A 47,469-nucleotide genomic window follows, 5' to 3' on the forward strand; every position below is an offset into this window, starting at 1 on the left:
CAACGAACGTGATCGGCTGTTCTTTGCTACGCTCTGTCATTGGTCTGCTCCGCTACCTCGGTTGACGATGCTTCAAGTCCATCGCTCATTGTGCCCGCTCTGGGCGCGTTGGAGGAGCGGGGCGGACCATTCCATTACCCTACCGGCCTGTCCACCCTCCCGGCTACCGGCCGGCGCGATGATCAAGGCCCCTCTTGCCAACTGGAGTATCCTCATGAGGCGTGATTCTCAAATTCCCCCGATATTAGCAATCCGTGATGCGATTGCACTGCATTGCAAATGGGTACAAGAGGACTGAATCATGACAACACTGCTGCAGATCGATTTTCCCTTTCAGGGGCCCTTTGGCGATGCCATGACGGCGCAACTGGCAGAACTGGCGGCCTCCATCGCCGAAGAGCCCGGACTGATCTGGAAGATCTGGACCGAGAATGCGCAAGAACAGCAGGCCGGGGGTATCTATCTGTTCCAGGACCCAGCAAGCGCTCAGGCCTACCTTGAAAAACATACCGCACGACTGAACGGGCTAGGGGTCACACAGATCCGCGCGCGGCTGTTCGATGTCAACCTGCCGCTATCGAAGGACACAAATGCCCCCCTGTGAAGCGGCATATGGCCGGGCGTTGCGCCCGGCAAGCGTCTCCCTTGGCATACAGTATCTGCCTCATAGACACAAGAAAGGTCATTCACCATGTCCCACACACCAGCATCAGACCCCATGTTTTCACCCCTCCAGGTGGGCGAGCTGAGCCTGCCGAACCGTATCGTGCTGGCGCCGCTGACCCGTTCCCGCGCCGCCCAGCCCGGCGACGTGCCGACGCCGATGATGGCTGAATACTATGCCCAGCGCGCCAGCGCCGGGCTGATCATCTCCGAGGCCACCAACATCTCCCCCATCGCCAAGGGCTATGCCCTGACGCCCGGCATATTCACCGATGCGCAGATCGCCGGCTGGCGTCTGGTCACAGATGCCGTGCACGCCGCTGGTGGCCGTATCCTGCTGCAGCTCTGGCACTGCGGGCGCATGTCGCATGAATCGCTGCATCCGGGGCAGCCGCCCGCGGCGCCATCGGCCGTGGAGTGCGACGACTGCGCGGTCTTTCTGGTCGACGCCGAGGGTCGGGGCGACAAGGCGCCGGTCTCGCCGCCGCGCGCCATGACCCTCGACGAGATCCGCGCCACCGTCGCCGATTATGCGACCGCCGCCCGCAATGCCATGGCGGCCGGCTTCGACGGTGTCGAGGTGCATGGCGCCAACGGCTACTTGCTGCATCAGTTCCTGGCCAGCAACACCAACTGTCGTGATGACGCCTATGGTGGTGACTTGGCCGGCCGCTGTCGTCTGCTGTTCGAGGTCATGGACGCCGTGCTCGGCGAGGTGCCCGCCGGCCGCGTCGGCGTGAGGCTGTCACCGCTGTTCAGCCTCAACGGCATGGCCGATGCGGATCCGGCCGAGACCCACGGCCATGTGGCGGCTCATCTGAACAGCCTCGGTATCGCCTATCTGCATGTGGCCGACACCGACGTGATGGCAGGCGCCGCGCCCCAGATGGACCGTATGCTGCCCTTCATTCGCCCCAATTTCACCGGCGTGCGCATGCTGAACGGCGCCTACGACCCCGAGCGCGCCCGCGCGGCCATCGCCGCCGGCGACGCCGACCTCATCGCCTTTGGCCGACTCTATCTCGCCAACCCGGACCTGCCCGAGCGCATCGCCGCCGGCGGACCCTACAACACCCCGGATCCCGCCACCTTCTATGGCGGCGGCGCCGAAGGCTACACCAACTATCCGACCCTGGCCGAGGCATAAAATCCCGTTCATTACGCCGGAGAAGCACACCGAACGACCTCAAAGGGTAATGCCGACGCCCTGTACCAGGGCCAGGACCATGGCGTAGCGGATGCCCTTGCCGGCGGCGGTCAGGATGAGGAAGACAGCGAAGCGCACGCGCATGAAGCCGGCGATGAAGGTCAGCGCGTCGCCGACCACCGGTGCCCAGGCCAGCAGGAGGGACCAGACCCCGTAGCGCTGGAACCAGCGCTGGGCCGGACCCAGGGTGCCGGGCTTGAAGGGGAACCAGCGCCGGTGCTGGAAGTGCAGCAGGTAGCGGCCCAGCATCCAGTTCACCGCCGCTCCCAGGGTGTTGCCCGCCGTGGCCCAGGCCCAGAGCCACAGGGGGTCGTGACCGGCGGCGAGGAGGCCGGCGAACAGGACCTCGGAGTAGGCAGGCAGGAGGGTGGCCGCGAGGAAGGCCACCGCGAACAGGCCAAGATAGCTTTCTACCACGGTGCCCTCAGGTCCGCGGCCCGGCGGCCGTCGCGAGGGTGTGGAACAGGCGGCGCTGCATCGCGCCTTCCAGATACGCAGTGACGCTGTCCGCCAGTGTCTCCAGCTTGAGGGCGCCGAGCTCCAGTTCCACGCCGCCGGCGCAGTCGCCGGTTGTTGGTGCGCCTGGCGGGGGCAAGGGTAGCCTGTGCTCTGTTGCGATCATGGGCCAATGGTGTCGCGGAGGTGGCCTGCGTCCGGTGGGGTAGTGTCAAAGACATCACGGTCACGACGCAAGGGGGTGGTGCCGGCTGCAGGGTGGCGATTCATGCCCTGACGCAGGCCCTGACGCAGGCCCTGAAGCGCGTCCATGCCTGTATGATGGTGCCTTGACGCCAGCAGGTGCATGCAACAGGACTCTCCCGCGATGTCGGACCAGGTTTCAGATCAGCTGTCGGGCCAGAGGTCGGGCCAGAGGTCGGGCCAGAGGTCGGGCCAGAGGTCGGGCCAGAGGTCGGGCCATCAGGCCAGATGGCGGCTGTTCGGCTACGGCGCCACCGTCTTTCTCAGCTCGGCATTGTTGCTGGTGCTCGAGATCGTCGCCGGACGACTCGCCGCGCCCTATGTGGGCGTCTCCTTGTACACCTGGACCTCGATCATCGGCGTGATCCTTGCCGGCCTGTCCCTGGGCAACTGGCTCGGCGGCCACTGGGCGGATCGCGGTGGCAACGGGCGCAGCGTCGGGCTGGTGTTGCTGCTCGCCGGGGTCTATGGCCTGTTGAGCCTGCTGCTGCTCGATCCCCTCGGGGCGGCGTTGCAGCAAGGCGGCATCAGCCTGCTGAGCGCGAGCTTCGGCTTCGCGGCCGCGCTGTTCTTCATCCCGGCGGCGCTGATCGGTGTCGTGACCCCGCTGTTGACCACCCTGGCGCTGCGCCTGGACAGCCGCGCCGGGCATGTGGTCGGGCGCATGCATGCGCTGGCCGCGGTTGGCAGCATCCTCGGCACCTTCGCGGCCGGCTGGGTGCTGGTGCAGTGGCTTGGCTCGCGCACCGTGGTGCTGGTCTGCGCCCTGTTGCTGATCGCGCTGGCGCTGCCCTTCCTGCGCGGGCTGCGGCGGGCGTTCTGGTTGCCGATCGGCCTGCTGGTGCTGCTGAGCGGCGGGCTGGGGCTGCGCGCCGCGCTGGCCGGCAGCTGCGACCGCGAGAGCAGCTACTTCTGCCTGCGGGTCGTGGATCAGAGCACCCTGGCGCCCTTCGGCGAGGCGCGCGGCCTGGTGCTGGATCATCTGCTGCACGGGATCAATCATCGCCAGGACCCGGCGCTGCTGATTGCCCCCTATGTGCACGCGATCGACGAGCTGGCCTACGCCCATTTCGGCCCGGACTACGACGATGGCTTGCGCTGGTTCTTCGCCGGCGGCGGTGCCTACAGTCAACCGCGGGCGCTCACCGCCCTGAGTCCGCGCGCCGAGATCGTCGTCGCCGAGCTCGACCCCCAGGTGACCCTGCTGGCGACGGAATCGCTGTTCCTGCGGCCGGAGTCCATGGAGATCATCCACCGCGATGCGCGCCTCGCCCTGCACGCGCAGCCGGCGGGGCGCTTCGATGTGATCGTGGGCGATGTCTTCCACGATGTCGCCATCCCGCCGCACCTGGTGACCCGTGAGTTCGCGGCCCTGGTGCGCGAGCGACTGACTCCCGACGGCCTCTACCTGATGAACGTGGTCGACAGCTTTCCGGACCCGCGCCTGATCAAGGCCATCACCCGGACACTGCAGACCGCGTTCGCCCAGGTGGACCTGTGGATGCAGGGGGTGCCGGAGCATCCGCGGGTGACCTTCGTGATCAGCGCCACCAACGGCGAGCAATTGCCGAAGACCGTGCAGTCTCGCACGGGTCCGGCCCGGCGCTGGACCCGCATGACCGAGGACATCCTTGCCTTCGGCACCCCGCCCGCGGCTTTGCCGGTGCTGACCGATGACTACGCACCGGTTGAGCGCCTGATTGCCGACCTGCTGATCGGCAACAGCCACTGACCCGGCGACGGCCACAGCCCGCGCCGCAGCGCCCTGAACGCGGGCGCCTTGCGCTGGTTGGGGGTCTGGTCTGGGTTACTGGGCGGAGCTTCAATCATCCCGTCGGCGATGGCCGGCGGCTGGTAGGCGTGCATCTTCGGCGCGTTGCTGCATCCATGCGAACAGCGCCTGCGCCGGCAGCGGTCTGGCGTAGAGGAACCCCTGGGCCTCGTCGCAGCCCATGATGCGGAGCTGTTCCGCCAGGGAGACGGCTTCCACCCCCTCGGCGATGGTTCGCAGGTCGAGGCTGCGGGCCATCTGGATCATGGCCTGGACGATGGCGCGGGCCTGTTCGTCCTGGAGGATGTCGATGATGAACGAACGGTCGATCTTGAGCTTGTCGACCTTGAAATGCTTCAGATACGCCAGGCTGGAGTAGCCGGTGCCGAAGTCGTCGATGGCCAGGCGGATGCCCCTGGCCTTCCAGCTCCTGACCGTTTGCTGCACCAGCGCTGCGTTCTGTAGCAGCAGGGACTCGGTCAGTTCCAGTTCCAGGCAGCCGGGGTCGAGGCCGTTGCCGGCAAGGGCATCGAAGACGTCCGTCATCAGCTCCGGATGGCGGAACTGCACCGCAGACAGATTCACCGCCATTGTCAGGTCCTTGAGTCCGGCGGCTTGCCAGGCTGCGGTCTGGCGGCAGGCCTCCCGCAGCACCCAGCGCCCCATGGGCACGATCAGCCCGCTCTCTTCCGCGGCGCCGATGAAGGCCCCGGGTACCATCAGTTCATCGCCCTGTTGCCGGCAGCGCAGCAGGGCCTCCACACCCAGGACCTGTCCGCTGCGCAGGTCGACCTGGGGTTGGTAGTGCAGCTCCAGCCCGTCCTGTTCCAGCGCGGTCTGCAGGGCCTCGCGGGTGGCCACGTACTGGTTCAGCGCCGCCCCCAGGCTGGGCTCGAACAGGCAGTAGCCATGCTGTCCGGACTCCTTGGCGGCACGCAGCGCCGTGTTGGCATTGCGCATCAGGGTCTCGGCCTCGCGGCCGTCCCGGGGATAGACCGCTACGCCGACGGCGAAGTGGGGGGCGAGTTGTACGCTGCCCAGATCATAGGGCGCGACCAGATGCGCCAGCAGCCGGTGGCAGACGGCGCTGGCCTGTGATGCTGCATTGGTGGCCGGCAAGTTGGCTACGATGACCATGAATTCGTCGCCGGACAGACGCCACACATGATCCTCGCTCCGTAGCGTCTGCGTCAGACGCCGGGCCACGGCCTGCAGCAGGCGGTCGCCCACGGCATGGCCGTGGCTGTCGTTGACGTCCTTGAACTTCTCCAGGTCGAGTGACAGCACGGCGAGACCGGCACACTGACGACTGGCGGCGGCCAGCGCGTGCGCAAGCTGTTGCTGCCCCAGTACCCGGTTGGGCAGGGCGGTGAGGGTGTCGTGGTAGGCAAGGTAGTCGATGCGTTCGCGTGCGCGCTTTTGCTCGGTGAGGTCTTGCCAGACGTTGTGCAGCAGCTCCTTACCCTGGTGACGGATGCGCGTGACCAGCACCTGGGCGGGAAAGGACTGGCCATCGGCGCGCAGATGCTGCCACTCGAAGGTGCAGCTGCCCTGCGCCAGGGCGAGACGGGTCAACTCCGCTGCCTTCTCGGCAGAGGGGCGGCCGTCCGGCTGCACGGCCGGCGAGAGCTCGACGACTGAGCGGCCGAGCAGCTGCGCGGGGCTGTCCAGGCGCAGCATCCGCAGTGCGGCGCGGTTGGCGGCGCTGATGTGGCCGTCTTCGATCAGCAGCGTGGCCTGCTGGCTCTGCTCGAACAGGGTGCGAAAGCGGCTCTCGCTCTCCTGCAGTTGCCGTTCGATTTGCCGGCGCTCGGTGTTGTCGGCGCCGAAGACGGCGATCTGGATGACCCGACCCTGGTCATCAAGGACCGGCTTGAGCGAGTGGACTAAGGTGCGGCCTTGTGACTCATCCTCGAACTGCAGCGATTGGCCCGTCTCCAGCACCTGTTCCACGGCCTTGCGACAGGGGCTGAGGGTTGACGCATCGAGCAGGTCGAACACATTGGTACCCAGCATCTCCGCGCGGGGCCGGCCCTTGCGCTCCGCCAAGGACTGGTTGAGGGCGAGAAGGGTACCGTCCGGGGCCATCAGGAAGGCCGCTTCCGGCAGGGCGTCGAGCAGCGCCTGCAGGGCCGGCTCGGGGCCGGTGCCGCCTGCCGAGGCCGAGGGCAGCGCAGGGGCTACCGAAGGCGGATCGGCGCCGGGCTTCGGCGTCGGCGCATTGGTCATGCACGGCTCACAGCGGCTTGCGCGCCACGAGGTCGATCAGCGCCGCCGGCCCTGCATGGCCGACGCCCTCCTGCAGGGTCTGCTCATAGGACTCCAGCCGCAGGATCTCCAGGTCGGCGAAGGCCTCCTGCAACAGCTCCGGCGTGTAGAGCAGTTCGGCGCAGGGCGGACCGCCGGTACCGTAGGCCAGCTGGGCCGGCGTGAAACCGTGCAACAGCAGCAGGCCGCCCGGCGCCAGTGTCTGCTGCATGCCGGCGAAAATGGCGCTGCGCAGGGCCGGCTCGGCGAACTGGATGAAGATGGCCGTCACCAGGTCATAGGCCGCGGGCGCCCAGTGCCAGTGCTGCAGGTCGGAATGCCGGAAGTCGACCTGTACCGCGCGGTTCTCGGCCAGGGTGCGTGCCTTGGCCAAGGCGATCCGGGAACTGTCCACGGCCGTGACCTGCAGCCCGCGCTCGGCCAGATAGACCGCATTGCGCCCCTCGCCCTCGGCAATGGCCAGCGCCCGCTGTCCTGGGTGCAGCCACTCGGACTGCGCCACCAGGAACTGACTCGGCTCGGTGCCGTACAGATAGTCTTCGCGGTCGAAACGTTGGTCCCACATCGGCGGTCGTGCTCGCTGTTGAATTTTGCCATCCTGTTGAAAGCATACCGCCGATCGGCCATCGGCTGCATCCTTCGGCGCGCTTGACCCAGGTCAGCGAGATGCGGGGCAGTGTTGCGCAAGTTCAATTCGCAGCGGCTTGCACAAGCACACACTGGGGGCTCGGGACAGCGCGCCGCCTGATCGCCGACTGTATCGCCGGCGGCCCGGTCCCCCGACCTTCAACCCGCAAGCAGGAGACTGTCATGTCATCACAGCCGCTACGCATCCTGGTTATCGGTGGTTCGGCCGCCGGACCCAAGGCCGCCGCCAAGGCCCGTCGCATGGACGAGCACGCCGAGATCATGCTGGTGCAGCGCGAGAAGGAGCTCTCCATGGCCTCCTGTGGCTTCCCCTACTATGTCGGCGGCACCTTCGACGACCGCAACCTGCTGATCTGCACACCGGCAGGTGTGGTGCGTGACTCGGCCTTCTATGGCAAGGCCAAGGCCATCGAGGCGCGGGTGGAGACCGAGGCCCTGGCCATCGATCGCGAGGCCAAGACCGTCACCATCAAGCATCTGCCGAGCGATGAGCGGCAGACGCTGCACTACGACCGGCTGGTGATCGCCACCGGCGCCACGCCGATGTGCCCGAACGCCCCCGGCAGCGAGCTCGACGGTGTGCAGACGCTGCACTCCATGGCCGACGCCGATGCCTTGCGTGCCATGCGTGATGCCAGGCAGGTGCGAAAGGCGGTGGTGGTCGGCGGCGGTCTGATCGGCTTCGAGGTCTGCGAGGCCCTGCGGCTGGCGGGCATCGATACCACCGTGATCGAGAAGACCGGCCAGATCCTGCCGTTTCTGGACCCGGACCTGGCCAAGCTGGTAGAGAACCACGTGCGCGCCAACGGCCCGGACATCATCGTCGGCAACGGCGTGGCCGAGTTCCTGGGCGAAGAGGGTCGGCTGGTCGGCGTGAAGCTCGAGAACGGCACCGAGCTGCCGTGTCAGTCTGCCGTGATCGCCGTGGGCGTGCGACCCAACATCGGGCTGGCCCGGCGGGCGGGCCTCGAGATCGGCAGCGAGGGTGGTATCCGGGTCAACGAATACATGCAGACCTCGGACCCGGACATCTACGCCGTCGGCGATTGCGTCGAATGCACCTCGCTGATCACTGGCAAGTCGCTGCGCGCCCCATACGGCGACATCGCCAACCTGCAGGGCCGGGTGGCCGGCCAGAACCTGATCGATCCCGGAAGTGCACGCTTTCCGGGCATCACCCAGACCGGCATCTGCAAGATCTTCGACTACAGCGTCGGCTTCACCGGCCTCTCCGTGCACAAGGCCCGCGAGCAGGGGCTGGACGACATCGAGAGTGCCACCATCTCCGGGCTGGACATCCCGGTCTTCATGCAGGGCAAGCTGCTGATCAGCAAGCTGGTTGCCGAGCGCGCCACCGGCCGCATCATTGGCTATCATTGCATCGGCCCGGGCGACGTGAGCAAGCGCGTGGCCACGGTGGCCATGGCCATCCGCGGCGGCCTGACGGTGGAAGACATGACCAACGCCGATCTGCCCTACGCGCCGCCGTATTCCCTTGCGCTGGACCACACCATCGTTGCCGCCCATGTGCTGGACAACAAGCTCAAGGGTCGCATGTGCGGTCTGTCGGCCAGCGAGGTCAAGCAGCGGGCGGACACCGGCGCGGACTGCTTCGTGCTGGACACGCGCAGCCCGCAGGAGTTCGAGGACATGCGCCTGGGGATCGGCGAGCGACTCATCCCGCTGGGCACCCTGCGCGCCCGGCTTGACGAACTGCCGGAAGACAAGGACACGGAGATCATCCTGTACTGCAAGATCTCGCTGCGCGGATACGAGGCCGCCGCCATCCTGCAGGCCAACGGCTGGCGCAACGTCAGGGTGATGGAGGGCGGCATCATGGCCTGGCCCTACGCGCGGGAGAAGTGACGGCCGCCCCGATCCGCCGGGGCTTCCTGCCCCGCACGGGAAGCGCCGAATCAATCAGCGCTTCCCTCAGTCCGGCCAGACCCGCCCGCCGCGACTGAAGGGGTCGGCGTCGGCATGAGACGGGGGTGGAGCGATGACGGGCGCGAGCCGATGGCGACTGGCCGCAACGCCCGCGGCCGGTTTCGGTGTTGCTCGCGGGCTGCGCCTTGGGGCGGCCTTGTCGGTTGCGGGCTTGCGCGCGGCTGTGCCCTGTGCTGCGGGGTCTGCGGGCGCGGCGTCGGTCTCCTTGGCCTGGCGAATGGACTGCAGCAGGCGGGTACTGGTGCGCTTAGGGTCGGTCATGGGGGATGATCTCCGCAATCAGATCGTCGATCTCGGCGGCGGCCTCCGCGCCGCGTTTGCCGGCCTGGTAGACGCTGCGACCGTCCAGGGCGCAGTGGCGGTGGATGGAGCGGCGGCGGATGCCGGTGCGGGCCACGGGCAGGTCCAGCTCGGCGGCGGCCTCGGGCATCAGCCGCGACAAGGTCGTGCGGGGCTCCAGCTGGCTCATGACGATGTGGGCTGCAAGCCGTGGATTGTCCGGGCGCAGTTGCTCGATGACCCGGGCGATATGGGTGGTGGCCCAGAGGTCCATGGGCGAGGGCTGGACCGGCACCAGGGCGATCTGTGCCAGGCGCAGGGCCTGCTCCGCCTGGGGCGCCTTGATCGACGGCGGGCAGTCGATGACCACATGGGCATGGGCGGCCACCAGCGCCCGCACGGTCTTGTCCAGGCCGATGGCGGCGGCGACCACGGCCGGCACGCCGTTGTCGTCGGCGCCAGTCAGTCGCCACTGGTAGGCCGACTGCTGCGGGTCGGCATCGATGATGATCACGGCATCGCCGCTGCGACCCAGCCCGGTGGCCAGGTTCAGCGCCAGCGTGGTCTTGCCGGTCCCGCCCTTGTTGCCGACGACGGCGATGATGCTCATGGATTCACCCGGTATTGCTCTTTGCGCCCAGCCAATTCCTTGGGCATAGCATATCGTTGTGCCGCGCAATCTTCATCTAGCCCCAAGCCCGCGGGTCAGGCTGGCACGCCTGCCGGGTTCCAGCCGGTTCGTCGCTTCCGGCTCCCCCTGAGGAAAATGCTGATTTTGGCCTGGATCGGATCAGGGCGGCCAGTCGATCAGCGTGTCCACAGAGGGCGACTCAATAGCCGTCCTCGCGGTAATTGCAGTTTCCGTACTCATCGCAAGGGCAATATTGTGTCGTGGTGTCGATCTGGGCGTAAGGATCGCCGACTGGGAAACCATTGTCATCCAGACTGCCGTATTTGGGCGCATTGAAGCCATAGGGTATCGGGCTCCCGTCGGGATAGACGGTTCCCGGAGGCGGCTGATAGGTTGCAACATTGCCGATTTCAGGGACCACGCCTTTTTTCTCGACGATCTGGTTCGGCGTGACTGAAATGACCATGAGATCGAAAGACCAGGTGATCCGGGGGAGGTTCCAGCATCGTCTGTGTTTGGTGCGAATGCGTGGTTTTTCCCGCAACCACGGATGCTCATTGCCCTGCACAACATCCACATGCTGCCGAACGCTCTTCAGCGCGCAGGCCACCGTGTCGTCGGAGGTCGGGAAGTGCGTCGCGACGGTCAGGCGCGGCAGGGGGGTGATTTGACTGAGAACATAGCCGAACGCGCCCTGGGGACTATGGGAGCTGTTCTGCACCATGAGCATTTGCTGCACACTTGCGCTGTGCTCATCCGGCGGCGTCGTGGCGTTCGTGTTCTTCATGGCCCAGATCTGCGCCGGCACGCCCATCTCGTGGATAAAGACGTCGACGCCATCGCCGTTGTTGCATGCTGCATCCACACTGAGTTGCTCAGGCTTGGTGTCGCCCGTGTAGATCATGCTCAGGGTCTCGCCACTCGGCGTGCGCCATTCCAGTTTGTAGCCGATGGAGCCCTTGCGGGCGTGAATCACCGGAAAGTAGGTGATCTTCACCCCGGTCTCGGCGTTGTCATAGGCCACATTGTCATCCGGGTCATAGTCCACCACCTTCAGTTCGATGGGGATCATGGCATAGGCATCGTCAATGGGGTCATCGTGTGCGGGATCGCCGTCGCCGACAGGGACTGGCTCACAAGGTAGTCCCCAGGTGTATGGGGTCGCAGGATCATAGGCGCTGTAACTGGTGGTCTGAAAGCCAAAGCTTTCTGTGTGCCAGCGGCAGGCCGCTCGCAGGTGCCGGCAAAATGCGTTCGTGCCATCGTCGTAGTAAATACCGGAATTAGTTGGACTTTCAACGTCAGAAGGTCCGGGGCCCCAGACGAACAACGGCGACTTGCGATCGGACGATGGACCGAAGCAATAGATATGGGTCAAGTCACTCATGTGGTCGCCATGCAGATGGGTCAGGAACACCTTGTTCATGCGCCCGAAGCCCACGTTCATGTTGTTGTAGTTGGTGCAGACGCCAGAGCCGCAGTCAAAGACGAACTGGTCTTTCGGTTGTTGCGTGCCGGGATCCCAACCAACCTCGACGAAGATGCTCATCATCTGCTGTGCCTGGCGCAGATTCGGCGGGATCGATGACCCCATGAAGGTGATCCGCAGCTCGTTCTCATGCAGGGGCTGGATCGTCGTTGCGGTCGTGCGACTGAACGGAAAAAACGGCGGTAAATGATCGAAGTACCGGTAGCGACGTGCCTTGAGAAGGCTTCCCCAGTCGCAGGGCGGCTTGTCCTCGCAATCCAATGGATCGCATACCGGGCAGGTGTTGCCTTGCTGCATGTCGTCGGCGAACAACTTGAGTGCCGTCCCTCCGAACACCAGACTGCCCAAGGCCAGCCCTGAGCGCTTCAATGCCTCGCGTCTCGTCAATCCGGTCTGCGTGCATTCGAGATTCTCGCTGTAGGCGTCGCTCCGCTCGGCGGAGTGGCTTGAGGAATCGGTCATGGTCATGCGTTGCTCCACCAGCTACAGTGAATCGAGATCGTGCGCGGTGCCTTCGCCGTGCGGTATCCGTGTCGCCGAGCCCGTCCGTTGGCGTGATCCCGCCCGGACGATCGCTATTCGGAGCTTAGAACGACAGTGAATCCGTGGCCATGCCACCAAAGGGCCAACCGGGCACGAAGTTGATGCAGGACAAGTGCCTGATATCGGGGTATGTTGGAGGGCGGGTCGTGGCGGGGCGATGATCTTCGATGCCGGCACGGCTTCCTGTTCGTCGGTGCTCTCAACTTCTTTATTTCCGTCGCGCTTTGGGCGGTGCTGTTTCGTCAGCGCACGCTCGCGCTCGATCTCTGGTGCGGGGCTGGCCCGGTCCTGACGCTCGCCTTCCTGTTGCTGGCGCTGCGCCCCGTGCTGCCCACCCTGCTTGGCTACACCCTTGCCAGTCTGCTCGCAATCACGGCGGCGATGCTGCGGCTGCATGCAATCCGTCTGGAGCTTGGCGAGTCTCACCCGGCGGGAGCGCGAGGTTGCACGCCGCGTGGCCCAAGGCGAGCGCAATCTTCGTGCGGAATGCCCGCATCAGTCGTTCGGACGTGGGCCGGCCCCTTGTCTTGCCCGGGCCTCATGCCCGTGACCACGACGGCGTCTGCTCATCGCCGCCAGCAGGTAGGCGCTGACGGCGATCAGCCCGCTTACGCCGATGCCCAGCAGCAAGGGTGTGGCGGTGCCGTCGTGCAGCAGGCTGATGAGCGAGCCGCTGAGGGCGCCGGCGCCGAAGCGCGCCGCACCGCCAAAGGCCGAGGCGGTGCCCGCCAGCCCCGGAAAGTCCGCCATGAATCCGGCCATGGCGTTGCCCATCACCAGTCCGGACATGGCCAGATAGAGCCCGGCGGCGGGCGCGAGCAGCCACAGGCTTGGCTCGTGGAGCAGCGTCAGTGCGAGCAGCAGCAGCGCGGCGACCCCCTGCACGCCGATCCCGACCCGCAGCAGCGCCTCGGCGCCGACCCGCGGGATCAGCCGTGCGTTCATGAACGACACCAGCAGCGCCGCGGCGATATTGGCGCCGAACAGTGGGCCGAAGACCGCCGCCGGTATCGCATGCAGTTCGATGTAGACGAAGGGCGAGGCGACGATGAAACTCATCATGCCGGCAAAGCTCGCCGAGGCGGTCGCCAGAGAGGCCAATGCCTGGCGATGCCGCAGGATGCGCCCGTACTGGCGCAGTTGCCCGGCGAGGTGCGGCGAGCGCTGCGCCGGGGGCAGGGTCTCCGGGACGACGCGCAGGAAGAGCACGGCCGTGGCCAGCGTGATCAGGAGCAACAGGGCAAACACCCAGCGCCAGGACGCCACCAGCAGCACCAGCGCGCCCAGGCTGGGCGCGATCAAGGGCGCCAGGCCCATCACCAGCATCACCAGCGTCATCACCCGCGCATATTCGTCGCGTTCGAAGCAATCGCGCACCAACGCCGGGACAGTGACGGCGATGGCCGCGCCGCCGATCGCCTGCAGGCCGCGGCCGAGCAACAACAGCGGCATCGAGGGTGCCAGCGCGCAGCCGAGCCCGCCGAGGGCAAACAGCGCCAGTCCGCCGATGATCAGCCGTCGGCGGCCATGCACATCGGACAATGGCCCCAGGATCAATTGCGCCGTCGCAAACAGCCCCAGGTACAGCGTCACGCTGAGCTGTGCAAGGCGAATGTCGCTGTCGAGGTCGCGGGCGAGGGTCGGCAGGCTCGGCAGATACAGGTCGATGGCAAAGGGCGTCAGGGCCGCCAGCGCGCCGAGCGCGAGCAGCCGTGCAGGGTGGATGGCGGTCTGTCTGGTCAGGGGAGGGATGGCGCTGATGTTCAAGACGATTGCGTGCAGTCCGGGTTACTGGCCCGGCACGTGTAGTGTGGCGGCCGCCGCCCGTCCGAGGCCGCTGATTTGTCACGGTCCTGTTCCTCTCCGTCGATGATCTCCATGAGAAACTCGCCTACTTCATCGAGTTCTTCAACGACCAGCTGGCCAGGCCGTTTCGCTGGGCCTATACCGGCAAGCCGCTCGTGGACGGATAGGACATTCAACCGCTTCTGCGAGCCCCAGGCGACGTCAGGACGAGAGGCTAGCGAGCGCCAAAGGGCTGGTCAAGGCGCAACCGAGAGCGCTGCGGTGACGCCTGGGCGCTGACCGATTCAGGCCATCATCGCCAGGGTCTTGCGGAAGCGCGCCAGAGAGAGCACGAACAGGATGGCCCCGATGCCTGCCAGGCTCAGGAATTGTGGCCAGACCACATCGAGTCCGGCCCCGCGAAACAGGATCGCCTGGGAGATCTCGACAAAGTGCGTGGTCGGCGCCGCCTGCATGATGACATCGATGATACCGGCCATGCCTTCATGCTGTTTCAGCCCGCCGGAGGAGAATGCCTGAGCGCGGAGGATTCCCCCCGCCCCCGAGAGGATCTGCATGGGCAGCAGTGTCATGAACAGCAAGAGCGCGAATTGCGGCATGGAGCGGGCGATGGTGGCCAGGAAGATGCCGAGGGCCGTGGTGGCGAACAGATGCAGGGCCGTGCCGGCGAAGAACAGCGCCAGCGAGCCCTGGATCGGGACCGCAAGCACACCGCGCACGAGGAGGCTCAGCGACAAGGCCGAGACGACCAGCACAACCAGCGCCATGGCCCAGACCTTGCTGGCCATGATCTCGAAGGGTGTCACAGGCATCGCCAGCAGGTGCTCCACCGTCCCGTGCTCGCGCTCGCGGATCAAGGCCGCACCGGTGAGCACGACGGCCAGCATGGTAATGGCGCTGACGATCTCCATGACGGCGCCGTACCAGATCCTGTTCAGTTCCGGGTTGAATGCCGTCCTCACCGCCAGCCCTATCTTCGGCCCTGCTTTGGCGCTGTGGCGCTGTACGAAGCCATTCACCTCCGCCGACACGATCGCCTGCACATAATTGGCACCCGTGAAGGCCTGGCTCATGCGTGTCGCATCGATGTTGAGCTGCACCTCGGGACGGCGACCGGCGAGCACGTCGCGCTCGAAGTCCGGGGGGATCATCAGCGCGAAGGTGTCGAGCCCGGCGTCCATCCGTGCATCCATTTCGGCTGGGCTGATCAAGACCGGGGGCAAGAAAGAGGGCGGGTAGAAGGCATCCCTGATGCGCGCGGAGAGCGCAGACTGATCCTCGTCGACGATGGCGATCGGCGCCTTGTTCAGGGTTTCCGGCATCGCCTTTGCCGCAGAATAGATATTGAGCGTCAGGGCGAATGCGATCAGCAGCAACAGGATGGGGTCGCGCATCAGGCTGCGCAGCTCCTTGATGCCCAGATAGAGGATGTTTCGGGCCACCCGCATGCCTAACGCGCCTGCTTTCTGAGCAGCAGGGTGCCGAGGCCGATGAGAATGGGGACGGACAGTGCCAGCGGTACGAAGGCCGCCTGAAGGTCCGCGAAGGCCAGCCCTTTGGAGAAGGTACCGCGGGCAATGGTCAGGAAATGGCTGGTGGGGAAGAGGCCACCAATGAACCGAGCCGGACCCGCCAGAGAGCCGACCGGTTCCAGCAGCCCCGAGAACTGAACGACCGGCGGCATGCTCAGCACGAGGGTCCCGAACAGGGCGGCGATTTGGCTACGGACCAGGGCAGACACCAAGAGCCCGAAGGCGGTGGTGGCCATGACATAGAGCAAGGCTGCAAGCGCCAGTGCGGGAAAACTGCCCTTGAGCGGCACGCCGAACAGGGCGACTGCCAGTCCCGTCAACAGCAGGAAGTTGAACATCCCGAGTCCGATGTAGGGAATCTGCTTGCCGAGCAGGAACTCGAGGCGGCTGACGGGTGTGACGTAGAGATTGACGATGGAGCCGAGCTCCTTCTCCCGCACCACCGACAGGGCGCTCATGGCTGCCGGGATCATGAACAGCAGCACGGGGATCACCGCCGGGACCATGGCCGGCAAGCTCGCCACGTCCGGGTTATACCGAAAGCGCGCTTGCATGGCGGCCGGTCCCGCAGTCGTCGTATGGTCGGTTTCGCGCGCCCGAACCGCGAGCCAGTGGTCATGGATGCCCTGCATGTAGGTCCCTATGGTCTCGGCGCGCGCCGGCATGGTGCCATCGATCCAGACGCCGATCTGTACCTGGCTGCCGCGCGCGATATCCCTGGCAAAGCCGTGCGGGATCTCGAGCGCCACGTTGATCTCGCCGGCCCGCATGCGCCGGTCCATCTCCGCGTCGTCTTGCAGCGGCGGCTGCTCGACCAGGTACCGGGAATTGGCCAGGTTGAGTACATAGTCCCGGCTGGCGGTTGTCTGATCGCGGTCGAGTACCGCAAAGCGCACGTCTTCAACGTCCATGTTGATGCCATAGCCCAATACCAGCATCAGCAGGACGCTGCCCAGCACGGCCAGGGACAGACGGATGGGATCGCGGCTCAGTTCGAGCAGCTCGCGTCGGGTATAGCTGAACAGTCGGCGCAGGCTGAGCGGACCCTTTGAGATGTTGGCCCCGGTGGCCCGGGCTGCTGGCGCCCGAGCAAGGGGCGGCGCCATCTCGGGTGCTTTAGCGTCCTCGGGACCATCGTCAGGCATGGCGTCCTCGAGGTGGCTGATGAACGCCTGCTCGAGGGTCATGACGCCGCGGTTGGCCACGATGGCGGTCGGCGCATCGCTGACCAGCACCCGCCCCGCATGCATCAGGGAAATCCGGTCACAACGCTCGGCCTCGTGCATGAAGTGGGTGGAGATGAAGATGGTGACCTTATCCTGGCGGGCCAGCTCGATGAGGATGCGCCAGAAGCCGTCGCGCGCGATCGGATCAACCCCAGAGGTGGGCTCGTCGAGGATCAGCACCTCCGGGTGATGGATCATGGCGACCGCAAGCGAGAGGCGCTGACGTCCGCCAAGCGGCAGCGCATGCGGCAAGGTGTCGATGACCTCGGACAGCTCGAAGCGTGCTGCGAGCGTCTTGACCCGTTGCTCGATGGTCTCCTCCGCGATGCCGAAGAGCCGCGCATGGATGACCAGGTTCTGCCGCACCGTCAGCTCGCTGTAAAGCGAGAAGGATTGGGTCATGTAGCCGATGCGTCGGCGCCTGTCGATGTCCTTTGGGTCCACCGGCTGGCCAAAGAGCCACGCCTCCCCCTCGCTGGCGGGCAACAGGCCCGTGAGCATCTTCATGGTGGTGGTCTTGCCGCAGCCATTGGAGCCGAGGAAACCGAAGATCTCACCGCGCCGGATATGAAAGCTGACCCGGTCCACCGCCGTGAAGCCGCCAAAGCGCATGCTGAGGCCGCGGGCCTCGATGGCTGTGTCCGCATCCTCTGCTGCTGCGCCCGGCCGAGACTGCATCGGCCGATGGCCTGCCAATTGCTCCCTCGGCAACAGCCTGATAAAGGCCTCCTCCAATGTGCGGCCGCCACTCTGCGCCAGCAGCGCCTGGGGTGTGCCGGTGGCGAGGACCTTGCCCCGGTTCATCGCGACCAGCCAGTCGAAGCGGGCGGCCTCCTCCATGTAGGCGGTGGCGATCAGGATGCTCATCCCGGGGCGATGGGCACGCATACGGTCGATCAACTGCCAGAACTGGCGCCGCGAGAGCGGGTCGACGCCCGTGGTGGGCTCATCGAGGATGAGCAGACCCGGATCGTGGATCAGCGCGCAGCACAGGCCCAGCTTCTGCTTCATGCCCCCGGATAAGTGACCGGCCGGTCGATCGGCGAACGGCGCAAGGCCGGTGGCCCTGAGCAGGCTGGCGATGCGTCGCCGGCGCTCACCACGGGCATGGCCGAAGAGGCCCCCGAAAAAGTCGACGTTCTCGAAGACGGACAGGGTCTCGTACAGGTTCTTGCCCAGGCCCTGGGGCATGTAGGCGATGCGCGGCTGGATGGCCTGGCGATGCGCCCTTGTGCCGATATCGCCACCCAGCACTTCAACCGTGCCCGACTGCAGTCGACGGGCACCGGCGATGAGCGAGAACAGGCTCGACTTGCCCACTCCGTCTGGCCCGATCACGCCCACCATACAGCCGGACGGCAAGTCCAAACTCAGCTCGTCCAGCGCCAAAGCGCCCCCGTAGCGCAGGCTGACATGACGCAGCCGCGCGAAGGCCGGCGCAGTGGCGGGGTCGGGCGCGCTCATTCGGGCAACTTCACCTCCAGCTCCGGCGGCCAGGGCCTTGCAGCATCGAGGCGCACGTATGCCATGCCGGGCAGCCCGGTCTTGACCTGTTGGCTATATTTCCGCAAAAGCTCGGGCGGAATCTGTGCACGCACGCGAAACATCAGCTTCTCCCGCTCTGCAGCCGTTTCCACCGCCTTGGGCGTGAACTGTGCCACATCGGCGATAAAGGAGAGCCGTGCCGGGATCACGTACTCGGGGGCAGCATCCAGCACCAGGCGCACCTCGCTGCCCAAGGCCAGCTTGCCCACCTGTGCCGTCGGCAGGAAGAAGGTCATGTACACGTCGGATAGGTCCACGAGATTGAGCACGCGCCCGCCCGCAGCGATCACTTCACCGGGCCGAGCCACGATGAACTGCACCCGTCCGTCCCTGGGGGAGCTCAGCGTCGCGTCGGCGATGTCGGCCTGGATGCGCTCGATGTTGGCCTCTGCCGCCGCAGCGGAGGATTGTGCACCGGCCACCTGTGCCCGTGCGCTGGCGATCGCGGACTCCGCAGCGACCACTTGCGCGAGCGCGGCACGCACCGCGGCCTCTGCGCTATCCACCTGCGCCCGCTCATCGTCTACCACCTGAGGAGAGATGAAGCCCTTGTCGGCAATGGCCATCGAGCGAGCCAGATGCGATCGGGCGACCTTGAGCTCCACTTGGCGCTGTGCCAGCAATGCCTCTGCGGCAGCCTTGTCGCTTTCGCGCTGTGCCGTCTGGCTGTGGGCCGTAACGACTGCGCTGATCGCCTGCTGGAGTTGCGCCTCGGCCTGGTGGAGCTGGGCGTCGAGCAATCGCGTATCCATCACCGCCAGGACCTGTCCTGCAGAGACGCGCTCGCCCTCTTGGACGAAGACCGCTTGCACCCGCCCGGCGTTCTTGGCGGCGATGTCGATTTCGACGGCCTCGATGCGGCCATTACCGCTCGCCAATCCAGTCTCTATCTCCTTGGGGACCAGTCGCTGCAAGATCAGAAAGGCACCGACAAGCAGGATCAAGAGACTCGCCGAGCGGCGTGCCCAGGTTCTTTGTCTAGGGGTCATCATTGCGCGCCCTCTGTCTTGCTCGCAGTCACCTTCCCCGGGCCGGACCGAGGATGTCGACTTCAAGCCTAGCGCAGGTCGCCGGACATCACCGCGCCCCGTCTCAGTGCTTCCCTATATCGTGTGAATTTAAGGTGCGATAAGAGTATCCCCGATGGACTCCTGGAAGAGTCAAACGCTGAATCGCTTCATTTTCAGTGGCTTCCGCCACTGAATATGGCGGGGCTTCCTGCCCCGCACGGGAAATGCTGAATAAATCAGCGCTTCCCTAATGCGTCGGTGACCGCCACCACTGACGGCAACGATCACTCCGCGCCACTGGCCGCGACGGTTGCCTCGATCTGCTGGGCCAATGCCGGATCCAGCCCGAGGGCGCGGCCCAGGGTGTCGAGATAGAACCGCTCGGGCGGAGAGGGCGGGTCGAGCATCCAGGCAGAGGCGGTGTAGACCTCTGCGGCGTGCTCGGGCGTGCGCACCTCCGCGGCCAAGGCGGCGATGTCGAGGGGCCGACCGTATTCCTCGAACAGGAAGGCCTTGTCCTCGGCGGGCAGGTCAAGGCCGTTGATCTGCTCCAGGATGGCCTGGCTTTCTGCGGTGTCGATCTGACCGTCGGCCTTGGCGGCGGCAATCATGGCCTTGGCCAGCAGCAGGCTCAGTACGGCGCCGGCCTGCGCATCTGCGGCCGCCGGTAGAAAGCCGCTGTCGCTGGGGGGTGGTTGCAAGGCTTCCTCGGGCGTCGCTTTGGCCCCTTTCTGGTAGTTCTGCCACGCCTTGTAGGCAAGACCGCCGACCAGCGCCAGACCGCCGACCTTGATGGCGGAGCCGGCCAGCTTCTTGGCTTGTTTGCCTGGTTTCTTGCTGGTCAGCAGGCTGGCCAGCGCGCCCCCGGCGAGCCCACCGGCAAAGCCCCCGGCGGCCCCACTGCCGACCAATTCATCGAGCAGTCGCTTACTATCGAACACGTGTGCATCCCCCTTGCGCTTCTGTGGCGCGGGCAACAGGCACGACAGCAAAGGCTGCCTGCCTGTGCCTGATCGCGTTCTCCTGGTTCAGTTTACCGAAACCGGCGCGCACTCTGACGCGTCTTCGCTTTCGATCTCTTCCACCATGCCGCCCTCCCAGTCCACCGAGGCGCAGGTGCCGACCAGCAGCGGGCCGTCGTCCTCGTCGATCTGGGTTCTGGCGGTGGCGCTGAAGGTGCGCCCGCCGATGACCCATTCACCGATGTGGCCGTTGGTTGGCTGGCTTTCGATGACACCGTAGAAGTCGTCATCGGCCTGGGCGCCAACGGGGAGGGTGAGTGCAGCGGCGGTGAGTAAGAGCGAGACTGGCTTGATCATCTGGAAACCTCGTATTGGATGAAACCCTGCGTGGTCCGCTTGTGCGGTTGTTATGAACAACCCGGCTGACATGCGAACACCCGCAGCTTAAGGGAATGGCGCTGACGAACGGCTGTAGAGGGCTGTCAGCAGATGGTCAGGTTAGCCCCGGGCAATCGCCTTGGGAGACGCTGATTTATTGGCCTCCTGGCCAAAAATCAGCACGCGATTCGAAAACGCGGTTTCCGAATCGCTTCATTTTCAGCGGCTTGCGCCGCTAAAAATGGCGGGGCCTCCTGCCCCGCACGGGAAATGCCGAATAAATCAGCATTTCCCTTGTGCCTCTTGGCGCTAATGACAGCCTTCGGTGCTGTATCGATCTTGCTGGACGATTCCCAACGAATGCGCCCAACCCGCCCCAACGCCTTACCATCCGCTGGCAGGAGGTTGTTGGTTTGCAGGGCATCCTGACGTTGTCTGCCGCCGCAGGGGCAGGTCGTTGGTATCGTGCCGGTCTGCCGAAGCATCTCCGGAAACGACCAGCGATACAGCCACTGCTGCGAGCAGTTCGCTTCCAAGCGGTCTCGAAATGCCCTGCCTCAGCGGTGATACTCCCCGGCGCGCTCCGGCTGATATATCACTTCCTCAACGCGCACACGCAGCATGCGACCAGCGGGCATGGGCCATTCGATTTCATCGCCCTGAGACAGCCCGAGCAGGGCGCTTCCCACCGGGGCCAGGATAGAGATCTTGCCGGGACTCCCGTCGCTGTCCTGTGGATAGACCAGGGTGAGGGTGAACTCCTCCCCGGAGGAGAGGACCTGGAAGCGGACCCGAGAGTTCATGCTGACCACGTTCGGCGGCATCTGCTCTGAGGCGACGATGTCCGCTCGGGTCAGTTCTTCCTCCAGCGCGGCCTTACCCGGAAAGGTGGCGTCGGGCAGGTCGGCGATCAGCCGCTCCAGTCGTTCGGCATCCAGGGAGGAGACAATGAGTTCTGGACGGGTTGGTTTCATCATGACGGTCGCCTGCTCCGAGTGGACGGGTTTTGCGCTCCGGATAGCTGGTCTTCGCAAAGCGCCGAACGCGTGCAGGAAAGGCGCCGCCGGCGTCGACAGATGTACCATTGACGGGTCGTCGGCGCCCATGTTCGCGCCATGCCCCCTGGGCCACTGTCAGGAAGACCACCATGATCGGATCATCAACGTCAGGGTAACCCAACCATGACAAACGTGCGCGGTCATCGACGTCGTTGCCTGGCGCGGTTCATGGGGGGTGTTCTTGCTGGCGCTGGTGCGGTTCAGCTTCACCTCGGGGCAGCATCCTCTTGCTGCCTCTTCAGCCCTTGATACAGAGCAGGGGCTCGAGCCGCGCGACCCGGCGCGCGAGCCCGGCGCGCTCGGCCACCAGCACCACCTCGCTCACGTCCTTGTAGGCGCCCGGGGCCTCCTCGGCCAGTCCGCGTGCGGACGGACTGCGCACGACGATGCCGCGGCTGGCCAGCTCGTCCTGCACGGCGCGTCCATGCCAGCGGCGCGTCGCCGCATGTCGGCTCAGGGCGCGTCCGGCCCCATGGCAGGCGGAGCCGAAGGCCAGTTGCATGCCCTGCTCGGTGCCCACCAGGATGTAGGAGGCGGTGCCCATGGTGCCGCCGATGAGCACGGGCTGCCCGACCCTGCGCAGGTCCGGCGGCAGGTCCGGATGGCCCGGCCCGAAGGCGCGCGTGGCCCCCTTGCGGTGCACATAGAGCTGGCGTCTGCGCCCGTCGACGACATGCTCCTCGAGCTTGCAGGTGTTGTGCGAGACGTCGTAGAGCAGCTCGAGGTCGGTGCCAAAGAATTCATCGAAGACCCGGCGTGCCAGGTGCGTGATGATCTGGCGGTTGGCCAGGGCGCAGTTGATCCCCGCGCGCATGGCGCCGAGATAGGCCTGGCCGAGCTGCGACTTGATCGGCGCACAGGCCAGCTCGCGGTCGGGCAGATTGATACCATGCTTGGGCGCCGCCACGGCCATGCGCTTCAGATACTCGGTGCCGATCTGATGGCCCAGGCCGCGCGAGCCGCAGTGGATGCTGACCATGGCGTCGTCGATGCGCAGGCCGAAGGCGGCCGCGATCTGCGCATCGTAGATCTCGGTGACGGCCTGCACCTCCAGATAATGGTTGCCCGAGCCGAGGGTGCCCATCTCCTGCTGCTGGCGCTGCTTGGCCTGGTCCGAGACCTGGCTTGGATCGGCCCCGGCCATGCGCCCCTGCTCTTCGATACGGGCCAGGTCCTCTGGGCGGCCATACCCCTCGCCGACGGCCCAGGCGGCGCCGCCCTCGAGCATGGCATCCATACCCTTGTGGTCAAGGCGGATGGCGCCTGTGCTGCCGACGCCGACCGGGACCGAATAGTAGAGCGCATCGGCCAGCTCCTTCTGCACCGCAAGCACGGCGGCCCGGTCCAGGCCCGTATGCAGCGTGCGCACGCCGCAGCAGATGTCGAAGCCGACGCCGCCGCCGGAGACGATGCCGCCCGCATCCGCATCGAAGGCACCGACACCGCCGATGGGAAAGCCGTAGCCCCAATGGGCGTCGGGCATCGCATAGGCCGCGCCGACGATGCCCGGCAGGCCGGCCACATTGATGGCCTGCTCGATCACCTTGTCGTCGATGTCGCGGATCAGCGCCTCGCTGGCAAAGATCACCACGGGGACGCGCATCGCGCCGGTGGGCTCGATACGCCATTCGGTGTCGCTATGCTTGGTCAGGCCTTTCATCACAGACGGCTCCTAAACATCAACAACGCAGCGTGCACGCCAGCGGCCATTTCTGTGTTGTTGTACCGAGAGGGCGGTGTAGGTGGCGCCTTTGACCTCGACGGCGGGATGGTGGCGCTCTGGCTCGACGGGCTCGCCCCAGAGGTTCGCCTGCAGCCTGGCGCCATCGATCCGCAGATCAAAGCGTGAGAACAGCATGCGCTCCGTGGCCATCCGATAGATCAGCGCATTGAGCCAGTCCACGAACAGCAGCTCCAGGTCCGGCTCGTCGCAGCTGATATGGATAGCTTGTTTCGGCGCGACCTCGGTCGGATCGCAAATGATCGCCGTCAGCGCCAGTGCCGCCTGGGCGAAGGCCTCCGCTGGGCTGTCGCCGACGCCTTCCACACCGATGTCGGCGCGGTGCTCGAAATGCCGCCAAGAGGGCGTGGCCCTTCGCGGGCTCGGCGCTGATTTCATGGCTTGTCGCGTCGATGAAGATCCCAAGCAGGAGAGCGGCAGACAGGATGTCCATGCCCTGAGCTTAGTCGGCGATGCGGGGAGTCGCCAGCCGCCACTCACCACTCGTCACTGCCTGATCCGCTTGCGCACTGATGCGCATCGCTCGCAGAATCCCTTCAAGTTCGGCTTCGGCGGTACAGCAGATACCCATGAGCTTTCAATCCGCGGTCAAGCCGCTGCTGCAGCCGGTACATGTGACTGTGGTGCTGCGTCACCTGGGCCAGCTGTCGCTGATCCTGACCGGCCTGCTCCTGGTTCCAACCCTGGTGGCCTGGCTGGACGGTGACCGCGTGCTGGCGCAGCGGCTGCTGCTGGGTGCGCTGCTGCCGGCGGTCGGTCTCGCCGCCTGCGCGCTCCTGCCCCGCGCGGGGCGGCAGTTGCGGCTCAACGAGGCCCTGGTGATCACGGTGCTGAGCTTCATCGTTGTCGCGGCGCTGTCGACCTGGCCACTGGCCAGCGGTGGGTTGTCGATGCTCGATGCCTGGTTCGAGGCGGCGTCGGGGGTGACGACGACCGGACTGAGCATGCTGTCTGATCCGGCGCAGTGTTCCAATGCCTATCTGTTCACGCGCGCCTGGCTGCAGTGGGTCGGCGGGCTCGGCATCGTCGTCTTGTCCATGGCGCTGGTCTTGGGGCAGGCAGCAGATCAGCGCCGGTTTGCCGATGCCCTTGGCGATGACGACCTGGAGGTCGGGGCTCGGCAGCATGCCCGGCGCGTGGTCAGTGTCTATGTGCTGTTGACGGCGATCGGACTTGCATGGGTCTCCGCCGCCGGCCTGGCCTGGCCGGCGGCAGTCATCCATACCCTGGCGGCCGTCTCCACCGGGGGCTTTTCCGTGGCTGCCGACAGCCTGGCGGCCCTGACACCCCGGATACAGCTGGCGTTGCTCGTGGTCGCCTTTGCCGGGGCCCTGCCGTTGCCGTTGTATTATCGAGCCTGGCTGCGAGGACCACTGGAGCTGCTGCGCGACCCTGAGCTCAGGGCGCTGGTTGCGGCCATCGGCATCACCATGGCCCTGTTGTGGCTCCTGGGCGGCCTGGTGCCTGGCGAGGCCTTGATGCAGGCCGCGATGGCGCAGACCACGACTGGCTTCTCGACCGTGGATATCGCCGGGCTGCCGGCTCAGGCGAAGCTGGTGCTGATCCTGTCCATGCTCGGTGGCGCCGGCGTGGGCTCAACTGCTGGCGGCATCAAGCTCTTGCGGCTGCTGATCCTGATCCGGCTCATCCAGCTGATGATCCTGCGCGTGCAGCTGCCTCCTCATGCCGTGGTCTCGGCGCGACTGGGCGGACATGAGCTGGATGCGCGTCAGATCGAGCACGCGCTGATCGTGATCCTGTTGTTTGTGCTTTTGGTCGTTGGGGCCTGGCTCGCCTTTGTCGCCGCGGGCTATGTGCCGCTCGATGCGCTGTTCGAGGTCGTCTCCGCGGCGGCCACGGTGGGGCTTTCCACGGGCATCACGGGCATTGAGCTGGAACCAGGCCTGAAGGCACTGCTGACCTTGGTGATGCTGGCTGGCCGCGTGGAGGTACTGGCCTTGCTGGTGCTGCTGTATCCGCGGACCTGGCTCAGGCCCTGATCCGTGTTACCCAAGCCATGCGCTCAACGCCTACGCGGCCAGGAAGCGTCAAATCCCCTATTCAAGGCCAGCAATTTCATATGCAAACCGCAGAGGCGCAGAGAACGCAGAGACCAGCAAGAGCCTTCGTAGGCAGCTGTGCGTGCGCTTTGCGTTCTCTGTGTCTGCGGTTAAGCGAGCCTCCGAAAGAGCGCCAATTGAGCATCGCTCATTCAAGGCGATGGATTTGACAGCGGCCGGTTCGGATCTATGCTTACGGTCAATCAACCGAAGATGGAGCGAGCGGCCTGCCCGGGCCCTGTTCATCCCTCTTTTGTGGCTATTCCATGCGCTGCCGGCGACGATCAGCAAGCGGCTGTTGCAGTCATCGCAGGCGCACGATGACTGATCACTGCAAGGCAACGGGGCCGAGGCCATGCGTTTCGTGTTCATTGGTAGTGGCACCCTGGCGGTACTGACCAGCCGCATGCTTGTGGAGCGGCAGCATGAGGTCGTCATCATCGAGCGTAGTGAGACGCTGATCGAACAGCTGCGCGAGGAGGTGGACGCCGGCTTCATCCATGGAGACGGCACCCGTCCGGCGATCCTGCGCGAGGCCGATCCGGAGGCGACGGACCTGCTGTTCTGCCTGACCCGCGATGATCAGTCCAACATCATCGCCAGCCTGGTGGCTCGCTCTCTTGGCTACCGGCGCGTGGTCACCAAGATCGAGGACCCAGAACTGGAGCACATCTGCGCCGAACTCGGCCTGGCCGGGTCCCTGATCCCGATGCATACAGTCGGCCGTTATCTGGCCGATATGGCAGAGGGGCAGGACATCATCGAACTGTCCGATATCCTGCGCGGGGACACCCGCATCTTCTCGTTTCGGGCCAACGCCGCCGAGGCGCTACGGATCGACGCCTTGAGCCTACCCGAGTCGGCCCGCGTCATCTGTGTCTACGGCAAGGACGACGAACTGCGTTTCGCTGATCCGGACTTGCGCATCCAGGAGGGGGATGTGGTGGTCGTGCTGACCCGCACGCGTTCACTCAAGGTGCTGCGTGAGCGCTTTGGGCCGCAGGCCAGTGACTCTCAACATGGCGGCGGCGTGTAACACAGAGACGCGGCGCGTGAGGCGATGCGTGTGTCCCGGCTCTGGTGCGGGACACCTTTTGTGTGGAATGTGCCGGGTGCCTGTCAGGCTGCCGGGGTGGCCTTGACCGCCTCGATGGTGGCCGATACGACATAGTCCTCCACGCCCCGGCCCGGGGCCCAGTCGCGGATGAATTCCCGGGACTCATCCTTGGGTGCAATGCGTACCTGGGAGAAGCCGGCTGCGGTGATCATCTGCTCGAGTTCCTCGATCAGCGAGGCATTCCCCATGCAACCGGCGATGAGTTGCTCGTCCTGACGCATCGCCTCGGGTAACTCCACCGTGGCGACCACATCCGAGATGGCCAGGCGTCCTCCGGGTTTCAGCACCCGAAAGGCCTCGCGGAAGACCTGTGACTTGTCCGGCGAGAGGTTGATGACGCAGTTGGAGATGATGACGTCGGCACTGGCATCGGCCAGCGGCAGGTATTCGATTTCACCGAGACGGAACTCGACATTGGTGTACCGGCCGCGGGCGGCGTTGTGGCGCGCCTTGCTCAGCATGTCGGGGGTCATGTCGATGCCGATGACCCGCCCCTGATCGCCGACCTCCTGGGCCGCCAGGAAGCAGTCGAAGCCGCCGCCGGCGCCCAGATCGACCACCACCTCCCCGGGCTTGAGTGAGGCGATGGCGCCGGGATTGCCGCAGCCCAATCCCATGTCGGCGCCATCGGGGACGCTGGCCAGTTGCTCTGTGCTGTAGCCCAGCCGGGTCGAGATCAGGGTGTTGATGGCCTGATCATCGGAGACGCCGCAGCAGCTCGACGCGACACCGCAGCAGCCGCCGGCACTCTCGACCTGCGCCACTTTGGCGTAGGCGCTACGGATAGTTTGGCGATGCTCGTCGTGCTCGTGATGCTTGCTCATGGTGGATTCCTGTTGTGGTGTGGGGACGATGGAAATAGTTGCAGGATAAGTGCTTACTCGGACGCAAAGAGCGAAGCCAGGCGCTTGAGCGTTGCCGGTGCCACCCAGCATTCGATCTGGCGGCCGTTTCGCTGCATCTGTACCAGCCCTGCCCGATGCAGTTCCTTGAGATGGTGCGACAGGGTCGATGGGGCGATATCCAGCCCCTTGCCCAGCTCGCCGACGGTGTGTCGCAGTGCCACCTCGGTGCTGCAAACGGTGCCCGGGGTACAGCAGCGCACCAGGCGCTCGAACAGGGCCAGCCGATGGGGATTCGACAGGGCCTTGAACATCTGCGCCCGTTCTTCCAGGTCAATTCGATAATTCGGCATAATTCGAAATATAGTGGCAAACGCCTGCCGATGGAAGCATCGGTGCGGGAGTCGTGGCCGGTTCGCTGGCACAGGGCTTCGAGCAGTGCGGCGCTTGCACCCGCAAGCGACCTGGCACCTCAAGTTTCGCTACACAAGGCAAGGGCTTTTCGCTACTGGGCCAGCCTCAGAGCTGGACCCATGCGGTTCCTGCTCGCTGTCTTGAGCCTTGGGCAATCCAGCCCTGCTCGCTGGCCAGCGGCTACGGCAGGGCGCAATGGAATCGACTACCTTTAAGGAGAGCATCTGGCCGCGATCCGATCCTGTGGGCAAATAGGGGTCGTCGGGTCGCCCATCCCGGATCTCGATCCCGGATTCAACCCGGCCCAGGCAATGCCAACAGCAGAGACATCCTTCCACGGCGAGTCGTCGCCGGCGATGGCGGCGGGACACATCGGCCACATCGATGAGGTGCACGGACCTGTGGTGGTGGTCGCCTGTCATCGGCTGCCGCCCTTGCGCCAGGCCCTGATCGCGCGCATGGATGGGGAGACCTACAGCTTCGAGGTGCATCAGCACCTCGGCCGTGATCGGGTACGGGCCATCACGCTGCATCGCACCGCCGGACTCACCCGCGGCATGCCCGTCTACGACACCGGCGCGCCCGTGCATGTACCGGTCAGCCTGGACAGCCTCGGCCGGGCGCTGAACATGTTCGGCGAGCCGCTGGACGGCGGTCCGCCCTTGTCGACGAGTGAGTTCCGCAACATCCGCGGCGCGCCGCCGCGACTGTCCGAAACCGTGGCAACCGGCGAGGTGCTGCATACGGGCATCAAGGTCGTGGATTTGCTGTGCCCCTTTGTCCGTGGCGGCAGCACCGGGCTGTTCGGCGGCGCCGGGGTCGGCAAGACGGTGCTGGTGATGGAACTCATGCACGCCGTGGTGGCGCTGCACAGGGGGGTGTCGATCTTTGCCGGCGTCGGCGAGCGCATCCGCGAGGGCCACGAGCTCTGGCATGCCCTGGACGACGCCGGCGTGTTGCCGAAGACGCTGTTGGTGTTCGGCGAGATGGACGAGTCGCCGGGCGTGCGCTTCCGTGTCGGCCACACCGCCCTGACCTATGCCGAGTACCTGCGCGATGAGCTTGGCAAGGAAGTGCTGTTCCTGATGGACAACGTCTTCCGCTTCGTCCAGGCCGGCAGCGAGATCTCCAGCCTGCTCGGACGCATGCCGGCGACGGTGGGTTATCAGCCGACGCTCGACACCGAGGTGGCCGAGGTGGAGGACCGCATCAACTCCACCGAGCGTGGCGCCATCACCTCGGTGCAGGCGGTCTATGTGCCGGCGGACGACATGACCGACCCGGCCGTGACCACCATCCTCGGTCATCTCGACACCACGGTGGTGCTTTCGCGCGCCCAGGCCGGCGCCGGCATCTACCCGGCGGTGGATCCGCTCGCCTCGGGCAGCCGGCTCATGGACTGGCACCTCATCGGCAAGCGCCACTATGCCATCGCCGAGGGCGTGCGCGAGCATCTGGCGCGCTATCACGAGCTGGAAGACGTCATCGCCATGCTTGGCCTGGCCGAGCTCTCGCCCCGTGACCGCAAGATCGTTCTGCGCGCGCGCAAGCTGCAGCGCTATCTCACGCAGCCCTTCCATGTCACGGCCGCGCAGACCGGCATGGACGGCGTCTCCGTGGCTCTCGACGCCATGCTGAACGACTGCGAGGCCTTCCTGCGCGGCGACCACGACGAACTGCCTGAGGAGCGCTGCTACATGCGCGGCGCGCTGTCGCCGTCATGAGCACCTTTGCCGTGAATCTGCAGGACGCCCATGGTCAGGAACGGTTCGATGCGGTGCGGTCCTTTGTCGGCACCGATGCGACCGGGTCCTTTGGTCTGCTGGCCGGGCATGCGTGCTTCATGACCATCCTGGAGCTGGGTCTCGCGCGGCTGCGCCATGCCGACGGTCGACTGGAGTATCTGGCCCTGCCCGGCGCGCTGGTGGATTTCAGGGACAATCAGCTGGTGCTGAGCACGCGACGCTATTACCGCGACCCGGACTACGCGCGCATCAGCGCACTGTTGCGCGAGCGGCTGGCGGCGGAGGAGCAGGACCTGGCCGCCCTGCGCGACAGCTTGCAGCGCCTGGAGCGCGAGATGCTGAGGCGGCTCTGGGAGCTGGGGCGCGGCGGGGAGCAGGGCCGGTGACGCCGATCCCGAACGATCACGAGCTGCACCGGCGTGTCGAGCGCGATGCCGCCCGCCTGGCCAAGGCCGAAGCCGAGCGCGAGGGCCTGATCGTGCAGACCGTCTACCTGGGCACCCTGGGGCTGGTCTTCGTCCTGCCGGTGGTGGCCGGGGCCTATCTGGGGCATTGGCTGGATACCCTCAGCGCCGGGTATTCCATGCGCTGGACCCTGAGCCTGCTGTTCCTCGGCCTGGTGATCGGCGCCTTCAACGTCTATTTCCTGATTCGCAGCCGGGACTGACCGATGGACCAGGAACCGCTCTTTGCCCATACCCTGTTCCAGCTTGGTCCAGTGGTCGTGCGCGACACGACCCTGACCACCTGGCTCTTGATGTTGGCGCTCTGGCTGTTCGCCTGGGCGGCGATGCGTCGGCTACGGGGTCCAGCCGAGGGCTCACCCGGACTGTTTCAGACCGCCGTCGAGGGCATGATCCTGGCCATGGATGACGCGGTGCGGGAGGTGCTGCCGCGGCACGCGGATCAGGTGCGGCCGTTCATCCTGACGCTCTGGATCTTTCTGGTTACGGCCAATCTGATCGGGCTGATCCCGGGGCTGCACTCGCCGACCCGCGACCCCTCCGCCACCGCCGCGCTGGCGGTGCTGGTGTTCCTCTCGGTGCATTGGTTCGGCATCCGCAGCCAGGGGCTGCGCAGCTATCTGCGCCATTACCTATCGCCGTCGCCGATCCTGCTGCCCTTCCACCTGATCAGCGAGATCACCCGCACGCTGGCGCTGGCGGTGCGTCTGTTTGGCAACATCATGAGCCTGGAACTGGTGGCCTTGCTACTGGTCTGGGTCGGCGGGCTGCTGGTGCCGATCCCGATCCTGATGCTGCACATCATCGAGGCCCTGGTGCAGGCCTACATCTTCGGCATGCTGGCGCTGGTCTACATTGCCAGCGCCATCCAGACCGGCGCCCTGGCCAGTGACTCATCCTCGTCTGCTACGGAGGCAGAGCAATGACCGACATGAGCTGGATCGTCTTGACCTCCACCGTCGCCGCCGCCCTTGCCATTGCGCTCGGCGTCATGCTGCCGGCGCTCGCCATGGGACGCGCCATCAGTCAGGCGCTGGAGTCCCTGGCCCGGCAGCCCGAGAGTGAGCGCTCCATCATGCGCACGCTGTTCATCGGTCTGGCGATGATCGAGTCGCTGGCGATCTACTGCCTGGTGATCGTGCTGATCATCCTGTTCCGCAACCCCCTGCTGGAGTACCTGCTCAAGTAGTCCGAACCCTGACCCCTGAACCCTGGACCCCCGAACCAACGCCATGGGACTCGACTGGTCGACCTTTCTGCTCGAGATCGCCAACTTCCTGATCCTGGTCTGGATCCTGAAGCACTTCCTGTATGCGCCGGTGAAGGCGGCCATCGAGCAACGGCACAAGCGGGTGGCAGCCATCCAGGCGCAGGCCGAGGCCACGCGCAGCGAGGCCGAGCAGATGCGTGCCGACTACGCGTCGCGCCTCGGCGACTGGGAGCGCGAGCGGGCCGAGGCGCGGGCCGAGCTCGATCGGGAGCTGGCCGCGGAGCGCAGCCGACGGCTGGAAGAGCAGCAGGCCGAGCGGGCGCGGGCGCGCGACAAGGCCGCCGTGCTCGACGACCGCGAGCGTCGCCAGCGCCAGCGCCAGGATCAGCAGCGGGCCCTTGCCCTGGCCGCCGGCTTTGCCGGCCGGCTGCTGACACGGCTGGCCGACGCGACGCTGGAGGCGCGTCTGTGCGATGTGCTGCTGGAAGACCTGAATCAACTCCCCGAGGCGGAGCGCGCTGCGCTGGCCTCGGCGGCCGACGCGGGGACCGCCTCGGTGCGGATACAGAGCGCCTTTGACCTGCCGCCGGAGCGCCGTGAGGCCATTGGCTCGGCCCTGAGCGAGATCGCCGGGCGACCGCTGGAGCCAACATTCGCCCAAGAACCCGCCTTGATCGCCGGCCTGCTCATCGAGGCGGGCCCGCTGATCCTGCGGGCGAACCTGCGCGACGAGCTGCGCGTCTTCAGCGAGATCGGGCAGTGAGCGCCGGGCTGCCGCTGGATCAGGCAGCGACCTGGCTGCAGGACTACGCCTTCGGGCTCAGCGTCCACGAGCAGGGCGTGGTGGTCTCGGTGGGCGACGGCATCGCCTGGATCAGCGGTCTGCCCTCGGCCGCCGTGGACGAGATCCTGAGCTTCGCCGACGGCAGCCGCGGCATCGTCTTCGGGCTGGAGCGCCAGCTGGTGGGCGCCGTGCTGCTGCACCAGACCCAGCGCCTCACGGCCGGCACCCAGGTCTACCTCACCGGGCGTGGGGTCGGCATTCCCGCCGGCGATGCGCTGCTCGGCCGCATCGTCGACCCCCTCGGCGCGCCGCTGGACGATCGCCCGCCGCCGGACTGTACCGATCGGCGCACCCTGGATGCGGCCTCGCCGCCGATGATCCAGCGCGACTTCGTCAGCGAGCCCTTGTTCACGGGCAGCAAGATCATCGATGCCCTGATCCCCATCGGACGCGGCCAGCGCCAGTTGATCATTGGCGACATGGGGCTCGGACGCAGTGCCTTGGCCATCGACACCGTCATCAACCAGGCCGGCAGCGACCTGCGCTGCGTCTATGTGCTGATCGGACAGAAGCGCTCGGCGGTGGTCGACACGGTGCGCCTGCTCGGCGAGCATGGGGCGCTGGAGAACACGACGGTCGTGGTTGGCGAGGCCAGCGCGCTGCCTGGGCTGAAATACCTGGCGCCCTTCGCCGGCTGCGCCATCGCCGAGCACTGGATGGCCCGCGGCCTGGATACCCTGGTCGTTTACGACGATCTCAGCGCCCACGCCCGCGCCTACCGCGAGCTGTCGCTGCTGCTGCGTCGCCCGCCGGGGCGCGAGGCCTATCCGGGCGACATCTTCTTCCTGCACGCGAAGCTCTTGGAGCGCGCCACGGCGCTGGCGGCGGGGGAGGGCGGCGGCAGCATGACGGCCCTGGCCATCGTCGAGACACGTCTGGGCGAGATCGCGTCCTATATCCCGACCAACCTCATCTCCATCTCAGACGGCCAGATCTACCTGACCCAGGAGCTGTTCGCCGCGGGCTTTCTGCCCGCCATCGACATCCCGCGCTCGGTCTCGCGGGTCGGCGGCAAGGCGCAGCCGCAGGCCATCAAGCGCGAGGCGGGGCGCATGAAGCTGGATTATCTGCAGTTCCTCGACCTGGAGATCTTTACCCGCTTTGGCGCGCGTCTCGAGGCCGGCGTCGAGAGCCAGCTCAAGCGCGGGGCCATCCTGCGCGAGCTGCTGCGTCAGGACCGCTTCTCCCCCTTGCCGATCCGGGCCCAGCTTGCCTGGCTCATCGCCTTCAATGCCGGGCTCTTCGACCGGGTGGAGCTGGATCAGGTGGCCGGGCTGGCCGAGCGCCTGCGCCACGGTGTCGAGTCGAGCCCGCTGGACCTGGATGATCCGCGCGAGCGCTGGCTCGGCGCCATCCGCGGCTGGCTCGGGCTGCCAGAGCCGGATGGCTCGGGTGAAGCCGATGATCAGGGGCCGGCCGCATGAGCCGGCTGCATGAGCTGGAGGACCGTCTGGCCGGCCTGGACGACATTGGCAAGATCATGCGCTCGATGAAGAACCTGGCCTACATGGAGTCGCGCAAGCTGGGCCGTTTCCTGTCGGCCCAGCAACGGGTGGTGGCCAGCATCGACAGTGCCGCGCGCGACTTCCTGGCGCATCATCGGAGGCTCTTGAGCGACGCGTCGGAGATGGCGGAGGTGGCCATCCTGATCGGTGCGGAGCGCGGCTTCTGTGGCGATTTCAACGAGGCCGTCCTGCAGGCTGTGGGTGGTGCGACGTCCGAGGCGGAGCGGATGCGGCTGATCGCCGTTGGCGGCCGGCTGGGTCAGGCCCTCGACGGCGACCCCCGCCTATTGGCCGTGCTGCCCGGGGCCAGTGCCACGGAAGAGGTCCCGGCCGTGCTGCGGGGGCTGCTGGATGCACTGCAGGAACAGCTCCGGCCGCCGGCCTCGGCACGGCTGTCGGTGGTGCACTGGAGCAGCGACCCCGAGCAGGTGCAGCACGTGTCTGTGCTGCCGCCGTTTCGCCACTACCTGGCCGGACCGGAGCCGTCGCAGGGCTTTCCGCCGCTGCTGAATCTGTCTCCGGAGGCCTTCCTGGCGGGGCTGATCGAGCACTTCCTCTTCGCCGCCCTGCACGAGAGCCTCTACAGCTCCCTCATGGCCGAGCAGCAGCAGCGCCTGCGCCATCTCGATGCGGCCCTGCGGCGCGTCGACGAGCGCATGGGCAGCCTCAGACTGCGTCGCAACATGCAGCGTCAGGAAGAGATCACCGAGGAGATCGAGCTGATTCTGCTCAACCTCGGACTCGATCGCGTCGGCCTTGAGCATTAGAGCGATCCGCCTTCCCGGCCGGTACGATGATCAAGGCCGTCGGGCTTGTGCGCTGGTTAGGCGACTTCTTGAAGCCGATTCGCCAAATCCTGTCCGGCCGTCGGTTTGGGAAGCGCCTTGCCGTCTCGGCGATAGAGTTCGATAGTTTCATCAACGATTTCGCAAAGTTCACGAAAAACCGAAACTTCCTCTTCGCCGTGACATCCGCCGAGCATCAGCCCTGGACAACTTCCTACGTAGCATTGGTCTTCTTCAGACCACTCGACAAGTTTTGCGTATCTGTCGCTATCTTTCATTTTCAGACTCCGCGATGGCTCGCTGCACAGCACGTACGAGGTACTGTTTCGCGTCGTCTCCGGGTTTGCCGGCGACGGTTATGGGCTTGACGACATTCGGATGCACGAAATTCCGGTAGCAACCCTTGCCGCCTCGATCAACAAACCCTGCCTTTTGCAACTGAGCGATAAGCTCTCTTACTTTAGGGGGCAAAGTTGCAGCTCCATGTGGGACATCCTATTACACTGCGGCACAGAAGGATATCATAAGGGCGGACTACTGCTATTCCAGTCACGCGATCAGCGCAATCTAATCCTTCTGATTGCCATTTACTTTTCTGGTGCGGCCTTTGAGCCACTCAATCGTAGCTTTTCCGATACGCAGTTCTCCGAGGCGGATCCCCTGATTATCGTACACATCTAATTCGACACCGTTGTTGCGGAGATCCATGGATACTGCGAGATCTTTAACGCTGACGTTCATTGTTGCCCCAAGATTATGTTTCCGCGCCCGTGTCTTGCGTTGGTGATGTAGGAGCCTGCGCAGTTGTGTAGGCGCCTAACGACCAAGCTCACCGGCGGCAATGGAGCGCAGCGGAATTGCCGTCCGAGTGCAGCGCCTTGTTGGGCATTTTCTGCCATTCATGCCATAACATACTGTTTTTACGCATTTATTTGCGCAGCCATGCGACTTGACGACGGCTGTCATAATTTGTATGATGGCTGTCATGACTACGACGACCAAGAATCCAGCTCTTCGACGAATGCGGGAAATTCTCGACGAAAAGTACTTCTATAAGGTGGAGTACTTTGAAGGCCGCACGCAATTTATCCTTATTGGAGATGACCCTTCTTTTGGCGAAAACGCACTTTGCTTTGAGGTTTACCCAGGAGCACCTTTTTGTCTTTTTGTCGCAACCGCATCGAACCCTCCCAAGAAGATTAAAGATAAAGCATTAAGTCATGCCCTAGCAACCGAGACAATAGGCACTGTCGCGTTTTTTTCTCACGACAATGAAGATTTTGAAGTTCTAAGGAGACGTTATCGAGACGACAAATTCGAAACAGTACATGGCATCGAATATTACTATAAGGGTTCGGCTGGCGGCGCATTACGTTTATTCGAGGAAGGCGCTGAATATCAAGCCTCCAGTACCTCACAAACGGCTAACTTAATTCCCATAACCAATAAGCTAGAGAACATTTTTTTCGAGATTCATTCGGCAATGCGCGACATTGATGGACTCCATGCAGATGCCGCCCTCGAAGAACTTTGCAAACTCCTATATCTAAAGGCATATTTAGAAGAACAAGAGTCGATACTTCCTATTTCACGTGTTACTTCAACATCTTTTGGCACTATTGAGGAGTATGCATCGTGTTTACGCGCACTCTATCGCGAAGCGATTAATTATGATTTGCGTGTCTTTCGGTTAAAGATCCCTGAATATGAACGCTCTAGAGGAGTCTTTGACCTGCCCATCTTTCTTTCGAGTTCTGCATTAGTAAAGTCATTCCAGCTCATCGAAGAGTTTTCTTTGACCCGATCCGACACGGACCTGAAAGGTCGCGCGTTCCAAAAAGTATTGAGCAAGTCAGTGCGGTCTGGCATGGGACAATACTTTACGCCAGCGCAAGTGTGTCAACTAATGGTAGAAATAGCGGCACCCACAAGTTCCGAACTAATCTTAGATCCATTTTGCGGTTCTGGTCATTTTCTTACAGAGTCTCTTTCATATGTTCGTCATTCAGCCCCGGACCACACTAAGGAATACCATGAGTTTGCGTTCGGAAAACTTCATGGAATTGAGAAAAGCGACAGGATGACTCGTATAGCGATGACCGATATGCGCCTCAATGGGGATGGGCACTCAAATATCCGTTGCACAGATGCTTTATTGGATTTCAGAAACTATCCGGATTTGAAACCAGAAAGTTTTGACTTGGTTTTGACTAATCCGCCATTTGGTTCAATTCTAGGCGTCGAAGCATTCTCAGGTTTAGCCAAATTTTCATTGGCACAAGGGCGCAAAAAGGTACCTCTCGAAATTGTAGGTCTGGAAAGATCAATTCAGTTTCTGCGGCCAGGAGGTCGCATTGGAATTGTATTGCCAGAAAGTATTTTTAATGCGGAATCTCTTAAGTACGTAAGAGAGTGGCTGTTAAGCAAGTTAGCTATACGGATAGTTATTGATCTTCCTAATGAGACCTTTGCGCCATTTGGAGCAAATGTGCGCAGCGGAATACTTCTTGGAAGAAAATTGCGGCCTGGCGAAGGTGCTACGAAGAACCATAAAGTGTGCATGATCCGAATTGACAATCTTGGTTATGATGCGGCTGGGCGTGAAACAAGCAATTCAGAGATAGCGGAAGCCATTAAAACAGCTAAACGATTCTTGCAAAAGGAAGGCTGGTAAATGAAAGCTAAAGCAGTTTCTATCTCTGAATTAATTGAACTCGGCAAATGGCGAGCCGACCTTCATGTGCACGAAGACGCGGAAATAAAATCTGAGAATTTCGAGCTCGTTCGACTCAGTGAAATCGTGATTGAATCTAAAACCGCGAGGAACCCCTCCGAGTCCGGCCAAGATGGGTTTTACTATATAGGTCTTGAGCATGTTGAATCCATAACAGGCGACTCGCAAGGTATTTCGATTGTAACTAGTGAACACATTCGATCCCGATCAAAAGTGTTTACCCAAGGAGATATTCTTTACGGTCGCCTTCGCCCTTACTTGAGAAAAGCTCTCTACGTTGAGCCGCCTTATACAAATGGACTTTGTTCGACAGAGTTTATTGTGCTCAAGGCAAAAACCCAATTCATATTGCCATTGTTTCTTCGCGAAATTCTTGTTTCTGACGCTGTAACGGAACTTGTTTCAAGATTGCAAGCTGGCGCTGCTTTGCCACGGGTTTCTTCGAAAGATTTACTAAATATATGTATTCCGGTTCCTCCTTTGAAGTATCAAGAAGAGTGTGTTGCAAAAATTGAACGTTTCAGAAAACAAAGGCGAGAACTGCTCTTAAAGGCTAATGCGCTTACCGAAGAAGGACAAAAGCTCGTATCCGAGGTATTCGACTAACATACTAATAATCCATTCATTTTATTGCGCGGGCTACCCTTGGAAAATTCCGCGCCATAAAATCAAGGAACCTTGCCTTGGTAGGATCGGAAGCATATTCCTTTTTCAGAATATCCTTTCCGGTTTTTCCTCGCGAACCAAGCATTCGCAGCATGCCGCCGAAATTCGCGGCATATGACACGCCCGCTCCTTTAGCTGATTCAGGACCAGAACGACGTTCACGAACACCTGACGCATTCAATGGCTCACCAACATGGGCACAACTATGTATAGCGCAGCCATCTGGACAATTGCCTTTCTGAATGAAACTACCGCCTCTCTCTAAGTGTAGCGCATCCCTCAATTGTGCAATGGGCAAAGCGTAGCCAACGAAATAGTCGAGAATAGCTGGATATACATTTCTTGGTTGGTCATTTATTGATTTCCAATCCCAAAGAAACACTGCAAGTAATTCGTTCTCCGCAAATTCATGCTGGAGCCTATCAAAGTGCGCCTTTGATTCATCAGCCGAGGCAACCATGGATTTCACTTCAACACGAAATAACTCACCTTTTTTTGTTTCTGGATTCCACTCCTCCCCCCTAAGTATGCACGCGAAATCGTTATACTCATGACCATATATCCACCCAAGTTCAAATGATACATCCTGATCTTTCTTGAGAATGCCGTTTAGGTGAAACCCCCATAGCGCCTCAATAACACTGCCCATGCCGCTTCCAATGCGCCCCCCGCGGGTATGGAAGACTTGCTCCGTAAATACATTTACAGCATCGACTGTAACATGGGTGCTCGTTATGATTCTGTCAGCAGCAGAATGCGCTAGTGATCGTCTGTTATTTTGCTTTGCCATTGGTACCCGTTTTTTATGCCCAACGTCAGCCTCAGCCGCTGCCTAAAGCGCTGCAAGCGAAGCGAGCGGCGCTTTAGGCAGTCGGCTGGAGGCTTTTGTTGGGCCATAACACTTGCTACATACAGCTCGTAAGACCCGTATTTACTGGCGGCAGCTAGTTCCGGGCGTCTCGACCCGGCAGTTCGCAAGCCAGACAGGAATCCTCTCCCAAGGTGCCAATGCCAGTTCACTATTCTCAGACAAAAGTTTGCAGTCTTCTGTGGTTTTCAGCAAATAGCGGGGTGGGGATGAATCCTGCAAGGCTATTGCTAGGCTAGGCAGTGACCAATTGTTGATAGCCGCGCCGGGATATTCAGACAGCCACTGCGGACGTGTCGTTTCCAGGTCGATACAGGTATCGTTTTGCGAAGGAAGGCTGGCAATTAGATTTGCGCCTACAATATTCCACACCACTGCCTTAACGAAAATCACAACGAGGTAGAGGGCTGCCAACCAAGCAGCAAATGCAAGACGTTGAGGTAGGAGGGCACGCGCCCGTTTCATACGGTCTATCGCTGCCAACACCAATATCATCACGAAAAAAAAGAATGTGGCTCCGGTCTTCAGGACAATGCCGTGTTCGAAGTACTGCGAAGCCAGCGAGCCAATCGCAAGGGTTGGCAAACTGAACAAGGTGATTTGCTGACTGGATAGTCTCATCTGACTGTAGCGGCTAGTCAGGAAGGCTATCAAGAGGCTGAGCAGCAAGACTACGACCAGAGCAATCATTCCGGCAATGGCGCCAGGGATAACAACATGACCGCTGCTGCTTTTTGTTGTTAGATACCAGAAAGCAGCACAAGCCACCGCAAATCCTGCCCACATTAACCGCCGCTGCAGCGCGCTATTGCTGTCCATAAACAAAATCAGGCCAATACCGCTGCTGGCCAGCAGAAGGAACAGATTCTCTGGACTGGTCTTGAAAAAATAACCCGAAACGCTCTGTGAGGTCTCGTAACGAGACGTATACAAAAGTGACCATCCGAGCTTGCCTAGAAAAAGCGTAGTGAACGCCAAGGATATCTGGAAGTATTGCTTGCGTTCTATTTTGCGTAACAAGGCTAGACCAACGCTAATCATACCTAACGTGAAAAACTCTCCTGCTACCAATGGATGTAACGTAAACAGCAACGGCGTAGTGAAAAGAAATGCTAACCAGAATTTCCTACTGCACGGGTAAAGCAAGACGCTCAAGTACAAGGGCAGAACAAGTTGCAATGAAATCAACAGTTCGGATACCCAGGAAAAATTCACAGTATTTACGAAAAGTATATACAGCGCTGGCCAGATGAAGAGTTCTGGACTGTCCCGCCGTACAACGAGCCACGATAATAAGAGGGCAAGAGCGGGTACCAGAGCGTAGCCGAGTCCAAACAACAGTCTAACGTCAGGTAAAGCAAGTCCATGGGTTGCCCCAAGTAACGCGGGAAGTTGAAACAACCCTGCAGCATGCCGAAAATGAGGGGTCAATGGCTCCTGGAAGTAGTACAATTTGATAAAGTAGTAAGCACCGTCTTGGAATAATGGAAGAGAGTTGGTGGCGGCGATCCCCCCTGCAACTGCCGTAAGGATTATGGCCAATGACGCCAGCCATGTATTGATGCGTGAAGAACCGTCTGGCGCAAAGAGGTTATTGCAGATTAGATTATGGAAACGTAGTTTGGAAAACATGGCCATGTACACAATATGTCCTATATATAAGTAGCATTATAGTGACAAGCATCAAGAGATTTAATCTTCTTTTGATGCCTCATAAAATCAGCAAGAGTGGCTATTTATTGACGCCCAACAGTGTTCTTAGACTGACGGTGGCGTGCGTATCAGTCTAGTTTTGCTATGCTTGAGGTGAGCCTAGCACGCCAGCGAGCTTTGTCAATGCCCAATCCACACTCCGGGTTTTTCCGGTCGCCCACGCCAACGGAGGCGCTTCGCCCCCAGGCCCCCTCCCACCCCACCCCCTCCGGCTGGGAGCGCTACCTTGCGCTGCTTCGGCGTGAGCGCGTCCCTGAGCACCAACGCCGCTGGTATGTCCTTCGCGCCGAGGCCTTCATCGCCGCGGTGCGGCCGACGCGGATGCGGCAGGTGAGCGCGGATCAGGTCACGGCGTTCCTCACGCGCTATCCCCGTGAGCACCGGCTCACGGGCTGGCAGTTTCGTCAGCTGGTCGATGCGCTGCAATGGCTGTTGGTCGATCTAAGTGGAAACGAGGCCGCGGCGAGGTTGGATTGGGACTATTGGCGCTCGGCCGGCGAGACATTGACGGCGGATCATCCGACGGTGGCGGCGGCGTTGCCGGCAGAAGAGGCGGTCGAGCAGGCGTCGCGCTTCGCCAGCGCGGCGGAGCAGTGGCCGTTGCTGAAAGACATGGCCCGGGTGATGCGCTCGCGTCGGTATGCGATCCGCACCGAGCAGACCTATCTGGATTGGTGCCATCGTTTCCTGCTGTTCTGCCGGAACAAGCCGCCTGAGACAGTGCAGGCCGCGGATGTCGAGGCCTTCCTGACCCATCTGGCGGTGGACCGACAGGTGTCGGTGAGCACCCAGAGTCAGGCGCTGAACGCCTTGGTGTTCTTGTTTCGCTACGTGCTTAAGCGTACGCCGGAGCAGATGCAGTTTCGCTATGCGCGGCGCGAGCGCAAGGTGCCGGTGGTGTTATCGGCGGACGAGCTGCGGTCGCTGTTCGAGCGGCTGCCGGCGCACTATGCGCTGATGGCGCGGCTGATGTATGGGACTGGAATGCGGCTGATGGAGGCGATTCGTCTGCGGGTCGGGGACCTGGACTTCGGCAGCGGCCGGGTCATCGTGCGCAGCGGCAAGGGTGGTAAGGATCGGGTTGTGCCCTTGCCGCAGCGCTTGGAGGTGCCGTTGAAGGCGCACCTGGAAGCGGTCAAGGCACTGCACGACGACGATCTGGCCGCCGGGGTCGGGGCCGTGTCTCTGCCGGGGGCCTTGGCGCGGAAGTCACCGAACGCACCGCGGGAGTGGGTCTGGCAGTATGTGTTTCCGAGCCCGAATCTGTCGCGCGACCCGAAAGGCGGGGCGGTGCGCCGGCAGCATTTGAACGAGAGCGGTCTGCAGCGGGCGCTGAAGCAGGCCGGCCAGGCGGCGGGGATCGCCAAGCGGGTGAATTCACATTGTCTGCGGCATTCCTTTGCGACCCATCTGCTGCAGGCGGGGTACGATATCCGTACGGTGCAGGAGTTGTTGGGGCACAAGGATGTGTCGACGACCATGATCTACACCCATGTGTTGAATCGGCCGGGGGTGGTTCCGGTGAAGTCGCCCGTGGATAGCCTTTGACGGAACGGTGCGATTGCGGTTCGTCCAGGCAACAGAGCCAACCCAACAGGACGTCCGGGACGACCCGCGGGAGCGACGCTTGCGCGAAACGCTTACCCGTTGATGCTCATAGGGTAGGGTAGCGTCATGACCGGAGTATCCCCGATGGACTTTCGCAGCCAGTCCGGCAGGGCAGGAGTCGATCGATGCCAAGGCTGAAACGGATCAGGCTCTGGGGCCTGGCGCTGCTGCTGGCGGTCGCTGGCGGTGTCGCGCTCTATCTGGGCCTGGCGCATTCGCCGCGGCACGACACCGAGCGGCTGACGCTGTACGGCAACATCGACCTGCGCGTGGTCGATCTGGCCTTTGAGACCAGCGGACGCCTCAGCGCGCTGCTGGTCAGCGAGGGGGCGCGGGTTCAGCCGGGTCAATTGCTGGCGGTGCTCGATGATCGGCAGGCAGCCTTGAGCCGGGATGTCGCCCAGGCCCGCCTGGACAGCCAGCGCGCCGTGCTGGACCGACTCATCGCCGGCGCCCGCCCGGAGGAGATCGCCAAGCTCCGGGCGGACCTGGAGGCGGCGGCCACGGAGGCGCGCAACGCCGCGCGCCGGGCCGAGCGCAGCCGCGATCTGGCCGAGCGCAAGCTGGCCTCGCCGCAGGAATACGATGATGCGCGCACCGCCGCGGAGGCGGCCGAGGCCCATGCAGTCGCAGCGCATGCGGCCCTGGACCTGGCCCTGGCCGGCAGCCGCGCCGAGGACATCAGCGCTGCCCGGGCGCAGCTTGCGGCGCTGGAATCGGAGCTGGCGCTGGCCGGCGTGCAGTTCGGCTATACCCGACTGCACGCCCCGGCCTCCGGCGTGGTGCAGAATCGCCTGCTCGAGCCCGGCGACATGGCGGCGCCGGATCGGCCCGTCTTTACGCTGGCCCTGACCTCACCGCTCTGGGCGCGGGTCTACCTGGCCGAGCGCGACCTCGGGCGCGTGCGGCCGGGGCAGCCGGCGCGGGTCTACAGCGACAGCTACCCGGGCAAGGCCTACCCGGGCTGGGTCGGCTATATCGCCCCGAGCGCCGAGTTCACGCCCAAGACGGTCCAGACCACCGAGCTGCGCGCGGACCTGGTCTACCAGGCAAGGGTCTATGTCTGCGACCCGGACGCCGAGCTGCGCCTGGGCATGCCCGTGACCGCCGAGATCGACCTGGCCGCCGAGCCGCTGTCGGCGCCGGGCTGCGCACCTGGGCTGGCCGATGGCCCGGCTGGCGGACTGGACCAGTTTGGACATGACTGACCTGATATGACTGGGCCGGTCCTGACCGCCGTTGATCTGCGCAAGGGTTTTGGTGCCGGCGATCGCGCCATGATCGCACTCGATGGCGTCTCGCTTCAGGTGGGGGCGGGCGCCGTGACCGGCCTGATCGGACCGGATGGGTCCGGCAAGACCACCTTCATGCGGCTGGCGGTCGGGCTACTGTTGCCGGATGCGGGGCGCATCAGCTGTCTCGGCCTGGACCTCAGCAGTCAGTCCGGCGCCGTGCAGGGCGCGGTGGGCTATATGCCGCAGCGCTTTGGACTCTATGAGGACCTGAGCGTGCGGGAGAACCTGGACCTGTACGCGGACCTGCAGGGCCTGCCGCTGCAGGAGCGGCCGGAGCGCTACGCAGCGCTCCTGAGTATGACCGGCCTGGGCGTGGTAACCGGGCGGCTGGCCGGTCGGCTGTCGGGTGGCATGAAGCAGAAGCTTGGCCTCGCCTGCACCCTGCTGAGACCGCCCCGGTTGCTGTTGCTCGATGAGCCCACCGTGGGCGTCGATCCGCTGTCGCGCCGGGAGCTTTGGCGCATTGTGCAGGGCCTGGTGGAGCGCGAACGCATGAGCGTGCTGCTGTCCACCGCCTATCTGGACGAGGCCGAGCGCTGCGCCGATGTCATCCTGCTGCATCAGGGTCGGGTCATCGGCCAGGGGCCGCCGTCGAGCTTCAGTGCGCCCTTGCGCGGGCGCGTCTTTCTGGTGACCGGCCCAACGGGCCAGCGCCGTCCCCTGCAGGCGCGGCTGTCGCGCCAGCCCGGCGTCCGCGATGCCCTGCTGCAGGGCGATGCAGTGCGCGTCGTCACCGATTCGGCCGAGGCGCCGGACTGCACGCCACTCGGGCCCTCGGTAAGCTGCGCACCAGCCCAGCCCTGCTTCGAAGACGGCTTCATCGATCGGCTCAAGCCGCGCACGGAGCAGCCGGCCGACCTACAACCGCTCGACCGCCGTAGGAGCGCCGCCCCCGGCGCGACGGCTGCCGCGATCGAGGTGGACCATCTCAGCAAGCGCTTTGGCAGCTTCACCGCCGTCGATGCCGTGAGTTTCAGCGTGCGCGCCGGCGAGGTGTTCGGTCTGCTCGGCGCCAATGGTGCCGGCAAGACCACGACCTTTCGCATGCTCTGCGGCCTGTTGCCGCCAACGAGTGGCCGGCTCAGCGTGGCCGGCGTCGACCTGCGCCGCGCCCCCGCGGCGGCACGCGCCCGCATCGGCTACATGTCGCAGCGCTTCTCGCTCTACGCGGGCCTCAGCGTGACACAAAACCTGCGCTTCTTCGGCCGCGCCTATGGGCTCGGCGGCCGTCGGCTGCGCCAGCGCATCCACTGGGCCCTGGGCGCCTTCGCGCTCGCCGACCTGGCCGATGCCGAGTCCGGCACCCTGTCGCTGGGCTACCGGCAACGGCTGGCCATGGCCTCGGCCTTGCTGCACGCGCCGGACATCCTGTTCCTCGACGAGCCCACCTCTGGCGTCGATCCCTTGGCCCGGCGCGAGTTCTGGGGCCGCATCAACGCGCTGGCCGAGGGCGGCATCACGGTGCTGGTGACGACGCATTTCATGCAGGAGGCCGAGTATTGCGACCGGCTGGCGATCATGGCCGCCGGGGCCCTGCTGGCGGAGGGCTCGCCGACCCAGATTCGCGAACAGGTCCGGGCCGCGCCGGGCGCCGCGACAGGACCGGTGGAGACCCTGGAGGATGCCTTCATCGCGCTGATCCAGGCACGGCCGCAAACCGGTACGGGCGATGCGCGCCCAGGCTAGTCATCGGCGGCTTCTGGGCCTGCTGCGCAAGGAATGGCTGCAGGTGCTGCGCGATCCGTCCAGCATCGCCATCGCCTTCGTGCTGCCGGTGGGGCTGCTGCTGCTGTTCGGCTACGGGGTGTCGCTGGATGCGCGGAACCTGCGCATCGGTCTCGTCATCGAACAACCGAGTGCCGAGGCCAGCGACCTGGTGAGCGGCTTTCGTCAGTCCGTCTACTTCGAGCCGCGGTTCTTCGACAGCCGCCAGGCGGCCCGCTCCGCCCTGGCCCAACATGCCATCGACGGCTTCATCGTGTTGCCGGCGGATTTCGCCCGGCGTCTCCAGGCCGCAGATGAGGTGCCGGCACAGGCCATCGTCAATGGCGTCGATGCCAACTCGGCGCGGCTGTTGTCGGCCTATGTGCAGGGTGTCTGGTCCACCTGGCTGCAGCGCGAGCTGGCGACGCGCTCGTCGGGCCCGTCCGAGCCTGTGGCCGCCGAGACGCGCATCTGGTTCAACCCGGAGCTGCGCAGCCGCAACTACCTGGTGCCGGGCCTGCTGGTGGTGAACATGACCCTGGTCGGGGCGCTGCTGACGGCGCTCGTGATGGCGCGCGAATGGGAGCGCGGCACGCTGGAGGCGCTGCTGGTCACGCCCGTGACCCTGCGCGAGATCCTGCTCGGCAAGCTGCTGCCCTATTTCGCCCTGGGCATGGGTGGCATGGCGTTGTCGGTGCTCATGGCCCTGACCCTGTTTCAGGTGCCGCTGCGCGGCTCGTTCTGGGTGCTGGTCGCTTGCTCCATGCTGTTTCTGCTGGCCGCCTTGGGCATGGGGCTGTTGATCTCGATCGTCACCCGTAATCAGTTCGTCGCCGGGATGATCGCGCTCGTCACCACCTTCCTGCCGGCCTTCCTGCTGTCCGGGTTTCTATTCGACATCAACAGCATGCCGGTGGTGGTACAGGCCATCACGCACCTGATCGCGGCGCGCTATTTCGTCGCCATCCTGCAGACGCTGTTTCTGGCCGGCGATGTCTGGAGCCTGATCCTGCCGAATGCCGCCGCGCTGGCCATCATGGCCATCCTGTTCCTTGGCCTGAGTCGGCGGCTGCTGCGCAAGCGTCTGGAATGAACCAGATCATCGCCCTTGTCGTCAAGGAATTCATCGCGCTGTTCAAGGACAAGCGCGCGCGATTCGTCGTCATCGTGCCGCCGCTGATCCAGTTGCTGGTGTTCGGCTACGCGGCCTCGTTCGACCTGAACCGCGTCACCTATGCGGTCTTCGACCGCGACGGCGGCCCGGCGGCGCGGGCCCTGCTGGCGCACTTCGAGGGCTCGCCGACCTTCGAGCTGCGGTATCGCATCCGGCGCCAGGACGAGATCGCGGCGCTGATCGATGCCGGCGAGGTGCTCTTGGTGCTCCAGATCGACCCGGACTTCGACGGCGATCTGCTCGGTCGGCACGGCGAGGCGCCGGCGAAGCTGCAGGTCATCATCGACGGACGCAACTCGAACACGGCCCAGGTGGCGCAGGAGTATGTCAACCGCGTGGTTGCCGACTTCAACCGACACTGGATTGCGGCGCAGGGGCTCGGACGCTCGCCACCCGAGCTGGCGGTGCGCGCCTGGTACAACCCGAACCTGGAGAGTCGCTGGTTCTTCGTCTCGGGGCTGGTTGGCCTGCTGACACTGGTGGTGGCCATGATGGTGACGGCCATGTCGGTGGCCCGCGAGCGCGAGCAAGGTACCTTCGATCAGCTGCTGGTCACGCCGTTGCATCCGGCGCAGATCCTCATCGGCAAGGCGATGCCGGGGCTCTTGATCGGTGTGTTCGAGGCATCGCTGGTGGTGCTGGCGGCCGTGGTCTGGTTCGGCGTGCCGCTGGTCGGCAGCCTGGCCGTGCTCTACACCGGCATGCTGCTGTTCCTGCTGGCCGCGGTCGGCGCCGGCCTGATGATCTCGTCGCTGGCGCTGACCATGCAGCAGGCCCTGCTCGGGACCTTTCTGTTCATGGTGCCGGCGGCCATCCTGTCCGGATTCTCCACCCCCATCGCCAACATGCCAGAGCCCGTGCAGTGGCTGACCCTGGCCAATCCGCTGCGCTACTACCTGATCATCGTGCGCGGCGTGTTCCTGGAAGGCGCCGGCTTCTCGGTACTGCTGCATCAGATGTGGCCGCTCGCCCTCATCGCGCTGCTCTCCCTGAGCGCCGCCACCTGGCTGTTTCGGCACCGGATGGACTAGGGGAACGCTGATTTGTTGGCCTCCCTGATCCGAGACAGGCTGGCACCGGGCTGGATCATGCCGTAGGCCCGGGCTACCTGCGTCGACAGGTCGGCGATGATCGGGAAGCCGATCTCGACGCCGAATTTCTCCTTGATGTTGCGCTCCCAGGCGATGTGGGAGAAGTTGCTGTCGATGGACAGGCAGAGCAGCTCGCAGTTGATCGCCTGAAAGTCCGCGTGGCGCTTGGCGAAGGCGATGAACTCGGTGGTGCACACCGGGGTGAAGTCCGCCGGGTGCGAGAACAG

The 47,469-nt window shown here is 64.0% G+C and carries 45 protein-coding genes and 1 pseudogene; 21 read left to right on the forward strand and 25 right to left on the reverse strand.

Features of this window, described 5'->3' with window-relative positions:
• Window positions 1-301 precede the first annotated feature (301 nt).
• Together F2Q65_RS15470 and F2Q65_RS15475 are read left to right on the forward strand one after the other, a co-directional pair.
• Window positions 302-604 (forward strand): monooxygenase, encoded by a 303-nt coding sequence (locus F2Q65_RS15470; protein WP_150094317.1) that lies wholly within the window; start codon window positions 302-304, stop codon window positions 602-604.
• Between the two features lie 114 nt (window positions 605-718).
• The gene (locus F2Q65_RS15475; protein ID WP_246156270.1) at window positions 719-1,810 is read left to right on the forward strand and encodes an alkene reductase; all 1,092 of its coding nucleotides are present in this window, start codon (window positions 719-721) and stop codon (window positions 1,808-1,810) included.
• Window positions 1,811-1,849: 39 nt separating this feature from the next.
• Here F2Q65_RS15475 and F2Q65_RS15480 read toward each other — a convergent pair whose 3' ends face one another.
• Window positions 1,850-2,287 carry a YqaA family protein gene (locus F2Q65_RS15480; RefSeq protein WP_150094319.1) on the reverse strand — a complete coding sequence of 146 codons (438 nt, stop codon included), beginning with the start codon at window positions 2,285-2,287 and terminating at the stop codon, window positions 1,850-1,852.
• 7 nt (window positions 2,288-2,294) lie between these two features.
• Entirely contained in the window at window positions 2,295-2,492 is a 198-nt protein-coding gene (locus F2Q65_RS15485) for a hypothetical protein (RefSeq protein ID WP_150094320.1), read from the reverse strand.
• A 201-nt stretch (window positions 2,493-2,693) separates the two neighbouring features.
• Between F2Q65_RS15485 and F2Q65_RS15490 the strand changes: the two genes are divergently transcribed.
• A complete protein-coding gene (locus F2Q65_RS15490; RefSeq protein ID WP_281291048.1) occupies window positions 2,694-4,301 on the forward strand; it encodes a fused MFS/spermidine synthase in 1,608 nt (535 codons plus the stop codon).
• 90 nt (window positions 4,302-4,391) lie between these two features.
• On the opposite strand, the gene F2Q65_RS15495 is transcribed toward F2Q65_RS15490, so the two are convergent.
• Window positions 4,392-6,569: a putative bifunctional diguanylate cyclase/phosphodiesterase gene (locus tag F2Q65_RS15495; protein ID WP_150094322.1), complete on the reverse strand. Its 2,178-nt coding sequence runs from the start codon at window positions 6,567-6,569 to the stop codon at window positions 4,392-4,394.
• Window positions 6,570-6,576: 7 nt separating this feature from the next.
• Window positions 6,577-7,173, reverse strand: a complete 597-nt coding sequence (locus F2Q65_RS15500) for a class I SAM-dependent methyltransferase (RefSeq protein WP_150094323.1) — start codon at window positions 7,171-7,173, stop codon at window positions 6,577-6,579.
• Between the two features lie 245 nt (window positions 7,174-7,418).
• On the opposite strand from F2Q65_RS15500, the gene F2Q65_RS15505 reads away from it, so the two are divergent.
• Window positions 7,419-9,122, forward strand: coding sequence for an FAD-dependent oxidoreductase (locus F2Q65_RS15505; protein ID WP_150094324.1), 1,704 nt, complete (start codon window positions 7,419-7,421; stop codon window positions 9,120-9,122).
• 66 nt (window positions 9,123-9,188) lie between these two features.
• On the opposite strand, the gene F2Q65_RS15510 is transcribed toward F2Q65_RS15505, so the two are convergent.
• From F2Q65_RS15510 to F2Q65_RS15570, 13 genes are all read right to left on the reverse strand, one after another.
• Window positions 9,189-9,464 (reverse strand): hypothetical protein, encoded by a 276-nt coding sequence (locus F2Q65_RS15510; RefSeq protein ID WP_150094325.1) that lies wholly within the window; start codon window positions 9,462-9,464, stop codon window positions 9,189-9,191.
• Window positions 9,451-10,092 carry a ParA family partition ATPase gene (parA, locus tag F2Q65_RS15515; protein ID WP_150094326.1) on the reverse strand — a complete coding sequence of 214 codons (642 nt, stop codon included), beginning with the start codon at window positions 10,090-10,092 and terminating at the stop codon, window positions 9,451-9,453. Before parA ends, F2Q65_RS15510 begins: the two co-directional genes overlap by 14 nt.
• A gap of 220 nt (window positions 10,093-10,312) precedes the next feature.
• Complete coding sequence (locus F2Q65_RS15520) at window positions 10,313-12,070, reverse strand: MBL fold metallo-hydrolase (protein WP_150094327.1); 1,758 nt, start codon at window positions 12,068-12,070, stop codon at window positions 10,313-10,315.
• Window positions 12,071-12,640: 570 nt separating this feature from the next.
• Window positions 12,641-13,912 (reverse strand): Bcr/CflA family multidrug efflux MFS transporter, encoded by a 1,272-nt coding sequence (locus F2Q65_RS15525; protein WP_150094328.1) that lies wholly within the window; start codon window positions 13,910-13,912, stop codon window positions 12,641-12,643.
• A 323-nt stretch (window positions 13,913-14,235) separates the two neighbouring features.
• Window positions 14,236-15,399, reverse strand: a complete 1,164-nt coding sequence (locus F2Q65_RS15530) for an ABC transporter permease (RefSeq protein WP_150094329.1) — start codon at window positions 15,397-15,399, stop codon at window positions 14,236-14,238.
• 2 nt (window positions 15,400-15,401) lie between these two features.
• Window positions 15,402-18,173 (reverse strand): ribosome-associated ATPase/putative transporter RbbA, encoded by a 2,772-nt coding sequence (gene rbbA / locus F2Q65_RS15535; RefSeq protein ID WP_150094330.1) that lies wholly within the window; start codon window positions 18,171-18,173, stop codon window positions 15,402-15,404.
• Window positions 18,170-19,168 (reverse strand): HlyD family secretion protein, encoded by a 999-nt coding sequence (locus F2Q65_RS15540; protein WP_246156271.1) that lies wholly within the window; start codon window positions 19,166-19,168, stop codon window positions 18,170-18,172. Before F2Q65_RS15540 ends, rbbA begins: the two co-directional genes overlap by 4 nt.
• Before the next feature lie 380 nt (window positions 19,169-19,548).
• Complete coding sequence (locus F2Q65_RS15545; protein ID WP_170265770.1) at window positions 19,549-20,205, reverse strand: tellurite resistance TerB family protein; 657 nt, start codon at window positions 20,203-20,205, stop codon at window positions 19,549-19,551.
• An 87-nt stretch (window positions 20,206-20,292) separates the two neighbouring features.
• Entirely contained in the window at window positions 20,293-20,583 is a 291-nt protein-coding gene (locus F2Q65_RS15550; protein ID WP_150094332.1) for a hypothetical protein, read from the reverse strand.
• Window positions 20,584-20,780: 197 nt separating this feature from the next.
• Complete coding sequence (locus F2Q65_RS15555) at window positions 20,781-21,140, reverse strand: hypothetical protein (RefSeq protein ID WP_150094333.1); 360 nt, start codon at window positions 21,138-21,140, stop codon at window positions 20,781-20,783.
• Between the two features lie 21 nt (window positions 21,141-21,161).
• Window positions 21,162-21,578, reverse strand: a complete 417-nt coding sequence (rnk, locus tag F2Q65_RS15560) for a nucleoside diphosphate kinase regulator (protein ID WP_150094358.1) — start codon at window positions 21,576-21,578, stop codon at window positions 21,162-21,164.
• A 322-nt stretch (window positions 21,579-21,900) separates the two neighbouring features.
• Entirely contained in the window at window positions 21,901-23,322 is a 1,422-nt protein-coding gene (locus F2Q65_RS15565; RefSeq protein ID WP_150094334.1) for an RtcB family protein, read from the reverse strand.
• A 12-nt stretch (window positions 23,323-23,334) separates the two neighbouring features.
• Window positions 23,335-23,781: an archease gene (locus F2Q65_RS15570; protein ID WP_150094335.1), complete on the reverse strand. Its 447-nt coding sequence runs from the start codon at window positions 23,779-23,781 to the stop codon at window positions 23,335-23,337.
• A gap of 191 nt (window positions 23,782-23,972) precedes the next feature.
• On the opposite strand from F2Q65_RS15570, the gene F2Q65_RS15575 reads away from it, so the two are divergent.
• Both F2Q65_RS15575 and F2Q65_RS15580 read left to right on the forward strand, forming a co-directional pair.
• Window positions 23,973-25,403, forward strand: coding sequence for a TrkH family potassium uptake protein (locus F2Q65_RS15575; protein ID WP_170265771.1), 1,431 nt, complete (start codon window positions 23,973-23,975; stop codon window positions 25,401-25,403).
• Window positions 25,404-25,818: 415 nt separating this feature from the next.
• Window positions 25,819-26,499 (forward strand): potassium channel family protein, encoded by a 681-nt coding sequence (locus tag F2Q65_RS15580; RefSeq protein WP_150094337.1) that lies wholly within the window; start codon window positions 25,819-25,821, stop codon window positions 26,497-26,499.
• A gap of 83 nt (window positions 26,500-26,582) precedes the next feature.
• Here the strand turns inward: F2Q65_RS15580 and F2Q65_RS15585 are convergent, their stop codons facing one another.
• Window positions 26,583-27,404 carry an arsenite methyltransferase gene (locus F2Q65_RS15585; RefSeq protein WP_150094338.1) on the reverse strand — a complete coding sequence of 274 codons (822 nt, stop codon included), beginning with the start codon at window positions 27,402-27,404 and terminating at the stop codon, window positions 26,583-26,585.
• 53 nt (window positions 27,405-27,457) lie between these two features.
• Entirely contained in the window at window positions 27,458-27,775 is a 318-nt protein-coding gene (locus tag F2Q65_RS15590; protein WP_150094339.1) for an ArsR/SmtB family transcription factor, read from the reverse strand.
• A 417-nt stretch (window positions 27,776-28,192) separates the two neighbouring features.
• Between F2Q65_RS15590 and atpD the strand changes: the two genes are divergently transcribed.
• From atpD to F2Q65_RS15630, 8 genes are read left to right on the forward strand one after another with little or no spacing between them, the layout of a single operon-like run.
• The gene (atpD, locus tag F2Q65_RS15595; protein WP_150094359.1) at window positions 28,193-29,560 is read left to right on the forward strand and encodes a F0F1 ATP synthase subunit beta; all 1,368 of its coding nucleotides are present in this window, start codon (window positions 28,193-28,195) and stop codon (window positions 29,558-29,560) included.
• The gene (locus F2Q65_RS15600; protein ID WP_150094340.1) at window positions 29,557-29,967 is read left to right on the forward strand and encodes a F0F1 ATP synthase subunit delta/epsilon; all 411 of its coding nucleotides are present in this window, start codon (window positions 29,557-29,559) and stop codon (window positions 29,965-29,967) included. Before atpD ends, F2Q65_RS15600 begins: the two co-directional genes overlap by 4 nt.
• Complete coding sequence (locus F2Q65_RS15605) at window positions 29,964-30,248, forward strand: AtpZ/AtpI family protein (protein WP_246156274.1); 285 nt, start codon at window positions 29,964-29,966, stop codon at window positions 30,246-30,248. Before F2Q65_RS15600 ends, F2Q65_RS15605 begins: the two co-directional genes overlap by 4 nt.
• 3 nt (window positions 30,249-30,251) lie before the next feature.
• Window positions 30,252-30,971: a F0F1 ATP synthase subunit A gene (locus F2Q65_RS15610; RefSeq protein ID WP_150094341.1), complete on the forward strand. Its 720-nt coding sequence runs from the start codon at window positions 30,252-30,254 to the stop codon at window positions 30,969-30,971.
• On the forward strand, window positions 30,968-31,234 hold the full coding sequence (atpE, locus tag F2Q65_RS15615) for an ATP synthase F0 subunit C (protein WP_150094342.1): 267 nt from the start codon (window positions 30,968-30,970) through the stop codon (window positions 31,232-31,234). The genes F2Q65_RS15610 and atpE overlap by 4 nt, the downstream gene beginning before the upstream one ends.
• Window positions 31,235-31,277: 43 nt before the next feature.
• Entirely contained in the window at window positions 31,278-32,018 is a 741-nt protein-coding gene (locus F2Q65_RS15620) for a F0F1 ATP synthase subunit delta (RefSeq protein ID WP_150094343.1), read from the forward strand.
• On the forward strand, window positions 32,015-33,523 hold the full coding sequence (locus tag F2Q65_RS15625; protein WP_150094344.1) for a F0F1 ATP synthase subunit alpha: 1,509 nt from the start codon (window positions 32,015-32,017) through the stop codon (window positions 33,521-33,523). The genes F2Q65_RS15620 and F2Q65_RS15625 overlap by 4 nt, the downstream gene beginning before the upstream one ends.
• A complete protein-coding gene (locus F2Q65_RS15630) occupies window positions 33,520-34,371 on the forward strand; it encodes a F0F1 ATP synthase subunit gamma (protein ID WP_150094345.1) in 852 nt (283 codons plus the stop codon). The genes F2Q65_RS15625 and F2Q65_RS15630 overlap by 4 nt, the downstream gene beginning before the upstream one ends.
• A 56-nt stretch (window positions 34,372-34,427) precedes the next feature.
• Here the strand turns inward: F2Q65_RS15630 and F2Q65_RS15635 are convergent, their stop codons facing one another.
• The 3 genes from F2Q65_RS15635 to F2Q65_RS19540 all read right to left on the reverse strand — a co-directional run bounded on the left by F2Q65_RS15635 (window position 34,428) and on the right by F2Q65_RS19540 (window position 35,097).
• A complete protein-coding gene (locus F2Q65_RS15635) occupies window positions 34,428-34,667 on the reverse strand; it encodes a hypothetical protein (RefSeq protein ID WP_150094346.1) in 240 nt (79 codons plus the stop codon).
• Window positions 34,657-34,860: a type II toxin-antitoxin system HicA family toxin gene (locus tag F2Q65_RS15640; protein WP_150094347.1), complete on the reverse strand. Its 204-nt coding sequence runs from the start codon at window positions 34,858-34,860 to the stop codon at window positions 34,657-34,659. Before F2Q65_RS15640 ends, F2Q65_RS15635 begins: the two co-directional genes overlap by 11 nt.
• A 96-nt stretch (window positions 34,861-34,956) precedes the next feature.
• The gene (locus F2Q65_RS19540; RefSeq protein ID WP_170265772.1) at window positions 34,957-35,097 is read right to left on the reverse strand and encodes a hypothetical protein; all 141 of its coding nucleotides are present in this window, start codon (window positions 35,095-35,097) and stop codon (window positions 34,957-34,959) included.
• Between the two features lie 277 nt (window positions 35,098-35,374).
• On the opposite strand from F2Q65_RS19540, the gene F2Q65_RS15645 reads away from it, so the two are divergent.
• Together F2Q65_RS15645 and F2Q65_RS15650 are read left to right on the forward strand one after the other, a co-directional pair.
• Window positions 35,375-37,063, forward strand: a complete 1,689-nt coding sequence (locus F2Q65_RS15645; protein WP_170265773.1) for an HsdM family class I SAM-dependent methyltransferase — start codon at window positions 35,375-35,377, stop codon at window positions 37,061-37,063.
• Window positions 37,064-37,729 (forward strand): restriction endonuclease subunit S, encoded by a 666-nt coding sequence (locus tag F2Q65_RS15650; protein WP_150094349.1) that lies wholly within the window; start codon window positions 37,064-37,066, stop codon window positions 37,727-37,729.
• 16 nt (window positions 37,730-37,745) lie between these two features.
• On the opposite strand, the gene F2Q65_RS15655 is transcribed toward F2Q65_RS15650, so the two are convergent.
• Both F2Q65_RS15655 and F2Q65_RS15660 read right to left on the reverse strand, forming a co-directional pair.
• Window positions 37,746-38,579, reverse strand: a complete 834-nt coding sequence (locus F2Q65_RS15655; protein ID WP_150094350.1) for a hypothetical protein — start codon at window positions 38,577-38,579, stop codon at window positions 37,746-37,748.
• 141 nt (window positions 38,580-38,720) lie between these two features.
• Window positions 38,721-40,295 (reverse strand): hypothetical protein, encoded by a 1,575-nt coding sequence (locus F2Q65_RS15660; RefSeq protein WP_150094351.1) that lies wholly within the window; start codon window positions 40,293-40,295, stop codon window positions 38,721-38,723.
• Window positions 40,296-40,493: 198 nt separating this feature from the next.
• Between F2Q65_RS15660 and F2Q65_RS15665 the strand changes: the two genes are divergently transcribed.
• From F2Q65_RS15665 to F2Q65_RS15685, 5 genes are all read left to right on the forward strand, one after another.
• Window positions 40,494-41,918, forward strand: coding sequence for an integron integrase (locus F2Q65_RS15665; protein ID WP_150094352.1), 1,425 nt, complete (start codon window positions 40,494-40,496; stop codon window positions 41,916-41,918).
• 185 nt (window positions 41,919-42,103) lie between these two features.
• Window positions 42,104-43,186, forward strand: a complete 1,083-nt coding sequence (locus F2Q65_RS15670; RefSeq protein WP_150094353.1) for an HlyD family secretion protein — start codon at window positions 42,104-42,106, stop codon at window positions 43,184-43,186.
• A gap of 6 nt (window positions 43,187-43,192) precedes the next feature.
• Window positions 43,193-44,959 (forward strand): ATP-binding cassette domain-containing protein, encoded by a 1,767-nt coding sequence (locus F2Q65_RS15675; RefSeq protein ID WP_150094354.1) that lies wholly within the window; start codon window positions 43,193-43,195, stop codon window positions 44,957-44,959.
• Window positions 44,943-46,070: an ABC transporter permease gene (locus tag F2Q65_RS15680; RefSeq protein WP_150094355.1), complete on the forward strand. Its 1,128-nt coding sequence runs from the start codon at window positions 44,943-44,945 to the stop codon at window positions 46,068-46,070. Before F2Q65_RS15675 ends, F2Q65_RS15680 begins: the two co-directional genes overlap by 17 nt.
• Window positions 46,067-47,182 (forward strand): ABC transporter permease, encoded by a 1,116-nt coding sequence (locus F2Q65_RS15685; RefSeq protein WP_150094356.1) that lies wholly within the window; start codon window positions 46,067-46,069, stop codon window positions 47,180-47,182. The genes F2Q65_RS15680 and F2Q65_RS15685 overlap by 4 nt, the downstream gene beginning before the upstream one ends.
• Before the next feature lie 38 nt (window positions 47,183-47,220).
• Here F2Q65_RS15685 and F2Q65_RS15690 read toward each other — a convergent pair.
• A pseudogene (locus F2Q65_RS15690) lies at window positions 47,221-47,469 on the reverse strand (redoxin domain-containing protein); the annotation flags it as partial.

It is taken from the genome of Thiohalocapsa marina (genome assembly GCF_008632335.1).
Classification (GTDB): domain Bacteria; phylum Pseudomonadota; class Gammaproteobacteria; order Chromatiales; family Chromatiaceae; genus Thiohalocapsa; species Thiohalocapsa marina.

Bases quoted from the DNA above. Each gene is read 5' to 3' on its own strand.
- F2Q65_RS15470 (WP_150094317.1), top strand. From the start codon at position 302: ATGACAACACTGCTGCAGATCGATTTTCCCTTTCAGGGGCCCTTTGGC.
- F2Q65_RS15475 (WP_246156270.1), top strand. From the start codon at position 719: ATGTTTTCACCCCTCCAGGTGGGCGAGCTGAGCCTGCCGAACCGTATC.
- F2Q65_RS15485 (WP_150094320.1), bottom strand. From the start codon at position 2,492: ATGATCGCAACAGAGCACAGGCTACCCTTGCCCCCGCCAGGCGCACCA.
- F2Q65_RS15490 (WP_281291048.1), top strand. From the start codon at position 2,694: ATGTCGGACCAGGTTTCAGATCAGCTGTCGGGCCAGAGGTCGGGCCAG.
- F2Q65_RS15495 (WP_150094322.1), bottom strand. From the start codon at position 6,569: ATGACCAATGCGCCGACGCCGAAGCCCGGCGCCGATCCGCCTTCGGTA.
- F2Q65_RS15500 (WP_150094323.1), bottom strand. From the start codon at position 7,173: ATGTGGGACCAACGTTTCGACCGCGAAGACTATCTGTACGGCACCGAG.
- F2Q65_RS15505 (WP_150094324.1), top strand. From the start codon at position 7,419: ATGTCATCACAGCCGCTACGCATCCTGGTTATCGGTGGTTCGGCCGCC.
- F2Q65_RS15510 (WP_150094325.1), bottom strand. From the start codon at position 9,464: ATGACCGACCCTAAGCGCACCAGTACCCGCCTGCTGCAGTCCATTCGC.
- parA (WP_150094326.1), bottom strand. From the start codon at position 10,092: ATGAGCATCATCGCCGTCGTCGGCAACAAGGGCGGGACCGGCAAGACC.
- F2Q65_RS15520 (WP_150094327.1), bottom strand. From the start codon at position 12,070: ATGACCATGACCGATTCCTCAAGCCACTCCGCCGAGCGGAGCGACGCC.
- F2Q65_RS15530 (WP_150094329.1), bottom strand. From the start codon at position 15,399: ATGCGGGTGGCCCGAAACATCCTCTATCTGGGCATCAAGGAGCTGCGC.
- rbbA (WP_150094330.1), bottom strand. From the start codon at position 18,173: ATGAGCGCGCCCGACCCCGCCACTGCGCCGGCCTTCGCGCGGCTGCGT.
- F2Q65_RS15550 (WP_150094332.1), bottom strand. From the start codon at position 20,583: ATGATCAAGCCAGTCTCGCTCTTACTCACCGCCGCTGCACTCACCCTC.
- rnk (WP_150094358.1), bottom strand. From the start codon at position 21,578: ATGAAACCAACCCGTCCAGAACTCATTGTCTCCTCCCTGGATGCCGAA.
- F2Q65_RS15565 (WP_150094334.1), bottom strand. From the start codon at position 23,322: ATGAAAGGCCTGACCAAGCATAGCGACACCGAATGGCGTATCGAGCCC.
- F2Q65_RS15570 (WP_150094335.1), bottom strand. From the start codon at position 23,781: ATGAAATCAGCGCCGAGCCCGCGAAGGGCCACGCCCTCTTGGCGGCAT.
- F2Q65_RS15575 (WP_170265771.1), top strand. From the start codon at position 23,973: ATGAGCTTTCAATCCGCGGTCAAGCCGCTGCTGCAGCCGGTACATGTG.
- F2Q65_RS15580 (WP_150094337.1), top strand. From the start codon at position 25,819: ATGCGTTTCGTGTTCATTGGTAGTGGCACCCTGGCGGTACTGACCAGC.
- F2Q65_RS15585 (WP_150094338.1), bottom strand. From the start codon at position 27,404: ATGAGCAAGCATCACGAGCACGACGAGCATCGCCAAACTATCCGTAGC.
- F2Q65_RS15590 (WP_150094339.1), bottom strand. From the start codon at position 27,775: ATGCCGAATTATCGAATTGACCTGGAAGAACGGGCGCAGATGTTCAAG.
- atpD (WP_150094359.1), top strand. From the start codon at position 28,193: ATGGCGGCGGGACACATCGGCCACATCGATGAGGTGCACGGACCTGTG.
- F2Q65_RS15600 (WP_150094340.1), top strand. From the start codon at position 29,557: ATGAGCACCTTTGCCGTGAATCTGCAGGACGCCCATGGTCAGGAACGG.
- F2Q65_RS15610 (WP_150094341.1), top strand. From the start codon at position 30,252: ATGGACCAGGAACCGCTCTTTGCCCATACCCTGTTCCAGCTTGGTCCA.
- atpE (WP_150094342.1), top strand. From the start codon at position 30,968: ATGACCGACATGAGCTGGATCGTCTTGACCTCCACCGTCGCCGCCGCC.
- F2Q65_RS15620 (WP_150094343.1), top strand. From the start codon at position 31,278: ATGGGACTCGACTGGTCGACCTTTCTGCTCGAGATCGCCAACTTCCTG.
- F2Q65_RS15630 (WP_150094345.1), top strand. From the start codon at position 33,520: ATGAGCCGGCTGCATGAGCTGGAGGACCGTCTGGCCGGCCTGGACGAC.
- F2Q65_RS15635 (WP_150094346.1), bottom strand. From the start codon at position 34,667: ATGAAAGATAGCGACAGATACGCAAAACTTGTCGAGTGGTCTGAAGAA.
- F2Q65_RS19540 (WP_170265772.1), bottom strand. From the start codon at position 35,097: ATGGATCTCCGCAACAACGGTGTCGAATTAGATGTGTACGATAATCAG.
- F2Q65_RS15645 (WP_170265773.1), top strand. From the start codon at position 35,375: ATGACTACGACGACCAAGAATCCAGCTCTTCGACGAATGCGGGAAATT.
- F2Q65_RS15650 (WP_150094349.1), top strand. From the start codon at position 37,064: ATGAAAGCTAAAGCAGTTTCTATCTCTGAATTAATTGAACTCGGCAAA.
- F2Q65_RS15655 (WP_150094350.1), bottom strand. From the start codon at position 38,579: ATGGCAAAGCAAAATAACAGACGATCACTAGCGCATTCTGCTGCTGAC.
- F2Q65_RS15660 (WP_150094351.1), bottom strand. From the start codon at position 40,295: ATGGCCATGTTTTCCAAACTACGTTTCCATAATCTAATCTGCAATAAC.
- F2Q65_RS15665 (WP_150094352.1), top strand. From the start codon at position 40,494: ATGCCCAATCCACACTCCGGGTTTTTCCGGTCGCCCACGCCAACGGAG.
- F2Q65_RS15670 (WP_150094353.1), top strand. From the start codon at position 42,104: ATGCCAAGGCTGAAACGGATCAGGCTCTGGGGCCTGGCGCTGCTGCTG.
- F2Q65_RS15675 (WP_150094354.1), top strand. From the start codon at position 43,193: ATGACTGGGCCGGTCCTGACCGCCGTTGATCTGCGCAAGGGTTTTGGT.
- F2Q65_RS15680 (WP_150094355.1), top strand. From the start codon at position 44,943: ATGCGCGCCCAGGCTAGTCATCGGCGGCTTCTGGGCCTGCTGCGCAAG.
- F2Q65_RS15685 (WP_150094356.1), top strand. From the start codon at position 46,067: ATGAACCAGATCATCGCCCTTGTCGTCAAGGAATTCATCGCGCTGTTC.